At 45.2% G+C, this 57,671-nt stretch carries 48 protein-coding genes (1 of these 48 running past the window's edge); 25 read left to right on the forward strand and 23 right to left on the reverse strand.

The window, feature by feature from the left end:
- Positions 1-54: 54 nt before the first annotated feature.
- Both AC5WJX_RS16935 and AC5WJX_RS16940 read right to left on the reverse strand, forming a co-directional pair.
- Positions 55-1,119 (reverse strand): IS110 family RNA-guided transposase, encoded by a 1,065-nt coding sequence (locus AC5WJX_RS16935; protein WP_494483982.1) that lies wholly within the window; start codon positions 1,117-1,119, stop codon positions 55-57.
- A 285-nt stretch (positions 1,120-1,404) separates the two neighbouring features.
- Positions 1,405-1,608 (reverse strand): YtxH domain-containing protein, encoded by a 204-nt coding sequence (locus AC5WJX_RS16940; RefSeq protein WP_494485474.1) that lies wholly within the window; start codon positions 1,606-1,608, stop codon positions 1,405-1,407.
- A 127-nt stretch (positions 1,609-1,735) separates the two neighbouring features.
- Here AC5WJX_RS16940 and AC5WJX_RS16945 point away from each other — a divergent pair, with 127 nt between their 5' ends.
- Positions 1,736-2,233 carry a cupin domain-containing protein gene (locus AC5WJX_RS16945; protein ID WP_440431230.1) on the forward strand — a complete coding sequence of 166 codons (498 nt, stop codon included), beginning with the start codon at positions 1,736-1,738 and terminating at the stop codon, positions 2,231-2,233.
- 95 nt (positions 2,234-2,328) lie between these two features.
- A complete protein-coding gene (locus AC5WJX_RS16950) occupies positions 2,329-3,057 on the forward strand; it encodes an acyl-CoA desaturase (RefSeq protein ID WP_440431228.1) in 729 nt (242 codons plus the stop codon).
- A 106-nt stretch (positions 3,058-3,163) separates the two neighbouring features.
- Here the strand turns inward: AC5WJX_RS16950 and AC5WJX_RS16955 are convergent, their stop codons facing one another.
- On the reverse strand, positions 3,164-4,468 hold the full coding sequence (locus tag AC5WJX_RS16955) for a DEAD/DEAH box helicase (protein WP_494485475.1): 1,305 nt from the start codon (positions 4,466-4,468) through the stop codon (positions 3,164-3,166).
- 191 nt (positions 4,469-4,659) lie between these two features.
- Here AC5WJX_RS16955 and AC5WJX_RS16960 point away from each other — a divergent pair, with 191 nt between their 5' ends.
- A complete protein-coding gene (locus AC5WJX_RS16960; RefSeq protein WP_494485476.1) occupies positions 4,660-6,567 on the forward strand; it encodes a DNA topoisomerase IV subunit B in 1,908 nt (635 codons plus the stop codon).
- Between the two features lie 63 nt (positions 6,568-6,630).
- Here the strand turns inward: AC5WJX_RS16960 and AC5WJX_RS16965 are convergent, their stop codons facing one another.
- Genes AC5WJX_RS16965 through AC5WJX_RS16975 form a run of 3 tightly spaced genes read right to left on the reverse strand, consistent with a single transcriptional unit; the run spans position 6,631 to position 15,059 of the window.
- Positions 6,631-7,623, reverse strand: a complete 993-nt coding sequence (locus AC5WJX_RS16965) for a YihY/virulence factor BrkB family protein (protein WP_494485477.1) — start codon at positions 7,621-7,623, stop codon at positions 6,631-6,633.
- Between the two features lie 7 nt (positions 7,624-7,630).
- Positions 7,631-9,955, reverse strand: a complete 2,325-nt coding sequence (gene tamL, locus AC5WJX_RS16970; RefSeq protein ID WP_440431220.1) for a translocation and assembly module lipoprotein TamL — start codon at positions 9,953-9,955, stop codon at positions 7,631-7,633.
- Positions 9,939-15,059: a translocation/assembly module TamB domain-containing protein gene (locus AC5WJX_RS16975; RefSeq protein ID WP_494485478.1), complete on the reverse strand. Its 5,121-nt coding sequence runs from the start codon at positions 15,057-15,059 to the stop codon at positions 9,939-9,941. Before AC5WJX_RS16975 ends, tamL begins: the two co-directional genes overlap by 17 nt.
- Positions 15,060-15,226: 167 nt before the next feature.
- Here AC5WJX_RS16975 and AC5WJX_RS16980 point away from each other — a divergent pair, with 167 nt between their 5' ends.
- Positions 15,227-15,721, forward strand: coding sequence for a cytidine deaminase (locus AC5WJX_RS16980; RefSeq protein ID WP_440431216.1), 495 nt, complete (start codon positions 15,227-15,229; stop codon positions 15,719-15,721).
- 67 nt (positions 15,722-15,788) lie between these two features.
- The gene (locus AC5WJX_RS16985) at positions 15,789-18,740 is read left to right on the forward strand and encodes a DNA gyrase/topoisomerase IV subunit A (RefSeq protein ID WP_494485479.1); all 2,952 of its coding nucleotides are present in this window, start codon (positions 15,789-15,791) and stop codon (positions 18,738-18,740) included.
- Here the strand turns inward: AC5WJX_RS16985 and AC5WJX_RS16990 are convergent.
- The 5 genes from AC5WJX_RS16990 to AC5WJX_RS17010 all read right to left on the reverse strand — a co-directional run bounded on the left by AC5WJX_RS16990 (position 18,737) and on the right by AC5WJX_RS17010 (position 23,148).
- Positions 18,737-19,321, reverse strand: coding sequence for a HupE/UreJ family protein (locus AC5WJX_RS16990; RefSeq protein ID WP_494485480.1), 585 nt, complete (start codon positions 19,319-19,321; stop codon positions 18,737-18,739). The two genes, AC5WJX_RS16985 and AC5WJX_RS16990, sit on opposite strands and share 4 nt — an antisense overlap.
- 299 nt (positions 19,322-19,620) lie before the next feature.
- On the reverse strand, positions 19,621-20,673 hold the full coding sequence (locus AC5WJX_RS16995) for a hypothetical protein (RefSeq protein ID WP_494485481.1): 1,053 nt from the start codon (positions 20,671-20,673) through the stop codon (positions 19,621-19,623).
- A gap of 83 nt (positions 20,674-20,756) precedes the next feature.
- Entirely contained in the window at positions 20,757-21,644 is an 888-nt protein-coding gene (locus AC5WJX_RS17000) for a class I SAM-dependent methyltransferase (protein ID WP_440431209.1), read from the reverse strand.
- A 20-nt stretch (positions 21,645-21,664) separates the two neighbouring features.
- Positions 21,665-22,417 (reverse strand): ABC transporter ATP-binding protein, encoded by a 753-nt coding sequence (locus tag AC5WJX_RS17005; RefSeq protein ID WP_440431208.1) that lies wholly within the window; start codon positions 22,415-22,417, stop codon positions 21,665-21,667.
- Complete coding sequence (locus tag AC5WJX_RS17010) at positions 22,414-23,148, reverse strand: MlaE family ABC transporter permease (RefSeq protein ID WP_440431206.1); 735 nt, start codon at positions 23,146-23,148, stop codon at positions 22,414-22,416. The genes AC5WJX_RS17005 and AC5WJX_RS17010 overlap by 4 nt, the downstream gene beginning before the upstream one ends.
- 124 nt (positions 23,149-23,272) lie before the next feature.
- Between AC5WJX_RS17010 and AC5WJX_RS17015 the strand changes: the two genes are divergently transcribed.
- From AC5WJX_RS17015 to AC5WJX_RS17105, 19 genes are all read left to right on the forward strand, one after another.
- Positions 23,273-23,557 (forward strand): hypothetical protein, encoded by a 285-nt coding sequence (locus AC5WJX_RS17015; protein WP_494485482.1) that lies wholly within the window; start codon positions 23,273-23,275, stop codon positions 23,555-23,557.
- 32 nt (positions 23,558-23,589) lie between these two features.
- Positions 23,590-24,279 (forward strand): SDR family oxidoreductase, encoded by a 690-nt coding sequence (locus AC5WJX_RS17020; RefSeq protein ID WP_494485483.1) that lies wholly within the window; start codon positions 23,590-23,592, stop codon positions 24,277-24,279.
- A gap of 18 nt (positions 24,280-24,297) precedes the next feature.
- The gene (locus AC5WJX_RS17025; RefSeq protein ID WP_440431200.1) at positions 24,298-24,933 is read left to right on the forward strand and encodes a PspC domain-containing protein; all 636 of its coding nucleotides are present in this window, start codon (positions 24,298-24,300) and stop codon (positions 24,931-24,933) included.
- Between the two features lie 2 nt (positions 24,934-24,935).
- Positions 24,936-25,892, forward strand: coding sequence for a toast rack family protein (locus tag AC5WJX_RS17030; protein WP_494485484.1), 957 nt, complete (start codon positions 24,936-24,938; stop codon positions 25,890-25,892).
- A gap of 16 nt (positions 25,893-25,908) precedes the next feature.
- Positions 25,909-26,529, forward strand: coding sequence for an RDD family protein (locus tag AC5WJX_RS17035; RefSeq protein ID WP_494485485.1), 621 nt, complete (start codon positions 25,909-25,911; stop codon positions 26,527-26,529).
- 18 nt (positions 26,530-26,547) lie between these two features.
- Positions 26,548-28,509, forward strand: coding sequence for a (E)-4-hydroxy-3-methylbut-2-enyl-diphosphate synthase (ispG, locus tag AC5WJX_RS17040; RefSeq protein ID WP_494485486.1), 1,962 nt, complete (start codon positions 26,548-26,550; stop codon positions 28,507-28,509).
- A 100-nt stretch (positions 28,510-28,609) separates the two neighbouring features.
- Entirely contained in the window at positions 28,610-29,842 is a 1,233-nt protein-coding gene (hemA, locus tag AC5WJX_RS17045) for a glutamyl-tRNA reductase (protein WP_440431193.1), read from the forward strand.
- A gap of 145 nt (positions 29,843-29,987) precedes the next feature.
- A complete protein-coding gene (hemC, locus tag AC5WJX_RS17050; RefSeq protein WP_494485487.1) occupies positions 29,988-31,565 on the forward strand; it encodes a hydroxymethylbilane synthase in 1,578 nt (525 codons plus the stop codon).
- Between the two features lie 16 nt (positions 31,566-31,581).
- Positions 31,582-32,550 (forward strand): porphobilinogen synthase, encoded by a 969-nt coding sequence (gene hemB, locus AC5WJX_RS17055; RefSeq protein WP_494485488.1) that lies wholly within the window; start codon positions 31,582-31,584, stop codon positions 32,548-32,550.
- Positions 32,550-33,923 (forward strand): glutamate-1-semialdehyde 2,1-aminomutase, encoded by a 1,374-nt coding sequence (hemL, locus tag AC5WJX_RS17060; protein WP_494485489.1) that lies wholly within the window; start codon positions 32,550-32,552, stop codon positions 33,921-33,923. Before hemB ends, hemL begins: the two co-directional genes overlap by 1 nt.
- A gap of 39 nt (positions 33,924-33,962) precedes the next feature.
- Positions 33,963-34,829 (forward strand): sensor histidine kinase, encoded by an 867-nt coding sequence (locus AC5WJX_RS17065; RefSeq protein WP_440431186.1) that lies wholly within the window; start codon positions 33,963-33,965, stop codon positions 34,827-34,829.
- Between the two features lie 5 nt (positions 34,830-34,834).
- Positions 34,835-35,542 carry a response regulator transcription factor gene (locus AC5WJX_RS17070; protein WP_440431184.1) on the forward strand — a complete coding sequence of 236 codons (708 nt, stop codon included), beginning with the start codon at positions 34,835-34,837 and terminating at the stop codon, positions 35,540-35,542.
- Positions 35,542-36,057 (forward strand): hypothetical protein, encoded by a 516-nt coding sequence (locus AC5WJX_RS17075; protein ID WP_494485490.1) that lies wholly within the window; start codon positions 35,542-35,544, stop codon positions 36,055-36,057. The genes AC5WJX_RS17070 and AC5WJX_RS17075 overlap by 1 nt, the downstream gene beginning before the upstream one ends.
- Positions 36,058-36,071: 14 nt before the next feature.
- Positions 36,072-37,094 carry a uroporphyrinogen decarboxylase gene (gene hemE, locus AC5WJX_RS17080; RefSeq protein ID WP_494485491.1) on the forward strand — a complete coding sequence of 341 codons (1,023 nt, stop codon included), beginning with the start codon at positions 36,072-36,074 and terminating at the stop codon, positions 37,092-37,094.
- On the forward strand, positions 37,094-37,639 hold the full coding sequence (locus AC5WJX_RS17085) for a CopD family protein (RefSeq protein ID WP_494485492.1): 546 nt from the start codon (positions 37,094-37,096) through the stop codon (positions 37,637-37,639). Before hemE ends, AC5WJX_RS17085 begins: the two co-directional genes overlap by 1 nt.
- Positions 37,640-37,695: 56 nt before the next feature.
- The gene (locus AC5WJX_RS17090; RefSeq protein WP_494485493.1) at positions 37,696-38,265 is read left to right on the forward strand and encodes an RNA polymerase sigma factor; all 570 of its coding nucleotides are present in this window, start codon (positions 37,696-37,698) and stop codon (positions 38,263-38,265) included.
- On the forward strand, positions 38,246-39,022 hold the full coding sequence (locus AC5WJX_RS17095; RefSeq protein ID WP_494485494.1) for a hypothetical protein: 777 nt from the start codon (positions 38,246-38,248) through the stop codon (positions 39,020-39,022). Before AC5WJX_RS17090 ends, AC5WJX_RS17095 begins: the two co-directional genes overlap by 20 nt.
- Positions 39,023-39,049: 27 nt before the next feature.
- Positions 39,050-39,883 carry an outer membrane beta-barrel protein gene (locus tag AC5WJX_RS17100; protein ID WP_494485495.1) on the forward strand — a complete coding sequence of 278 codons (834 nt, stop codon included), beginning with the start codon at positions 39,050-39,052 and terminating at the stop codon, positions 39,881-39,883.
- A gap of 86 nt (positions 39,884-39,969) precedes the next feature.
- Positions 39,970-40,962 carry an ABC transporter ATP-binding protein gene (locus AC5WJX_RS17105; protein ID WP_494485496.1) on the forward strand — a complete coding sequence of 331 codons (993 nt, stop codon included), beginning with the start codon at positions 39,970-39,972 and terminating at the stop codon, positions 40,960-40,962.
- Positions 40,963-40,967: 5 nt separating this feature from the next.
- Here AC5WJX_RS17105 and AC5WJX_RS17110 read toward each other — a convergent pair whose 3' ends face one another.
- Together AC5WJX_RS17110 and AC5WJX_RS17115 are read right to left on the reverse strand one after the other, a co-directional pair.
- Positions 40,968-41,384, reverse strand: a complete 417-nt coding sequence (locus AC5WJX_RS17110) for a hypothetical protein (RefSeq protein WP_440431169.1) — start codon at positions 41,382-41,384, stop codon at positions 40,968-40,970.
- 48 nt (positions 41,385-41,432) lie between these two features.
- Positions 41,433-42,221 (reverse strand): 3-keto-disaccharide hydrolase, encoded by a 789-nt coding sequence (locus tag AC5WJX_RS17115; protein WP_494485497.1) that lies wholly within the window; start codon positions 42,219-42,221, stop codon positions 41,433-41,435.
- 226 nt (positions 42,222-42,447) lie between these two features.
- Between AC5WJX_RS17115 and AC5WJX_RS17120 the strand changes: the two genes are divergently transcribed.
- The gene (locus AC5WJX_RS17120) at positions 42,448-45,096 is read left to right on the forward strand and encodes a PAS domain S-box protein (RefSeq protein WP_494485498.1); all 2,649 of its coding nucleotides are present in this window, start codon (positions 42,448-42,450) and stop codon (positions 45,094-45,096) included.
- Positions 45,097-45,127: 31 nt separating this feature from the next.
- Here AC5WJX_RS17120 and AC5WJX_RS17125 read toward each other — a convergent pair whose 3' ends face one another.
- The 10 genes from AC5WJX_RS17125 to ilvB form a co-directional block, all read right to left on the reverse strand.
- Positions 45,128-47,227, reverse strand: a complete 2,100-nt coding sequence (locus AC5WJX_RS17125; RefSeq protein ID WP_494485499.1) for a glycoside hydrolase family 97 protein — start codon at positions 47,225-47,227, stop codon at positions 45,128-45,130.
- 101 nt (positions 47,228-47,328) lie between these two features.
- Positions 47,329-48,579 (reverse strand): threonine ammonia-lyase IlvA, encoded by a 1,251-nt coding sequence (gene ilvA, locus AC5WJX_RS17130; protein WP_494485500.1) that lies wholly within the window; start codon positions 48,577-48,579, stop codon positions 47,329-47,331.
- Positions 48,580-48,581: 2 nt separating this feature from the next.
- Positions 48,582-50,090, reverse strand: coding sequence for a 2-isopropylmalate synthase (locus AC5WJX_RS17135; RefSeq protein ID WP_494485501.1), 1,509 nt, complete (start codon positions 50,088-50,090; stop codon positions 48,582-48,584).
- Between the two features lie 12 nt (positions 50,091-50,102).
- Positions 50,103-51,191, reverse strand: coding sequence for a 3-isopropylmalate dehydrogenase (leuB, locus tag AC5WJX_RS17140; RefSeq protein WP_494485502.1), 1,089 nt, complete (start codon positions 51,189-51,191; stop codon positions 50,103-50,105).
- Positions 51,188-52,651: an ATP-binding cassette domain-containing protein gene (locus AC5WJX_RS17145; RefSeq protein WP_494485503.1), complete on the reverse strand. Its 1,464-nt coding sequence runs from the start codon at positions 52,649-52,651 to the stop codon at positions 51,188-51,190. The genes leuB and AC5WJX_RS17145 overlap by 4 nt, the downstream gene beginning before the upstream one ends.
- The gene (gene leuD, locus AC5WJX_RS17150) at positions 52,651-53,244 is read right to left on the reverse strand and encodes a 3-isopropylmalate dehydratase small subunit (protein WP_494485504.1); all 594 of its coding nucleotides are present in this window, start codon (positions 53,242-53,244) and stop codon (positions 52,651-52,653) included. Before leuD ends, AC5WJX_RS17145 begins: the two co-directional genes overlap by 1 nt.
- A 1-nt stretch (position 53,245) precedes the next feature.
- Positions 53,246-54,661 (reverse strand): 3-isopropylmalate dehydratase large subunit, encoded by a 1,416-nt coding sequence (gene leuC / locus AC5WJX_RS17155; protein WP_440431152.1) that lies wholly within the window; start codon positions 54,659-54,661, stop codon positions 53,246-53,248.
- Between the two features lie 12 nt (positions 54,662-54,673).
- Complete coding sequence (gene ilvC / locus AC5WJX_RS17160) at positions 54,674-55,744, reverse strand: ketol-acid reductoisomerase (RefSeq protein WP_440431151.1); 1,071 nt, start codon at positions 55,742-55,744, stop codon at positions 54,674-54,676.
- Positions 55,745-55,809: 65 nt separating this feature from the next.
- Positions 55,810-56,421 carry an acetolactate synthase small subunit gene (ilvN, locus tag AC5WJX_RS17165; protein WP_440431149.1) on the reverse strand — a complete coding sequence of 204 codons (612 nt, stop codon included), beginning with the start codon at positions 56,419-56,421 and terminating at the stop codon, positions 55,810-55,812.
- 6 nt (positions 56,422-56,427) lie between these two features.
- Positions 56,428-57,671: the 3' portion of a biosynthetic-type acetolactate synthase large subunit gene (gene ilvB / locus AC5WJX_RS17170; RefSeq protein WP_494485505.1), read on the reverse strand. Its footprint extends 496 nt past the window's final position; only the last 1,244 of its 1,740 coding nucleotides appear in the window; its start codon lies off the right edge, out of view; its stop codon occupies positions 56,428-56,430.

Consider the following 57,671-nt stretch of genomic DNA (forward strand, 5'->3'; position numbering starts at 1 on the left):
AAAAGGTACTGTTATAAATTGCAAACATTTTAGACAAAAAAGTATTTTTGTATTTCAAAGAAGTTCGACTATGGAACTATCTAGCGTAGTCTCAACTTTCGGGTTGGGACTACTTAGTTTATAGCCCTCAATGAACTCCGTATCATTCTTCCATAAAGTATAGATCAATATTAATAGCTTTCTTTGAATGGCAACTTGTCCAATCATCTTTGAGGGTTTGTTTTGATTGATTCTTGTATACATTTCTTTTAGACCAGGATTGAATCTGCAAGCGACCATTGCCGGGAAGTACAATGCATTTCTGATGTACCGATTGCCTTTTTTAGAGATTCTGGTCTTGCCTTTTATGGAGGTTCCTGATTCTCTTTGCACGACATCATAGCCTGAATAACTTACCAGTTGTTTAGCATTCCTGAAATGCTCAAATCCCATAGTTTCGGCCAGGATAGTAGCTATGGTAATCAAACCTACTCCCTTTATGGTGAGCAGCTTTGTTATTCTTTCTTTCAGGTTGCTGTCTGTTTCTATAAGCCTTTTTATCTCTTTTAACGTTTTTGCAATTTCTTTGTCGATATCTTCAATCAACTTTTTATTACTCTTGAGAATGAAGCTTTGAACATCGTGCGAAGCGTCCTTACTGTGCTTGATGTTGCCAAGGCTAGTTTTTTGTTCTTGTAGCTGAACATAATATCTGGTTAGATTCCTCAGCTGTAATAAGGCGGCAGGAGGTGGAGTCCAAAGCTTATGAGTCCGCTCTACTCCAAGCTGACTTAAGATCCTTGCATCAACAGCATCTGTCTTGGTCTTGATGTTTAAGCTCGAAAAGTAGTGTTTAGAGGTGTTAGGAAGCACCACATGAACCCTTTTCTTTACTTTATGTAAATGGTGTGCCAAATTTTCGTAATAAACACCCGTGGCTTCCATTAGAAACACAAGCTCTGGTCCGATGGCGATAGCGCCCTTGGCCCAGCGAAGCATTTGGTTAAAACCTTTAGTATCATTGCCAAAGGTTACTACTTTTGAGAACGCTAATTCGCCATTCTCTGCACGCTGACACAGACATACTGTAAATGTAGCTTGTGAGATATCTATCCCAACTGATTGTTTTGTAATAGCCATAATCAAGAATTTAGATCGTATCGACTTAATTCCCCTTCGTCTATCCTTTTGTTTTATCCAGGCTCCTAGTTATGGCCTTAAGTACTGTTCAGACTCCTGAGAATAAAATCGTGTCGTTCAACCTTTTTTACGGTATAACATATAGCCTACCTAGCCCGATCTGAACTGACACGAACAGCCAACACATTTTGCATAACAACAATATATTGACCTTTTTAAAATTCTCAGTAAACATAAAAGCCCGGATCATCAGATCCGGGCTTTTATGTTAAACGGCAATTGGTTCTACATGCCATGTAAGTCTGTGGTGTTTGGCGCATAGTCCTGTTTTGCCTTGTTGGCGAACTGCATCGCTTTATCTTTCCATCCTGGGATGTTTTCCTGGATGTCGTCGAAAAATGACTTTCCATCTTCAACTCTTTTTTTCGTTGCATACTTATACCCAGCTACTACTGCCGCGCCAACAATAATCGTTTTTAATAATCCCATTTTTATAGTTCTTTAGGTTAACATTGTTTTCATACTCAATGCAATAGTTGTTCCAATTTTAGCCTGGCTCATGGTTGCAGAACCTCATGGTTTTTTTATATTTGGCTTCAAAAAGTATAACTCTATTATGTCAGAACAGAAAAAAGAAATATTTGACAGCATTGCACAGCGCTTGAATAGCGAGGGGTTCAATGTGGTTAACGTGGATGATACCCGCCCTTGGGGAGGATTTTTTGTCATTGATGAAGCCCAGGCTCAACAGTTCGCCAATGTTTACTTTGATGGCCTTAATGTCGAGGACCTTAAAATCGGTGGTAAGCTTAGCCCGAAAATCCTGGTTGTGGCGCCTAATAAGCGTTTGTCCTGGCAATATCACCACCGTCGTGCAGAAATCTGGCAGGTGGTAAGCGGTACCGTTGGTGTAATTACCAGCCCAAGCGATGAACAAGGTGATATTCAACAACTGAACACTGGAAGCAAGATCAAATTGCAACAAGGTGAAAGACACCGTCTGATCGGTCTTGATGACTGGGGTGTAATCTCTGAGATCTGGCAACATACCGATGCTGCAAACCCTTCTGATGAATCTGATATCGTGCGCGTACAGGACGATTTTGGAAGATAAAGATATCAAAATGACTTAATTTACCGGGGATGTTAGTACTTTTATAATTCGGCACCCTTTTAGATGTCCGATATTTTACAGTACTAACACCCTTTATGATTATTTTATTTTTCTTTTTAGCCCACTGGTTTCTCTCTCTATTTTCACAAACGTTCTTCTTGCACCGATACGCATCCCATAAAATGTTCAAGATGAACATCTTTTGGGAACGGTTCTTCTATACGCTAACTTTTTTGGCGCAGGGATCCTCTTTTCTTAATCCACGTGCTTACGCCATCTTGCATCGTATGCACCATGCCTATAGCGACACCGAAAAAGATCCGCATTCTCCACACTTTGTGAAGGATGTATGGGGCATGATGATCCAAACCAAAAACATCTATTTAAATTATGCCAAGTATAATATCGAACCTGAAGAACAGTTCAGGGACCGTTATCCTTCATGGCCCATTATTGATAAGATTGGTGACTCCTGGATCACGCGCATGGTATTCATAGGCTTTTACATCTGGTTTTATGCAACCTTCGCTACACAATGGTGGATGTTCCTGCTGTTGCCGATTCACTTCCTTATGGGACCCTTACACGGCGCTATTGTGAACTGGTGTGGTCATAAGTATGGCTACTCCAATCATGACAATGATGACCATAGCAAGAACTCACTTCCATTAGACTTCCTGATGCTTGGCGAGTTGTTCCAGAACAATCACCATAAAAAGCCAAACAGCCCGAATTTTGCGAGCCGATGGTTTGAATTTGATCCTACCTATCCGGTTATGAAAGTGCTGCACTGGATGCGCATTATTCGAATCCGGAAAGTTTAAAACCTATAAGCTACACCTTAGCTCATGAAAAAAGGCCGTTCATCAGATTGATGACACGGCCTTTTTTCATGAGCAGCAAATGCTGCTATGATGTTTTGTGAATTGACTAAGCTTTTCTTGCAGGTTTTGGACTTCTTTTAGCACCGCTAAGATTAGGTTCACGATCAACTTTACGTTGACCACCATTGCGGTTACCACCGTTTCTTCCGCCAGCACCACCGCGACCTTTAGATTTCGCAGGTGCAGCTGCTTTAGCCATCAGGCCTTGCCAGCTCATTGCGTAAGGGTTATCTTCAGCTACTGGAATCTTCAATGCAATTAATTTCTCGATATCCGCCAGGAACTCACGCTCCTCAGCATCACAGAAAGAATATGCGGTACCACTTAGTCCTGCGCGACCCGTGCGGCCAATACGGTGTACATACGTCTCTGGAATGTTTGGCAATTCATAGTTGATCACATGAGCAAGCTCATCCACATCAATACCTCTGGCCGCGATATCCGTTGCTACAAGTACTCTGGTTTCTTTGGATTTGAAGTTCGTTAATGCGCGCTGACGTGCATTTTGGCTCTTATTACCGTGAATAGCTTCCGCTTTGATACGCACTTTAAGTAATTCCTTAACCACCCGGTCTGCACCATGTTTAGTACGTGTAAATACCAAGGCGGTTTCAATGGACTTATCCTGTAACAGGTGGATTAAAAGATCCTTTTTATTGTTCTTTTCTACAAAATAGATTGCCTGCTGAATCTTTTCCGCTGTGGAGGATACTGGGGTAACTTCAACCTTCGTCGGGTTGGTTAAGATGGTGTTCGCCAGCTTCTGAATTTCTGCAGGCATGGTTGCCGAGAAAAACAACGTTTGTCTTTTTGCTGGAAGCTTGGCAATAACTTTCTTTACATCATGGATGAAACCCATGTCGAGCATACGGTCAGCTTCATCCAATACAAAGATTTCAATATCACGAAGGTTAACGAAGCCCTGGTTCATCAGATCCAGAAGGCGACCCGGGGTAGCGACCAGAATATCTACGCCACGGTGTAGAGCATCTGTCTGTGCTTTTTGACCCACACCACCAAAAATCACGAGGTGGCGTAAGGGCAGGTTCCTGCCGTAAGCTTTGAAGCTTTCTTCGATCTGTATCGCCAGCTCACGCGTAGGGGTAAGTACCAGTGCGCGGATGGGCGTTTTTGGCCCTTTTGCATTCGCGTGCGGATTGTGCAACAACTGCAACATCGGGATCGCAAAAGCTGCGGTTTTTCCGGTGCCAGTTTGTGCACAGCCCAACAGGTCTTTGCTTTGTAGTATGGTTGGTATAGATTGTTCTTGTATGGGGGTTGGCTGTGTGTAGCCTTCTGTTTGCAGCGCTTTTAGAATTGGCTCAATCAGATTTAATTCGTCGAATAACAATATGTAATGGTTTAAGTATGAAAATGGATAGGCGGGTGCCTGTTCCGCTGCAAATGTACGTATTAGTTTTGGCTTTCAGGTAAGGCCTTCAAAATGACCCAAGTAGCTGACCAATATGTTAATAAGTTGACAGTTTATGTTTGTTGTAGCCGGTAATTGCGCTAAATTTGCGATTATACACACAATACAATATGGCAGAACCGAATTATAATGAAGACAGTATCCGGTCCTTAGACTGGAAAGAACACATCCGACTGCGCCCGGGCATGTATATCGGGAAACTTGGGGATGGTTCGGCACAGGACGACGGTATCTATGTCTTACTGAAGGAGATCTTCGATAATTCCATTGATGAATTTGTGATGGGTTCTGGTAGAACCATCGAGATCAGCGTATCTGAACATAAAGTTAACATCCGTGATTACGGCCGTGGTATTCCATTGGGTAAAGTGATCGACTGTGTATCCAAAATCAATACCGGTGGTAAGTACGACAGCAATGCCTTCCAGAAATCCGTAGGTCTGAATGGGGTCGGTACCAAAGCAGTAAACGCTTTGTCAACCACCTTCATCGTACAATCTTACCGCGACGGTAAAACCAAAAAAGTAGAGTTTTCAAAAGGGGAGATCGTAACTGATCATCCGATTATTGATACCACACAAAGGAATGGTACGGCAATCACTTTCTATCCGGATGAAAGTATCTTCAGAAACTACCACTACATTTCGGAGTTCGTAGAAAGCATGATCTGGAACTATGTGTTCCTCAACACTGGTCTTACGGTAAATTACAACGGTCAAAAGTATTTCTCTGAACGCGGCCTTTATGATCTGTTGAACAAGGTTGCCGATGTAGAACATATACGCTACCCGATTATTCACCTTAAAGGGAACGATATTGAGATCGCCATGACTCATGGCCAGCAGTATGGTGAAGATTACCACTCTTTTGTAAACGGCCAGCATACTACACAGGGGGGTACCCATCAAGCCGCTTTCCGTGAAGCCGTTGTAAAAACAATCCGGGAGTTTTATAAAAAAGAATACGAAGCTTCAGATATCCGCGCGTCTATCATCGCCGCGATTTCCGTACGTGTACAGGAACCCGTATTTGAGTCGCAGACAAAAACAAAACTAGGCTCGCAGAACATGGGCCCCGAAGGACCAACTGTTAGAACCTTCATCAATGATTTCGTAAAGAAAGAACTTGATGATTACCTGCATAAACACCCGGACGTTGCCGAAGCACTTTTGAAGCGGATACTCCAATCGGAACGTGAGCGTAAAGATATTGCGGGAATTAAAAAACTTGCGAATGACCGTGCTAAAAAGGCCTCGCTACACAATAAAAAACTACGTGACTGCAAAGTCCACTTTAATACCACACATGAACGCCGGTATGAAACCACCTTGTTCATTACGGAGGGTGATTCGGCCTCGGGTTCCATCACCAAGTCCAGAGATGTAGAAACGCAAGCTGTATTCAGCTTAAAGGGAAAACCGTTAAACTGCTTTGAACTTACCAAAAAAGTGGTTTATGAAAATGAAGAATTTAACCTGCTGCAACATGCGCTGAACATTGAAGATGGTCTGGAAGGTTTGCATTACAATAACATTGTGATTGCTACCGATGCCGATGTCGATGGTATGCACATCCGCCTGCTGATGATGACTTTCTTCCTGCAGTTCTTCCCGGACCTGGTTCGGGCCGGGCATGTTTATATCCTGCAAACGCCACTGTTCCGGGTTCGTAATAAAAAAGAAACCATTTACTGCTACAGTGATGAGGAGCGTAAGAAAGCCATTGAAAAGCTCGGTACCCGGCCAGAAATTACCCGATTTAAAGGATTGGGCGAGATTTCTCCAGATGAGTTTGGCTTGTTCATCGGTAAAGACATCAGACTCGACCCGGTGATCCTGAAAGAGCAAACCATCAAAAACCTGTTGGAATATTACATGGGCAAAAACACGCCAGACAGGCAGAAACACATCATCAAAAATCTTAGAATAGAAAAAGATACCATTGAAGAACTGATCTCGGCCGATCTTGATGCAGCCACTGCTGCGGTAACCGAGGATATCGTCGAATTAAGCGCCTAGGTTCTTAAGAGCATCCAACAAAAAAGGCTTAGCAAATCGTTGCTAAGCCTTTTCTATGCGGGTCTATCTTGCTTCTTCTTCCTCTTCCGGACTGTCTTTGGTCTCCTCCGGGTGCTGCGCTGGAAGGACAGCTACATCCTTCTCAATCACGACTGTTTTCGTGTGCACCGCATACGGTGTCGGTTGAATACCATGATCATACTTTTCGGCATATGCCTGGGTAAATTCCGCACCGAAATAAAGGATGATCGAAGTATAGTAGATCCATACCAAAATCACGATGATGGAACCTGCTGCGCCAAAAGCAGAACCTGGATCTCCTTTTTCAATATATATTCCGATCAGGTACTTGCCGATGCTAAACAGTACCGCGGTGAACAATGCACCGACAATCGCCGTACGCCATTTTAAAATCACATCCGGCAGCACTTTAAAGATGATGGTGAAAATTCCAGTTACGACGGCAAGCGTTAAGGCATTGGTTAGCACAAGCACCAACAGCGACGATACTTCCGGAACATAATCTTCCAACCGGTTACCTAAGGCTACAACGATACTGTTGATCACCAAGGATACCAGCAGCAGAAAGCCCATAGAAGCGATCAGAGAAAAGGACAACAAACGGTTGGTAAGCATTTTAAGCCAGCCCTTTTTAGGTACGGCTTTAACTTTCCAGATGAGGTTGATGCTGTCTTGAATCTCGGTGAAGATGGCCGTAGCACCAACAACAAGCGAAATGATACCGATCGCCAGGGCAATATTACTCTTTCCAGAGAGGCTTGCATGTGCAACGAAATCCTGGATTTGCTTAGCCGCTTCCACACCAACAAACTCATTGATCTCTGCGAACAATTTGTCTTCTGTTGCATCATTCCCCCAAATGATACTGGTTAAAGAGATCAGGATAATGATCAGGGGTGTTATGGAAAATATGGTATAATAAGCCAGTGCTGCGCTTAACTTCGTTACGCGATCTTCCGCGAAACCTTTACCAGCCGCGACAAACAGCTTACCAAAGCTCTTAAAAAAACGGATAGATTTTTTTACTATACTCATGCGCGCTTTAAAAAGGATAACCTATCCCGATGTTGTAAATGATGTTTTCTTTTCTCCAGGCTTTGTTACCGAAGTTAATCTCGTCAAACACCCAGCGATCTCCAGGGGCAAGCCAAGGTTTACGTACCGGGAAGGCCACATCCAGGCGAACCACGAAGATGGAAGCATCAACACGAAGGCCCGCTCCCGCACCCACAGCAAGCTCGCTTAAAGCATTTTTAAACCGGAACCCGGAGCCTGGCCGGCCTGGTATTGCAGGCCGATCTGCTGTAGCTGGCATTCCAACATCCTCTTTACGTAACCACACGTTACCGGCATCTGCAAATAGCGCCCCATGTAAAATACTCACCAGTTTAAAGCGCAGTTCCGAGTTCAGCATGATCTTGATATCTCCTGCCTGGTCAGCAAACCTCGCTGTATCTATCCGGTAAGTTCCCGGACCTAATGATCGTGCTGGAAAAGCTCGGATGTCATTACTACCACCGGCGAAGAATTGTCTTACGAAAGGCAATGATGTGCTGTTGCCATAAGCATGACCATAGCCTACATTGAAACGGTTTGCCCAGGTTACATTTCTAGTCAGTTTATAATAATTCCGCAAATCAGCTTCAAGCCTAACAAACTGTGTTAATGGTGTTTTGAAGATGGTGCGTTCGCCAGCATCATTTTTATCCACAAACAATCCCCAGAGATTACCACCAGTTTCAACGCTACCATAAAAGAACATGTTATTCTTTCTTTCGGTTTCCATCTGGTTGGTGTAGGTGAAATTGTACCTGCTACCAATAATGAACTGCCTTTCTAAAGTGCTTCTTAATCCTGGAATGGAGTCAAACAGACGTTCACGTCTTAAGGAATCAACTGTAGGTCTTACATAGGTTATCGAAATCGGGTTGAAGTTGTGTTCCTTGTACTGATTTTCCTTCCAATTGTAACCAAATTCACCAGTAAAGGAGTTTAGACCGTATAAGGAACCTCTCTGTAAAAGCTGATACTGCAACCTCGCAATGGTTTTCGGAATGAATGCATTGGTGCTGTTAAACTTGAAAAAAGGTGTAATGAATTGTGGAAAGGTTAACTTACCTTCTGCAGTTAGGGAGTAGGAGTTAAGCCCTTTAGAAACGCCACTCACCTGCGTTTCGAAACCACCACTCACACTCACATCGAGCTGTTCCGCACCGCGGAAAACGTTCCGGGTCGTTTGCGTTAAGGTTACCTCCGAACCAACGAAGTTGTTGGATTTACTGGTACCGGTCACTGAAAAAGATAAGGAGTTTTTACGTAGTGGGGTTAGGAATATATTAAGATCCAGCTGGTTGCTTTTCATACTGTCGATGGGTACAAATTCAGCACGAACATCCTGGAAAGCACCAATATTAACCATCCGGTTTAAGGACTGGTTATGATCTCTTCTGTTATATAATTCATCCGGCTTGAAAAATACTAGCCTGTCGAATACCCTTGGTTTAAAGGTATTGCGGTCATCATAAATGTTCATGCCGTTGTATTCCAGCGGTTGCAGCCTTCTTAAGGTGCTGTCACGACGTAAACTGTAGTTTGGATAAACATTAATCTTGTTGATGGTGAAAGGTTTCAGCGCTGCATCTGGTGCCACGTCTTTAACCTTCACCCGAACATCCACCTGACTCTTACCTATGGTGCTGTCTACCTGCAATAACAAGTAATCAGGGTTGAAGTAGAAGAAGCCATTTTCCTTCAGGTCATTATCGATCCGTACCCGTTCGTTCTTGAAAGCGTCCAGATCATAATACTTGCCGGCTTCAAGTAAGGACTTGTCCTTGTTCTGATCGATGATGCTGGTTAAGAAATCTACATCCTCGGGGAACTTTACACTGGCCATTTTGTAGCGGTCGCCAGTATTGGCGGTATAAATCGCTTCCCCTTTCTTATCCTTGATCACCGTATCACCGGTGACAATCGACTGCAGGTAGCCTTGACTAATCAGGTGGCTGGTTAATACGTCACTGTTATGCTGTAGGTTTACCTGACTCAGCAGCACAGGTGGCTCGCCCACTTTATTGCGCAGCCAATTGCGAATACCCTTAGGTTTCTTTGGCTCTCCTGCTACATTATAGATCCAGAGTTTAGGTTTCAGGCCGAGAATAGATTTGTTTGGCTTCGGTCTGGTTTTAGTTTCCAGAGCAGACTTAACACCTTTTTGATCCTCTATCTTCTTCGCGGAGTCCGGGTTAACTTCTACTTCTGCGCCAGTGTATAGGATCTGTCCTGGTTTAAGGTACTTTGTATTGCTACAAGCCGACCATACCAGGCAAATCAGGATAAATAAAAAGGGTCTAATTAGTTGTTTCATTTTGTTCGCTCTGTTCTTGTATTCTTGTTCTTTTCTTTCTGCTTTGGAAAATCTGTTTGAATTTATTGTAGTCCACAACTAATGCGAATCCTAAACCAGTCTCCACGATCTGTCCTTCCACAATTGCCTCTGTCTGATTCCGGCGATAGGCCCTCAACCTGTACCTGCCATCGGCAGACAATGCATACTCCACGTTGACGTTACCGGCGATATTGCTGGAGTTGGAGCTTTGTGTTTGCGGTCCTTCCAGCCCAAAGGAGCTACCTACCGTAACCGTTAGCCTGTCATTCAGCAGTCGCTTGGATAGGCCAACTTCCAGATCGGTTTTTTGTTCCAGTGAACCGGTCGAGTAATCTTCCGAGGTATTTACGCCGAAGTTCAGTTCCACACCCTGTATCAGGTCAGAGGCAAGGTTGTTCAGCTGTTCGGTAAGCAACTTGCTCACACTCGAGCGTGCCATAGTAGATACCCCACCGCCACCTCCGGCAAGACTCTGGAATGGATTGTTGGCGATGAACCTGTTTAGTGCCAGCAACGCAAATACCTGCTTATTCAGCTCACTTTCGTCGCGATTCACCTGTTGCAGTCTGGTGTACACCGTACCATTTAAGGCACCTCTTTCATTCTCCGGAAGATCCAGACGGAAGGAAATATCCGGTTTCATCAGCTCATTATCCATCATCAGAAAAACCTGGAATGGTAATTTTGTTTTTGCCTGGAAGTTTGAAGCATCACCTAATAGATCGATTGGCGCTGCATTAACTTCATACAATGCTGTCAGATCAACATTGGCCGACATTGGGTCTCCAGTCCATACGATGGTACTTCCTTTAACAAAGGAGAATTGTTTCTGTCCAAGCGGACCAACAGTAAGGTTGTAGGAACCATCGGCTACTTCGTACTTTCCGGTTAAGCTGATCTTACCACTAGGGTCCATCGTTGCGTTTAAGTCAGCCTCACCTTTAATCATCAGGGCGTCACCATTCGATGGATCAACAATCACGTTGAACTCGGCTTCAGGGTCTACCTTTACCGCGGCGGTGAGATTGATGCCTGTCACCGGCGCTTTCTGGATGCTGTCTGTCGCTAATGCGGTCTGACCATTATACGGTGCGGCGTCGGCATCAATAAACTGCACAATACCTTCCTGATCTATAATGGATGGATCTGCTGTAGGCAAGGCAAAAAAGAAGCGGGTGTCCTTTAATATACTAACATCCATGTTAACATCCGGCTGATTCAGGTCACCTCTAACCTTGATGTTGCTGGTCAGGAACATGGTACCGTACATCATCTCGTTATCCAGTGCCGTTGAATTCATCACGCGGAAGTTGTCCGTGCGGATGTCCATATTGAATCTGAAATTGCTGTAATCCGTAGTCAAAACGCCGCCACTTATGGTCGCTTTCCGGTTTAGCGAATCGATGATGGTGAAGTTGTTGAAGTCTACACCACGCTCGGTAAAGCTGATGCGCTCATTAGGCATCCTGAAATAGGAATTCACATAGGTTGCATTGAAGGCAACCTGGTTAAAATTGATGTCACCAAGTACCCTTGGTGCAGCCGGCGTTCCTTTGATACTCAATGCACCGGTAACGGTTCCGGAGCCTCGTCTGATCTGACCCATGGATAGGCTTTCCAGCGCGGCAAGGTCAATTTTGTCGATGTTCAATGTCAGGTCCATGGCGCTGGTCGGGCCAGTATAGTAGAACCCATTGACACGAAACTCATGAACGCCTGCTAAGGCCACGTTTACATCAAAGGCATTCTCTGTATTGTTGTTTACGGCAACCCTTAAGGTGCCCAGATTATCTTTTTGGTAACGTAATTCACTGATCGTTAGATTCGCCTCAAACTTTGCTGTAGAAGCCAGGTCCTTCACATCTACCGTTCCATTGATGGAACCTCCTGCAAGTGAACTGTCCTGTTCGGCGAATTTAGTCAATGTCTCAATTCTGAAATCTTTGAACTGCACCTGTAAAGGTGAATTTGGTGTGCTGCTCGTGCTGTTGATGCCAAGCAACTGCGTGCCCTGACTCAAGTTGAAGTTATTAGCCAGAATTCCTGAACTGCCGAACTGGATATAGTTGTCCTGTGCTACCGTCCATTTATCATAGTTCAGCAAAAGTTTAGCGGGATCCATGCTAAAACGGAAGTCCTTGTTAATGGACTGGAAGGTTCCTCCCAAAACATACTTGTCGCGGAGTTTACTATCCCGCAGATAGATGTTCAGCCCAAGCAGGTTGTTTGCTGCATCGCCTTTAATCTCGGTATTAAACAGAGAAATAGAAGGGCTTTGAATAGCTTTTACATAAAGGCCATAGTTCAGCTTCGCCTCATTATTATCAACGTTGATCCTGGTGCTGTCTACTTTAAAGTCGCCATATACCACCTGCGGTGCAGCAACGGTCATTACCAAACTATCTTTCTGCGTGTCTAATAAGCCATACATTCTTGCACCCGAGAAGGTCGTGAGTGTTGGTACGAACTGCTGTAGTAGTTTAGAGTTATAAATGTTCATGGCAAAGCGGAAACGCTGATCCGGGATCTTCGTTACTTCACCAAACTGATAATACTTGTTGATCTGGTTGATCATGGCAGGAGCGATGTTGGTAAGTTGATACTTGCCGTCTACTCTGGCACTTAAAACCTCAGAGCGTAAGGTTAAGAGATTCCGTTCTTCGGTAGCTTCAGCATGTACAATGATGCTGTCTACGTTGATCAATGTGCCTTGCTGTGCCAGTTGGAGGCCGGTGACAGCGATGTCCCCATTCAGGTAATCCGGGTCTGCGGTAGGCACATCGGCTTTGATCAGCCCCGCAACGCTAAACGCCGTAGGGCTGAAGTTCAGACGTTGCAGGTCAAGTTTCTTCAGGTTCAGATCCGCTTTAATCGAAGGATATTTTCCGGCAATATTTACCAGCGCCGCCAGATCAAAGTTGGCGTTGCTATCCGGCATGTTGCCCTTAATATCAAGTGACTGATTCGCAAATTCACCGTTTACGTTAAGGTTCCGGTAAGTATATTTATTGTAGGTCGCGCTTAGTAGCTTAGCATTAAACCTCGCTTTTGCAGTTTTTGGCTCCAGGCCGGTACCAGCAACATCGGCACGTACCGAGATCTTCCCGATTTGATCCTGTTGTTTCAGCAAGCGGCCCACATTGAAGTTGATCAGTTCCACGTGACCGGTATAACTTTCCCTGCCTTTTGCACCTTTCATGCCGGCGAGTAACTTCGCAGAGCCCATGTCGGTATTCACGTTGAAGTTGGTGTTGAAGTTGGTCATGGAGCCTTTGAACTTACCCGTTGCCTGTATGCGGTTTGGCAGTTCTATACTGGCGGGCAAAGCTGATTTTGGAATCACTGCAAGCAGGTCTCCCTTGCCCAGCGAGAATTGTTTGATGTTCAGATCGATCACCGCCTTTTCTGCATCCGGCAAGCCCTTCACATTACCATTGATGTCGATGCGGGTACTTTTCAACCCGGTGATCTGAAAACGTGGGATATTCAGGTTGCTCATGTAACCATTTACATTTGCATTTACGGTAAACTTCTCGTTCCGGTAAGCGGCAGGTATGGCAGGACTGAAATAGCTTCCATCTCTTAAGCCGATCGTCGTGTTCTTGATGACCATATTCATCTTCACACGCTCCGGATGTTTGGTCAGATCCTCCAAGGAGGTATAGGTAAGCAGCGTATTGTTTTCAATAGAGGTATTCGGAGTCTTAATAACCAGGTTATTTACCTTGATAGCCTTATCAGAGTAGGCGACATCACCTTTTAGGGTGTTCAAGGTAAAGCCACTCTTTTCCCGCATGTTTCCGCTTTGTACTTTAACCTTGATGCCCGCATCGCTATAGGCCAGGGAGTCGGCAACCAGCCCAAGGTTGGAAATTTTCAGGTGATTGAAGTCCATGCCCGCTACCGGTTTCGCCGCAAGATTGTCAAATTGTATGTTGTTCTCCGCAAGCGAAAGATTATTCACCAGAAATGCCATTGCCGCAGCCGCCGTTGTATCTGCAGTTTTAGTATCCTCTTTTGCAGGCGCTGCCGCAGGTTTAAAGGCAAAGCGAATGTCCGATTTATTCAACGCCGCTTTATCCACCTGATACTTGCCTTTGTTCAGGTCCGCAAGCAACTTGGTAATCGAAAACTCATTGATGTTTACATTTGCCCTGGTACTTGTGGCGACCTGATTGAAGTTGATTCTGGTATTATTGATCTTTGCTTCCTCCGCTTTGTAATTTCCATTGGTAAGGTCCACAAACAGGTCCTCAATATTCAGGTTGTTGAGGTTTACCAAGGCATCCATGCCGGATACTTTATCATTAAAATCAATCTTGATGTTGTTAAAGTTGAAGTCCTGGATTTCCACCAGCGGAAGTTTGCCGGATTCCGTCTTCGTGCTGTCCACCGAAGCTTCAATATGATTGGCCAGCTGTGTTAAAGGCTTCTGCTGAAGGTACTTTAATGAAGTGTTCTTCATGCTAAGCTCCTTGATCACATAATGCTGATTCGCCAGATCAAAATCTTTGATCCTTGATTTAAATTCACCCAGGTAGAACACCACATCATTCCCTGCAACATCATCACGATATTTGATGCCAATATCCTCCAGGCTAATCTTATCCATCGAGAACTTGAGGGTAGAGGTGGTATCTTTCTCCACTTCTTCGTCCGGTTTCGCCTGTTCAGACATGAATGCGTCCATCAAAAAGGAAAAGTTAAAGGTCGTATCCGGATCAATCCGGTGTACATTGGCCCGGATGTTCTCCAATTCAATGTTGTTGATCTCCACTTTATTGTTGATGAGCTTAAGCAAACTGATGTCTACCGCAAGTCGTTGTGCATACAGCAGGGTGTCTTTGTTCAGATCCTCCATGTAAAACTTGTTCAACACCACATCTTTTGGAAAAGCGATCTTTATACTCTCCAATCGCACTTCCGTGTGCGTCTTATTCTTTAAGAAGGTGATCGCCTTATCTTTTACAAAATTCTGAACAGCGGGAATGTTCAAAGACAAGGCTACCAGTACAACAAGCATGATTATGCTCGCGATGACCCAAAGAATAACTTTTAAACTCTTGCGTATATATGTATTCAATTGCTTGGTTTGTTTGGTGGATAATGCTGTAAATAAACCAATATCATGCCACTAGCGATGGCACAAGGCTTTGTACACCTTATTACATAAAATATTGCAAATTGTTTAGTGCAATCTGTTAAATTTTACCGTTCTTGCGAGCCCTTTATTTTTTTAGATAACAATTTATGGTAGAATTAAACTTCAACATCAAATATACCCGTTACGAAAACCTTGATGAGTTGAATGCGCAGGATCGACAGCTTTGTGAGCAGTCCGTAAAAGCGCTGGAGACTTCCTACTCACCGTATTCCAAGTTTAAAGTCGGTACTGCCGTGTTGCTGGACAACGATGAAGTTGTGCTGGGCAGCAATCAGGAGAACGTGGCGTATCCGTCCGGACTATGTGCAGAACGCGTGGCTTTATTCTCTATTGGTGTTTCCCGTCCGACGGCTAAAATCAAAAGTATGGCCATCACGGCGAAAACAGACCTTTTCGAAATAACCAAGCCGGTCACCTCTTGTGGAGGCTGTTTGCAGGTGATGGCGGAGGTAGAACAGAAGCAAGGTACGGAGATCGCTGTGCTGTTCTACTGCCTTGGTGGCGAAATCCTTAAGGTTGAAGGCATTCAAAGCCTGCTGCCATTCGTTTTCGTGGAAGACAGACTACTTGGAGCATCGTAAGAACTACATTAAAACGATCGAAATATTTTTTTAAAACCTTATCTTTACGGGATTTAAACCCCTTTTGATGAGTGAAGAAACTGAAGCACAATTAAACGAAGAAAATAAGCATACCGTAATTCCTATTACTGGCCTTTACGAAAACTGGTTCCTCGATTATGCTTCTTATGTGATCCTGGACCGTGCGGTGCCCCATATTAATGATGGGCTTAAACCTGTTCAGCGTAGAATACTGCATTCGCTGAAAGAAATGGACGACGGCCGCTTTAACAAGGCTGCAAATGTTATTGGTAATACCATGAAGTATCACCCGCACGGGGATGCTTCCATCGGTGATGCCATGGTACAGATCGGCCAGAAAGATCTCCTGATCGACTGTCAGGGAAACTGGGGAGATCCAATTACCGGCGACAGCGCTGCTGCGGCCCGGTATATTGAGGCGCGCCTGTCTAAATTCGCAAACGATGTGGTTTTCAATCCTGATACCACAACCTGGCAATTGAGCTACGATGGCCGGAATAATGAACCTTTAACCTTACCCGTAAAATTTCCTTTATTGCTGGCGCAAGGTGCCGAAGGTATTGCTGTAGGTCTTGCTACCAAGGTAATGCCGCACAACTTTGTGGAGTTGCTTGATGCTTCCATCGAAGCACTAAAAGGTGTCCGGCCGAACATCCTGCCCGATTTCTTTACCGGTGGTATGGCCGACTTCTCTGCCTACAATGAAGGTATGCGTGGCGGTAAGATCCGCGTGCGCGCTAAGATCACCGAGAAGGATAAAAAGACTTTGGTTATTACGGAAATCCCTTACGGTACCACTACGGGATCTGTGATCGACAGCATCTTATCTGCAAATGAGAAGGGGAAAATCAAAATCAAGAAAATCGAAGACAATACCGCCCAGAACGTGGAGATTGTCATTCAACTTGCACCCGGTATCTCTCCGGATGTCACCATAGATGCGCTGTATGCTTTCACCTCCTGCGAGGTGTCCATATCGCCAAACACCTGTATCATTAAAGATGATAAGCCGCAGTTTCTAAGTGTTAACGATATCCTTATTGAGAATACCAATAACACGAAAGCCTTGCTTAAGCAAGAGCTGGAAATTCGCTTGCATGACTTACAGGAAAAGATCTTCTTCAGTTCGCTGTTAAAGATCTTCATTCAGGAAGGTATGTATAAACATCCTGAATATGAGAACTCGAGTAACTTCGATATGGTTGTACAGGTACTCCATGGATTATTCGATCCTTTTAAACCGCAACTCTACCGGGAGATCCTGCCGGAAGATTTTAAAAAGCTGATCGATAAACCGATGAGCAGTATCACCCGCTTTGATGTGAAGAAAGCGGATGAACAGATGAAGTCGCTTGCGGAAGAGATCAAGGTCGTGAAGAACCACCTGCGTCACCTTACCGATTATGCGATCGCCTGGTTCCAGAAATTAAAGGACAAATATGGCAAAGGCCGCGAACGTAAAACGGAAATCCGTTTGTTCGATAGGGTGGAGGCTTCTAAAGTGGCACTTGCCAACGTGAAGCTTTACATGAACCGTATCGACGGCTTTATCGGCACCGGGTTGAAAAAAGATGAATACATCACCGACTGCTCCGACCTGGACGAGATCATTGTCTTTCGTGAGGATGGCAAGTGTATCATCACCAAAGTTGCTGACAAGACCTTTGTCGGCAAAGGCATCATCCATGCTGCCGTATTCAAGAAAAACGATGAGCGTACCATTTATAACATGATCTATAAAGATGGTGCAAGCGGTATCGCTTACATCAAACGTTTTGCGGTGATGGGGGTTACCCGCGACAAGGAATATGACCTGACTAAAGGTACCAAGGGCTCTAAGATGCTCTACTTTACTGCCAATCCAAATGGAGAGGCAGAGATCATCAGTGTACAGCTGAAGCCCCATTCTAAGCTAAAGAAGGTAAACTTCGACGTTGACTTCGCAGAAACCAGTATTAAGGGTAGAGGCTCACAAGGTAATATCTTATCGAAATACCCAGTTAAAAAAATCGTGCTGAAGAGCAAGGGTGTTTCCACACTGTCAGGTTTAAAAATCTGGTATGACGATCTACTCAGACGATTGAACGTAGATGGCAGGGGAAAATACCTCGGTGAATTTGACGGGGACGATAAGATCCTGCAGGTACACCGGGAGGGCTGGTATGAACTCAGCACTTTTGAGCTCAGCAATCACTTCGATGCTGACCTGATCATCATTCAAAAATATGATCCTGAAAAGCCTTTCGCTGTCGTGCATTACGATGGTAAAGCAAAGAACCAGTTTATCAAACGTTTCGTGTTTGAGCACATTGCGGTAGGTAAAAAGCAGTCGTTGATTAGCGAGGAGCCTGGATCGAAACTGATCTGTATCACCAGCAATCCGGATGCGAAGCTGGTTGTAGATGTGCTGAAGGGCAAAACGCAGATCCCGGAAACACTGGAAATTGTACTCGCTGAATTTATTGATCTAAAAGGCATCAAAGCGCTTGGCAATCGTATGACACCGCATGAGGTGCAAAACATAGAGATTATGAATGCAGAAGAAATTGAGCCTGTGATTGAAGAGGCCGCGGAAACAACCGAACCTGTGGAAGAGGAGTTGCTCGCTGGCGTATTGCCCCTCGTGATCCCGCTAAAAGAAGTTTCAAAGACGGAAGAAGCACCAGCTCCGGAAGTACAAGAAACCGAAGCGCCGGAACTGGATGAAATGCCTGTTGATGCTGCGCCTGAGCCTGCGGAAGAAGAACCAGAAGAACATCAGACGGAACCGGAAGCCCCGGAGCTTGCGTCAGCAGCGCCTGTTGATGTAACGCCGGAAGTTAGCCCTGATGCTCCTGCGGAAACTCTTGCTGCGCCCGAAGGCTCCAGCAATATAGCGGAAGAAGCGCCAAAAAAGCCTAAGGTCAAAAAGCCTTGGGGTAAAAAGAAGATAGATCTGGAAATCACCAATCCGGAGGATATTGATATTGACGACACCGGACAACTGGGCTTGTTTTAGAACAAGCCTGGAATCCTTTCTGCGGCCATCATGAACGAAATACCAAAGATTGCTGCAGAAAGGAAAAACGTCCAATCCCACTTCTTGACCTTCACAATGTTGATTAGAATAAATGCCAGGAGTAACGTGGCAATTACAATGATCAGCTGACCAAACTCAAGTCCTACATTAAAAGCAAAGAGCTCAGCGACAATGCTGCTGCTCTTACCCAACAGGCTTTTCAGGTAATTCGAGAAGCCCATTCCATGTACTAAACCAAAGAATAAAGCGAGCCAGTACTTAAATTGTACACCTTTGGGCTTGCTTTTTTTACTGAATAGGTTTGCTATTGCGGTGATCAATATGGTTACTGGAATTAAAAATTCGATCAGCGCGCTGTTGATCTTCAGAATATCGAGTACACTCAACGCGAGTGTAATACTATGTCCGATCGTAAAAGCGGTAACTAAAATGAGCACTTTTTTCCATTCGGAAATGGTGTAAGTGCCACAAAGAACCATCACAAACAGGATATGATCATATCCTTGAAAATCTAAAATGTGTTGCCAGCCTAGCTGGAAATAAAGTGGGAAATCTTGCATTTCGGCTCAAAATCGTAATTAAACTTAGAAAATCAAAATGCCCCTTGGTAAGCCCTGAGGTTCAGGCCTGCATTGGAGTTGCAAGGTACTTGTGACGTAGTTGCCAGGTGCTTGCTCCGTACTTCGTACGTATGGAGACGTAGCAAACCCCTATCAACTCCGTCTCCACTATGATGCAATACTCGAGTAAATCCTAGGCTAATCTGGAACTTTATGTGTTGGGTAGACTCGTGGAGCGCCCGATGTACAGGCAAAAAAAAGCAGCCACTTTGGGCTGCTTAGGATCGGATGGTGAATTCTTATTGATATTGAATATAGATTGGTGCCGGTTTAAGTTTGAGCAGCTCTTCCGGCGTCATCAAGCGGTTTGGCGCTTGTTTAAGATCATTCTTGTAGAACAGTTTAAATCCGGTGAATTGTACAGGTTCACTTTCGATAAAGTGTCTGTAAGTGCCTTTCTTAAGCTCTGGGCCACCCCAGCCGTCCATATGCATCACGAGTTGCACTTCTGGTCTGAGTTTAATGTTTTTATAGTTGGTTACCATTTTTCTGGTAAACCGGTGTATGGTAAATACTTTTGGCGGCAAGTCATGTTTTTTCACCAGGTCTGCCAGGTAAGCCGAACAGTAGTTGATGTCGGCAGCGTCATAAGTGCCGATTCTGCTTCCAGGTCTTGAGCCATCTTTCATGCTAAACTCGGGATCAATACCCAGGTGAACATTTGGCAAGGCCAGGTATTTTTCAATTCGAGGCAGTTCGTCTTTGATGTTACTCAGGGCAACCTGGAGATCAAGAAATACGATGGCATCGTGCATTTTAGCGATTTTCATCACCGAATCGATTTGGTTGTTTCCCATGCGGTTGATGTATTTGCCGTCTTTACCAGGAGTACCGCTGGCTACGGCAGCAATATAATGCACGCCTGGCTGTACTGGTGTTGCGGGGTCTGCTTTCTCCCAACGTTTAACTTCCGCATTCAGGCGGCTCCACATCTCTTTAGGCGGATATTCGCCCAGGGCGCCCATTCTCTTAGAATGCAGATTACCATAATAAACAACAATGCGTTTGAAAGGCAGGATTGCACCTGCCAGTGGATAGGGCTGGTTCTTTACCGGCCACTTTCCGGTCGTATCACCGTTGGCAAGTTTTGTAATCAGCTCATCGTATTTTGCAGTATCCACCGGCGTTCTTTCCACTTCCGGTTCGGCTTCGGTTATTGCCGCAGCATTTGTGACCTTTGCATTTGTGTTGCCATTTGCAGTTGCTTTCTGCTCCGCCGAGCCGCAGGAAGACATTAGCCCAAGGGCCGTCAAACCGAGAAAGAATGACCCGGTCAGGTGAGATTTAATCATATGGGATACATTAGGTGTTAAACTAAACTTACACATCGGTTGCTTTTTAAACGCAGCCGATGTGTTACAAGTATAAGCTTTAATTAGGATTGAAACTTGTTGAATTTACCGAACACGCCAAGTGGCAGCTTAATACCAGAGGTTGCCTGGAGAAACAGTTCGCCAGTTTCCAGGTTTTGAACCTGTGGGAAAGATGTTTTAACGAGGTTTTCTACGATAACGGAAGAAAAACCAAGAGAGTAGGTATTCAGGATCAGGAAGTGTTCTTTTTCATCCAGCAGTTGCACAACTTCCTGCATCATTTCCTGGATATGGTCTTCGAGTTTCCACTTTTCGCCATTTGGACCGTGGCCAAACGCCGGTGGATCTAAGATGATACCGTTATATTTTTTACCGCGTTTAAGTTCACGTTTAACAAATTTAAGTGCATCTTCGACTACCCAGCGTACATCTTTTAAGTTGGAAAGTTCCTGGTTTTCATTTGCCCAGTTTACCACTTGTTTGATGGAATCTACGTGCGTCGTATCTGCACCCGCAGCTTTAGCGATCAATGAAGCGGCGCCGGTATAAGCAAACAGGTTTAATACTTTCGGATTCGGCGTTTTAAACTTCTTCACGCTGGAAGAAATATAGTCCCAGTTCACAGCTTGCTCGGGAAACACCCCTACATGTTTAAATGACGTTAAGCCAAGTCTCAGGTTGATGGTAACTTCATCATTGGTATAGGAAATATTCCAACGATCCGGAATTTGCGAAGCAGTTTTGATCCACTCTCCGGAAGTCGCTGAACGGCCTTTGAATCGGATATGGGTTTGTTTTTTCCATTCTTGCTCAGAAAGTGTTTTCTTCCAAACAGCCTGTGGCTCTGGTCTTGACAGGATCAGGTTTCCAAAGCGTTCAAGTTTTTCAAAATCCCCGCAATCTATCAGCTCATAATCTTTCCAATGAGTGGGACTTAATAGGCTAATCATAATTATTTTATAAGTGTGTATTAAAAATTCTTCTTTGCGGCTTTCATAAAGCGGCTGGCAAAGACGAAATCGTTTAGTTCTTCGATGTCTGTATGGGCAATTTCCTTATTCGAGCCCTCCCAGAACTTTTTACCCTGGTGCAGGAATAAGATGTAGTCGCCGATACCCATTACAGAGTTCATATCGTGCGTCACCACAATGGTTGTGGTATTATATTCTTCCGTAAGCTCTTTGATCAGTTCATCGATAACGATAGATGTTTTTGGATCTAATCCAGAGTTGGGCTCATCCACAAAAAGGTATTTCGGGTTCATGGCAATGGCACGTGCAATACCAACACGTTTCTTCATACCGCCGGATAGTTCCGCAGGGAAAAGTTTGTTTTTGCCTTCGAGGTTCACACGTTCAAGACAAAAGTTTACACGGTCCATCTTTTCAGATTTAGGTTGATCGGTAAACATGTTTAAGGGGAACATGATGTTTTCCTCAACGGTCATGGAATCAAAGAGGGCAGAACCCTGAAAGAGCATACCAATTTCCTTACGGATCTCGATCCGTTCTTCAAAGCTCATGTTCGTGAATTCCCTGCCGTCGTAGAGTACGCTGCCTTCTTCAGGTTTGTGCAGCCCGATCATACACTTCAGCAAGGTGGTTTTTCCCGAGCCGGACCCCCCGATGATCAGGTTGGTTACCCCTGGCTTGAATGTGCCTGAAATGCCCTGGAGCACTTTGTTTGGCCCGAAGGACTTGTGAATGTCTTTAACTTCAATCATAATAGCAATTGGGTTACAATATAATCACAGGCGAGGATTGAAATACAGCTTACCACAACAGCTCTTGTACTGGCCTGTGCAACTTCCAGAGCGCCACCCTGCACATAAAAACCTTCGTAGGCGGGCACCGAGGTGATGATAAATCCAAATACAAAGGCCTTAACTAAAGCTACCGTAATGGTATAAGGAATAAAGTCTGTGGTGATCCCCTGAATATAGTCTGCCGCCGATATCGCTCCTGATAGTGTTCCACCGAAAAAGCCGCCAATGATGCTTAACATCATGGCATAGATTACCAACAGTGGTACCATAGTAATACCCGCCAGAATCTTCGGCAGGATCAGGTATCCGGGCGAGTTTATGCCCATGATCTCCAGGGCATCGATCTGCTCGGTTACCCGCATGGTGCCGATTTCAGAGGATATTGCAGAACCTATTTTCCCGGCAAGTACAATGGCGCTGATGGTTGGACTAAGTTCCAGAATACTCGAGTCGCGGGTTACGGAACCAATAATTGTACGTGGTATAAAGTCGCTAACCAACTGAAAGGCAATCTGCAGCGTCATTACTGCACCGATGAAAGTTGAGATGATGGAGATCAGACCCAGGGAGCCGACACCGATGAAGTTCATCTGCTGAAAAATCGCTTTCATATAAATAGAGAACTTTTCAGGCCTTCTGAAAACAGCCTTTAACAGCAGAATGTATTTACCAAAGTTTGTAAAATTCATTTAATAGGTTAGCTAAGTACAATTAATATGAATACTACAAAGAAACAATAAAAATTGTTGCATGGTTGGGTAATTTATTAAAAAACAATCATGGTAGCAGTGTGTTTAATTGCAAAAGCACTTTATGGATTCCTTCAATATCACCATTACAATACAAGATCAGCCGATATCGCTAACCCTGCAGCCGGAAAGCCCGGAAGCCTACAAAGTTATTTACCATGATATGTTGGTAGGGGAAATCGTGAAGTCGAAAAATACCGGGAACTGGGAGGAGCTCCCAATAGATCAGGTGAGCCCTGGCATATATAAGATGTATGAACATCATGATAGCAACACGGCTAAAGTGCTGCTTGATGAAAAAACCATCTCCGAAATTGGGACCGAAATTGAACGCCAACAAGCCTCGTAAAAAGGTATTTTTGTTTTTTTATTATAAAAAACATGAATGCAATAATTACGGGTGCTACGAAAGGAATAGGGCGGGCCATTGCTATTAAGCTGGCTGACGAAGGTTACAATCTTGCGATTTGTGCCAGAAATGAGGCTGAACTCAGCGCCTTGGCTTCAACGTTAGCAGCTTTCGATGTCAAGGTACATTACCGCGCGACAGACTGCGCGAGCAAGTCTTCTGTTTATGAATTTTGCGATTTCTGTTCGACCGTGTTTGAGCAGGTAGACCTGCTGGTAAATAACGCTGGGGTGTTTATTCCTGGGAGTTTCCTGGATGAAGATGATGATAGTTTCGAGCAACAGCTGCAAATAAATCTCAGCAGTGCCTATTACCTCAGTAAATATATAGGTCGGCAGATGCGTACACAGACTTCCGGCCATATTATAAACATCTGTTCTACAGCGAGTAAGCAAATTAAGGAAAATGCCGGTAGTTATGCTGTAACTAAATCAGCCTTGCTCAGTCTTAATAATGTATTGAGAGATGAATTGGCAAAACACAATGTAAAGGTTACTGCAATTCTTCCCGGTTCTACGCTCACCGCTTCCTGGGACGGCACGGAGATTCCGAGAGAAAAGTTTGTTCAGCCTGAAGACATTGCCGAAAGCATCAGTCAGCTCCTCAAATTAAGCACTGGAGCGAACGTAGATGAGCTGATCATCAGACCAATAAAATTTTAGGAAAAGGAGGCCCATATTATGGAAAAGCGCTTATATCGAAACGACTTTGAGAAAGTCATCGCTGGTGTATCATCCGGCATTGCAGATTACATGGAGGTAGATGTTACCATTATCAGGCTTCTGTTTGTTTTGTCCACCGTCTTTCTGGTTGGAACCGGGGTACTGGTTTATCTGGTGATGTGGATCGTGGTACCGGTAAACCGGAACCCTGCAGCGAAGTACAACAAGTTTAATGATTTTTTCAGGCAGCAGGGACCCACTACCGGTTACACTGCACCGGAATGGCAAGCACCGGTAGAGCCCGTTGAACCTGCACAACCTGCAGATCCATTCGGTACTACAAATCCGTTTGCTTCAGGTCCAAACTGGACCAGGCCACAGGACTTTAAAAGCTTTAGCAAGCCGAATGATACCGGCCGGACCGTGGGCGGATTGTTTCTTCTGGTCATCGGCCTTTACTTTCTGATGAACGAATTCGACATTATCCCATATTGGTTTAAGCTGCATAAACTCTGGCCATTGGTGTTTGTTGCAATCGGTCTAAGCTTCATCATGAAATCAAAACGCAACGACAGCTTTCAGGACTGGAAAGATGAGACCCTGAACCAACAGGCGCAGGAGAAAAATGAAACTGATAACACCAAAACTTTGTAGCCATGAAACTAGATAGAATATTATGGGGCATTATCCTGCTATTTGTAGGTCTGGTACTCCTGCTCGAAAACTTTAATGTCATAGAATTTTACTGGAGAAATGTATGGGGCTTCTGGCCGGTGTTCCTGATCATTGCTGGTGTAAACATACTGTTTAACAAAAATAAGTCGCAGACTGGCAGCATGATCTCAATCGGTGTGCTGGTAATTACGCTAGGCTTCCTGTTTTATCGTGGACAACAGCCGCCGGAGCACCGCGGTTTGTTCGGGGGTAACTTTGACAAGGACATTAACATTGACATAGACGATGAGGTGGGTGACACTGCCCATATGGAGCGTTTGACCTTCACAGAGCCCTTTCATCCCGACAGCTCGAAGAAGGTGGTATTGAACATCTCCGGTGGTGGCACATCTTTCAAGCTGGATGGTCCAACAGACAGTCTGATCAATGCAGTTGTCGAAAAATCCAGAGGTACCTTTACCCTGCAGAAGGAGTTTGTTGACTCTGTACAAAAACTGACCTTCAGAATGCAGGAGAAAAAGGGAAAGTGGAACATGGGCGACGGCGGTAATGATGTCGACTTTAAACTGAACACCCAGCCGGAGTGGGAGGTAAATATGAACATGGGTGCGGGGGAGGTAGATTTTGACCTGTCCAGCTACAAGATCAGGACCTTCAAGTTTGAAGGTGGTGCAGCCGCACTGGACATTAAGATGGGTGATTTACTGCCTATTGCAGATGTTGTCGTAAAGACAGGTGTTGCTGATGTAAAGATCAAAGTGCCAACTGGCGCAGGCTGTCGCATCAAGAGCAGTACTGGCCTGTCTGCCAAAGATTTCACCGGATTTACCAAGCTGAACGACGGCTCGTATGAGACGCCAAATTATGCCGGTTCAACTAAAAAGATCTTTATCACACTTGATGGTGGATTAAGTAACTTTGAAGTATCCCGTTACTAAGACGAGAATTACGAAGATGGCAGATTCTGGATCGGTGCAGTACACGGTTGTGATCAACGGCAAGCCGCAGGGCCCGTATCAACTAGCCGAGTTAAAAGGCCTGAATATCAAGTCAGGCACCTTTATCCGTAAACCAGGCATGAATGATTATAAAGAAGCTCACGAGTTCCCTGAACTGCGTGAGCTTCTTGGTTTCAGATACCAGCAAACTGCGCCCCAATATTTTGCTTCCTTTGATCAGCGTTTGCTGGCATCGGTCATCGATTACTTCTTGATCCTGATGTTCTATGTGTTCGCCTTGCTGCTGAGTTTTCTGGTTATTCAGGAGAAAACCATGCGGATCTCGGTGGGCATAACGATGTTGCCAGCCATTCCGGTAATTAAGTTTATCTATGGTGTATTTGCTGAAAGTTCCAGGGCCCAGGGTACCCTGGGTAAAAAACTGCTAAATATTAAGGTTACTGATATGTGGGGCAACAGGATAGATTTGATCACGGCCTTTGGCCGTAATGCCGCGAAGATCCTTTCTGTATTGCCGTTCTTCTTTGGATACCTCTATAGTTTTCTCAATAAAAAGCAACAATGCTTTCACGACATGGCCGCAAATACGTTAGTTATTAAAGATCGATTGATATAATCTTTATCTTTGTAACGCATGGAAAACGTAACAACGCCGCAGGTACTTGGCGGCATATATTGCAACAGCTTAACTGATTATTCAAGATTTATTACCCGGGAGGTGTACATCGGTGATGTGCCTATGGGTGGAAACAACCCAATCCGGATCCAGTCGATGACAACCACTGATACCATGAATACCATGGCGACGGTGGAGCAAACCATCAGGATGGTGAATTCTGGTTGTGAATATGTACGGATTACGGCGCCCAGCATGAAAGAGGCGGAAAACCTGGCAAACATCAAAAGGGAGTTGCGAAGCCGTGGCTACAATGTTCCGCTGGTGGCGGATATTCACTTTACCCCGAATGCTGCTGAAGCGGCGGCAAGGATTGTGGAGAAGGTTCGCGTGAATCCGGGAAACTATGCGGATAAGAAACGATTTGAGAATATAGAATATACACAACTTGCCTATCAGGCGGAGCTTGAGCGCATTTACAAGAAGTTCAAGCCCCTGGTGAACATCTGCAAGGAATATGGTACCGCCATGCGTATTGGAACCAATCACGGTTCGCTATCCGACAGGATCATGAGCCACTATGGCGATACACCGAGAGGAATGGTGGAGTCTGCAATGGAGTTTATCCGCATGTGCGAAGATCTGAACTACTACAACCTGGTGATTTCTATGAAAGCCAGTAACACCCAGGTGATGGTACAAGCCTACCGTTTGCTGGTGGAGACTATGGTGAAAGAAGGGATGCACTATCCGCTGCACCTTGGAGTAACAGAAGCTGGTGATGGGGAAGACGGGCGTATTAAGTCGGCGGTAGGTATTGGAACGCTGCTGGAAGATGGCCTTGGTGACACGATCCGTGTGTCACTAACCGAGGATCCGGAATTTGAAGCGCCTGTTGCAAGAAGCCTGGCGGACCGCTATGCTAAGCGCCCAGTGGGCAAGGCTGCTGTGCAGGTTATTGATCCTGGAAATTTAACGTATAGTCCTTTCGAATATAACAGACGACAAACTTCCGTGGTGCAAAACATCGGTGGGCATCATCATCCGGTGGTGATGCTGGATGTGCGTGCGGAGAACCTGAAAGATCCTTATTTTCTAAATGCAGCAGGGTACCGTTACCAGGCAGGCTTAGATAAGTATAACCTGGCAGATCAGGCTGCCGATCTTGTCTTCCTAGGTGACGAGCTGCCATCATTTGCCTTTCCCGGAAACCTTCGTCAGGTTTATAACTATAATACCTGGTTGTCGCTTAAAGACAGGACCAACTGTTATCCATTGTTTCTGGCAACTGACTTTATCCAGGCAGAAGTAAAAGACCCATCCATAAATTTTCTGCTGATTAATGCCCTGCATTTTGATGAGGCTTTTATAAGGTCTTTAGGAGATCATGTGGTGTTGGTGTTAGAAACATCTGCAGAACATGGCATGGCTGAGCAACGCGCGTTCTTCAATAAAATGCAGCAAGCAGGTATTAGCCTGCCGGTAATTATCAGACGCAGCTATAAAGGGATCAGCAATGATGATCTGATGCTTTATGCTGCGACAGACCTTGGTGCTTTGTTAACCGATGGATTTGGTGATGGTATCTGGCTGGTCAAAGAAGAGGATCAGGATCTTGGCCTGGTAAACAGCACAAGCTTCGGGATTCTCCAGGCTACACGCACCAGGATCTCGAAAACAGAATACATTTCCTGCCCGAGTTGCGGCAGAACACTTTTCGATCTGCAGGAAACAACTCAGTTGATCCGTTCCAGGACAGATCATCTTAAAGGGATCAAAATTGGTATTATGGGCTGCATCGTTAACGGTCCGGGCGAAATGGCGGATGCCGATTATGGTTACGTGGGTACTGGTCCGGGGAAGATCACCCTTTATCGTGGCAAGCAGGTGGTGAAGAAAAACGTGAATACAGAACGTGCTTTGGATGACCTGATTGAGCTCATCAAAGAAGACGGAAACTGGGCTGAAAGTGGCCGATAAAATAGAACCTTTCTAAATTATTGTTAATTACAGCCTAATGACAGTGGTACAGCATCCGCTTGTTACTTTTGTTACCTAGAAAATAACACCAGAACCTACCTTGGAATATTTAAAGATTATTGCTTTCACTCACAAACAAATTGATCTAAAAGCTTTAGGTAAATTGGTGATTTGCGAGCAAACACTTGATGACCGACTTAAAAAAATTCAGGATGAATTGAACATAAAGGAGATCTTTTATGTCGGCACTTGTAACAGAGTTGAGTTTATTTTTACGACACCCGAGAAGGTTGACCGTGATTTTACGGTTAAGTTTCTGACAGTTTTGGATATGGGGCTTCCGGAAGAATACATGGAAGCATTTGTGGATAAAGTATCTGTTTACGAGAAGGTGGAGGCCTTCAATCATTTGTTAAGAACCTCTTGCTCTTTAGAAAGTCTGGTGGTGGGTGAGAAGGAAATTCTTGCACAGATCAGAAAAGCCTATGAGAACTGCAGGCTGGGTGGCTTTACTGGCGATGGTCTTCGTACCATTATGGATCGTGTAGTGAAAACCGCTAAAGAAGTTTATACCAATACAAATATTTCTAAAAATCCGGTATCTGTTGTTTCTCTTGCTTACCGGAAACTTCGTGATCTAAGCATGTGCGCCAATTCCAGGCTGCTGATCATTGGATCCGGAGAAACCAACAAAAACTTAGCACAGTACCTCAAAAAACATAAATACTCCAATTTTTCTATTTTCAACAGGACCGTGGAGAATGCGGCCTCTATGGCTGCTGACCTTAATGCGCAAGCTTATCCACTTACAGAACTGGAGAACTTCAAAGGTGGCTTTGATGTGATCATTACCTGTACTGGTGCTACAGAGCCAATCATCACAGAGGAGCTTTATAAAAAGCTGCTGAATGGCGAGAGCGACAAGAAGGTTATTGTTGACCTCGCTATCCCCAATGACACCGCTGTGGAGGTGATCAAAAACTATCCTGTCCACTACATCGAAGTGGAATCTCTAAAGGAAATTGCCCGCAAAAACATCCAGGAACGTTACGACGAACTGGTAAACGCGGAAACCATCATTGAGCAGAACATCAAAGAATTTGATCTGGTATTACGTCAGCGCAAAATAGAAATTGCGATGAGCAGTGTACCGAAGAAGATCAAAGAGATCAAGAATACTGCAATCAATGGCGTGTTTGCTGACGAGATCAGCACCATGGACGAAAACTCCAAGCTTATCCTGGAAAGGGTAATGAACTATATGGAGAAAAAATGCATCAGTGTTCCGATGGTTATGGCCAAAGAGATCCTGGTGAATAGTAACGAAATCTAAGCTTCGTCAAGGCAATTACATTATTTCTATAATATTTAAGACTATAACTCTTTTAGGTTAAATTTGTCCTCGATCAGCATGGCAGCGACATCATCTGGTGCGCATAGATCCATGTTGTTAATGCGTTATATCATATTAAATCTGAATGAAAAGACTTATTATCGGCACTAGAGGTAGTGACCTGGCTTTGTGGCAGGCCAATTATATCAAGGATAGACTTTCTGGTATTGGTGTCGAAGCTGAACTGAAAATAATTAAGACGCAGGGAGACAAGATCTTAAATTTAAGGTTGGATAAACTGGAAGGAAAAGGTTTCTTCACCAAGGAGCTCGAAGAAGAGTTGTTAAGTGGTAAGATTGATCTTGCGGTGCATTCGCATAAGGATCTTCCAACGGTACACCCCGCCGGCTTAGTTATCGCTGCAGTTCCAGAACGGGAAGACCCGTCAGAGCTTCTGCTGATCCTTAAAGATTGTGTCGATGTAACGCAAAAGCTGTCGCTTAAAACCGGCGCGATGGTTGGTACATCATCCAACCGCCGAAAAGCACAGATCCTGGCCGTAAGAACGGATTTAAACATCGAAGATTTACGCGGAAATGTTCCTACCCGGATCCAAAAACTCCGTGATGAAAACTACGATGCCATTCTACTGGCAAAAGCTGGTGTGAACAGGTTGAAGATTGACCTTAGCGAATTTCATGTTGAGGTGATCGAACCAACGGAGTTGATACCTGCACCGGCGCAAGGTGCCTTAGCCATTCAGATTAGAGAAAGTGATACCGCGCTTTATGAGCTTCTGCAACAGATTCACGATCCGGAAACTGCAAGTCAGATTGCGGTAGAACGGAAGGTGCTGAATATGTTCGAGGGTGGCTGCCATATGCCTTTAGGTTGCTACTGTAAAAAAGAAAACGGTAAGTATGAGATCTGGACCTCGAAAGCAGACGATAGTGATGCTTTCCCGGATCGCGTTTTCTTTAGAACGGAAAGCCTCGAAGGTATGGCTGAGAAGATTGTAAGTAAATACAACCCTAGCCGTAAAAAGCCGGGGAAGGTGTTTATTTCAAGGGAAATCGGCCCACATAGTTATTTCAGACGTGCTTTAGATAAGCACAACATTCAAATAGAGGACCGCTCATTGATCCGGACATTTCCGATCGTGAACATTCTTGATCCTTTTTACCTGAAAAACATCGATTGGATATTCTTCAGCAGCCGTAATGGTGTCGAATTCTTTTTTAAGCTGAAGCCTGCATTATCTAAGAAAGTCAAGTTTGGGGTTGTGGGCCGCGGTTCCGAAGATGCCCTGCGCCGTCATGGCCACCTTGCTGATTATGTTGGGGAAAGTGGCGATGTGCAGGATGTAGCTGTGGAATTTGCCGCATTGGTTAAAGGTGAAACGGTGTTGTTCCCAAGGGCGCAGGACTCGTTGCTCACCATTCCGAAAGCTTTATCTGCCGACACGAAGGTTGTAGATCTGCCGATCTATGAAACGGTGATCGCTGATGAGACGGACAAGACCTTTGCTGATGTGCTCATATTTACTAGCCCTTCGAATGTGGAGGCATATTTTAAGAATAATTTACTGGATCCGGGACAGAAAGTAATTGCTATCGGCAGTTCAACAGGGAAGAAGCTTGATGAGATGGGTGTTTCCTACATCCTTCCGTTCTCACCTGATGAATTGGGACTTGCCGAAGCTGTGTTTGGATTAGAAATTTAAAAAAGAGAGGTCACAAATGTTAAGCCGTCCTAGAAGATTAAGAAAAAACCCTATTGTCAGAGAAATGGTTGCCGAAACCAGGCTGTCGAAAGATATGTTCATCTATCCTTACTTTATTGTACCGGGAACAGGTGTGAAACATGCGATTGATGCTATGCCTGGTGTTTACCATTTTTCTATCGACACCCTGATCAAGGATGTTGAAAATGGGTTGAAATACGGTATCAACAAGATAATGCTGTTTGGTGTAGGCGATGAGAAAAGTGAAGACGCACGTTCTGCTTATCACGACCATTCGCTGGTACCTACAGCGGTAAGAGCATTGAAAAAACAGTTTGGTGACGATTTGTATGTCGTAACCGACGTATGTGTTTGTTCTTATACAACACACGGGCACTGTGGTATTATGCATGACGATTACGTTCAGAATGATGCAACGGTAGCGTTGATTGCAAAAATGTCGCTTACCCATGCACAAGCTGGTGCAGATTTGCTTGCGCCATCGGATATGATGGACGGGCGCATTTTAGCTATTCGTAATTTATTGGACAGCAATGGCTATGTAAATACCGGTATTATGTCTCACGCTACGAAGTTCGCTTCGGCGTACTATGGTCCGTTTCGCGAAGCCGCAGATTGTGCACCAAGCAAAGGTGACCGTAAAGCTTACCAGATGGACTTCCGGAATGGAAAAGAAGCGGTCAGAGAAGCGTTAATTGATGAAAGTGAAGGTGCTGATATCTTGATGGTAAAGCCAGCATTGGCTTATCTGGATGTTATTGCAGACTTAAAGCAGCAATGTGATGTTCCAATTGCGTGTTATAATGTTTCAGGTGAATTCGCGATGATTAAAGCTGCCGCTGAGAAAGGCTGGATCGATGAGCAGAAGGTCGTAATGGAGACCATGTATGCTTTTGCCAGAGCAGGCGCAAGTGTGATCACCACCTACCACATTAAAGATATTGTTGAAAATAACTGGTTATAATGTTAGAATCCTTTAAGAAAATGTTTTCCGGGAATGAAGGTGATCTGCCTGTAAATACTGGAACAAAGCCAGATATTTCAAGAGAGAAATCGGCTGAGCTGTATGAAAAAGCAAAAACCTACTTCCCTGGTGGGGTAAACTCACCGGTACGTGCATTCAAATCGGTATATGGCACACCATTATTCATTCAAAAGGGTGATGGTTGTTACGTATGGGATGCTGACGGCAACCAGTTTATCGACTTTTGTGCAAGCTGGGGTCCTTTGATCCTGGGGCACAACAATCCGAAAGTTCGTGAGAAGGTGATGGAGGTGATGCAGCATGGCATGAGCTTCGGCGCACCTACGGCCCTGGAGAATGAACTTGCCGAGCTGATCATCAAGAACAACCGTTTTGTAGAGAAGATCCGTTTTACGAGCTCGGGTACCGAAGCGGTAATGTCGGCAATCCGACTTGCAAGGGGGTATACCGGCAGAGATAAGATCCTGAAGTTTGAAGGTTGCTACCATGGGCACAGTGACTCACTGCTGGTAAAAGCCGGCTCTGGTCTGGTAACCTTCGGAGAAACATCTTCCAAAGGGGTACCACATTCATTCGCCCTGGAAACGATCGTTATTCCATTGAATGATGAGCATGCCGTTACGGAGGCTTTCGAACAATTTAAGGACCAGATTGCTGCAGTGATCATTGAAGGTATCCCTGCAAATAATGGTTTGTTAATGCAAGAGAAATCCTTTGTGCAGTTTCTGGAGAAAACCTGCCATGAGCACAAAGCCTTGTTGATTTTTGATGAGGTGATCACCGGATTCAGGATTGGATTTGAAGGTGCTGCAGCATACTATGACGTTAAGCCGGATATCGTGACCTATGGAAAGATCATCGGTGGTGGTTTACCAGTAGGGATGTACGGTGCTTCAGCGGAGATTATGGGGCACATTTCACCAGATGGTGGTGTGTACCAGGCAGGAACACTGTCCGGGAATCCAGTTGCCATGGCTGCAGGTATCGCGCAGCTAACAGAGCTGCTTCGTTCCGGTTTTTACAAGGAGTTGAATGCGAAGACAGCAGAGTTTGCAGAGAGCATACAACGGTTTGCATCTGCAAGGAGCTATAAACTGAAAGTTTTCCATGTAGGTTCCATTTTCTGGTTTGCCTTCACAGATAAAGATAAAATTCAGACTGCCGAGGATATTGATGTGGCCAGCATGGACAAGTTCAAGCAGTTCCACCGCGAGTTGCTGAATCGTGGTATCTACATCGGACCATCAGGTTATGAGGTTGGATTTGTTTCGGCAGCACATACCAAGATCGAGCTTGAAAAGGCCAAAAGAGCTATTCTGGACGCCCTGGATATAGTTTTTAGAAATAAGTAAATTAAGTGGTACATTCGTCAGGAAAATAGGTCATCCGTATTGAAAAAGTCGATCATCATATTTTATTTCATGCTGCTGTATGCCTTAGTACAGCTGATCTCCTGGGGTGCCCTGGTTATTAAACTACAGCCTTCCAGAATGGCCATGGTAGTGGGTGAGGGGGCCGTATTCGTGTTCCTGCTTGGCATTGGTGCTTATTTCCTGCACCGTTCCATCCGTAAGGAAGAAAACCTGCATGAACAACAGACGAACTTCCTGCTTTCGGTAACGCATGAGCTCAAATCGCCTTTGGCGGCGATAAAGCTTTCCCTGCAGACCATTGTTAAACGTGACCTGGATAAAGCGAGACAAACCATTCTGCTCAGCAATTCTTTAAAGGATATTGAGCGTCTGGATGATCTGGTGGAAAACATGCTGCTGGCAACCAAGATTGAGAATAGATCTTATTCTTTTCCAAAGGAGCAATTTAGCCTTTCGGATCTTGTTGTAAAGATCACTGATCGTTTACAGATACATTCCTGCGGTTCTGCGCAGATGATCAAAACAAACATTCAACCAGATGTTAAGGTAGTTGGGGACCCATTTGCTTTGTCATCTGTAGTGACCAACCTGATTGAAAATGCAATTAAGTATTCTGGTCCTTGTGCCGAGGTTTCGGTAAATCTCGGGGTCGAGAATGGTAGTCCTTTCTTAAGGGTTGCCGACAAAGGGCCAGGTATTCCCGATAATGAGAAGATGTTGATCTTCGATAAATTTTACCGTGTGGGTGATGAAAGTGTGCGCAAAACCAAGGGTACCGGGCTTGGTTTATTTATAGTTAAAGAAGTTTTGCAAAACCATGACGCTGACATTAGCGTTAAAGATAACGTACCGCAGGGTGCCATTTTTGAAGTAACATTTAGTTAAAGCATATGCCACAGAAATTAAGAATATTATTGGTTGAAGATGAAGACCATTTATTAGATGCAATAAAATTGAACCTTGAACTGGAAGGCTATAAGGTTCATGCAGTAAAAGATGGCAAGACTGCACTAAAGGTTTTCAAAGAGGAGCGTTTTAATCTGATCATTCTGGATGTAATGCTTCCGGAAATGGATGGCTTCCAGGTATGTGAGACCATCAGACTGGAGAATTCAGAAGTTCCAATATTATTCCTGACAGCGAAAAACACCAGTGAAGATCGTGTGATGGGTTTGAAAAAAGGTGCTGACGATTACTTGGTGAAGCCCTTTAATCTGGAAGAGCTTATCTTAAGGGTTGGTATTCTTGTTAAACGCAGCATGAAGTCTGATGATCTAAAAGAACTGAACTCTTACAAGATCGGTGACAAAACCATTTATTTCAACTCTTTTGAATTAAAGCAGGACGATGGGCATATTGTTCCTTTAACCAAGAAGGAGACGATGTTGTTGAAGCTACTTATTGAGCGTAAGAACGAGGCAGTTTCCAGGGAGCAGATCCTGGAGACAGTTTGGAACTACGATGTATATCCAAGTACCCGCACCATTGACAACTTCATTTTAACTTTCCGTAAGTACTTTGAGCCTGATCAAAAAAATCCGGTTTACTTTCACTCGATCCGCGGGGTTGGCTATAAATTCACAGACAATCAGAATTAATGTATAACGCAAAAGGCAGGTATATCCTGATGGCAGTGTTTTTAATTGCCTCAGCGATATGCCTGGTGTATAAACAAGAAGAACTTGCCGCTGTTGGAGCAATGTTCTTTGGCTTTGTATTGTGGAGCCATTTCAAACAGAGTTCCATCTTGCTTGCTGCGAAGTATTATCATAAGGGAGATTATGATCATGCCGAACGTGTGCTGGCCGAAGTGCCAAATCCGGATAGGCTAGCCAGAAAGCGCAGAGGGTATTACGAGTTTATGATGGGGAATATTGTTCTTAAAAAAGGCATGTTCGACGATGCCGAGCGACATTTCCAGATCGCGAGCCGGTTTCCACTTGGCGGGAAGAACGACAAAGCTTTTGTAATGATCCACCTGGCAAATCTTGCACTCCGGAAAAAAGATAAAGAACGTATGATCGCTTATATTGAGCACGCGAAAACACTCGCCGTTACGCCAAAAGCGCAAGAGATCATTCATAAATTAGACATAGAAGCAAACAAATTATAAAAACACACAGATTGATGAACACGTTATTTTTAGATGCCGCATTTTCAAAACCTACCGAGCGTCCGCCAGTATGGATGATGCGCCAGGCAGGGAGGTTTATGCCTGAATATTGGGAGATTAAGAACAAATATTCCTTCCTTGAAATGTGCAAAACTCCGGAGCTTGCTGCCGATGTAACGATGTTACCTGTAGATCTGTTGGACATTGACGCCGCCATCTTGTTTTCAGACATCCTGGTTACCGGCGAAGCAATGGGTGGTGACTTGAGTTTTACGCAAGGCGTAGGACCGAAGTTTGCAAACCCTGTCCGTACCGCTCAGGATATTGATAACCTAAATGTAGATTGTTTAGACAACCTGCAATATGTTGCTGATGCAATCAAGGTTATTCAGCAGCGCCTGAATGGTCGTATTCCATTGATTGGTTTTGCGGGCGCACCGTTCACCGTAATGAGCTATCTCGTGGAAGGCGGTTCTTCAAAAGATTTTAAGTTAACTAAACTTCTGATCCATAACCATCCTGAGCTTGCACACCGCTTGTTGGCGAAGATTGCGAAGGTTACTGCGGACTACCTAAACCTGCAAATTGCAGCGGGTGTAAATGCACTTCAGATCTTTGATAGCTGGGCGCTTGCTTTATCCTGGAACGATTATCAGGAATTCTCTCACCGGTACATTCAGGAGATTATTGCCAATCTGAACAGAAATGATATTCCTGTGATTTCTTTCTGCAAGGGCAGTTCTGTATTCGCGCCGATCATGGCGGAAGCAAAACCTGATGTGGTATCCATTGACTGGAATGCAGATTTGTTGAATATCAAAAAGGCACTACCTGCAGGGATTGCTGTTCAGGGAAATCTTGATCCACATATTTTATATGCCGATAAGCCGGTGATCAAGAAACACATCCTGGCATTGTTTGAGCGTATGCGTGGCGAGGATGGATTTATCTTCAATCTTGGTCACGGTATTATGCCCGACATTCCTTTTGACAACGTTAAGTTTGCGATAGAAACAGTTAAAGCCTTCAAATACTAATGTCAGCATACCTGTCTGTTCAATCTGTTCACATCATATTTGTGGTTAGCTGGATGGCAGGCCTGTTTTACAGTGTCCGCTTGTTTATTTATCATACGGAAGCGAATGAGAAGCCAGCGCTGGAGCGCGACATTCTGCAGCGGGAGTATGAGAAAATTGAGCGTAGACTCTGGAATATTATTACAACACCGGCAATGGTACTCACTGTACTTGCCGGTGTTACCATGCTTATTATGAGGCCAGCTTTGCTTCAGGCACCATGGATGCATGTTAAACTGGCCTTCGTAGCTGGTTTAATTGCTTATCACTTCATTTGCCAGCGTATTATGAATCAGCTTAAAGCTGGTATCTTCAAGCTGAGCTCCTTTAAACTTCGTCTCTGGAATGAAGTTGCGACCATTTTCCTGGTGGCCATTGTGTTTACAGTAGTACTGAAAAGTGCCGTAAACTGGATCTATGGCCTTGCGGGATTAATCATTTTTGCAGTCCTGATCATGACGGCTGTGAAATGGTACAAGCGCTATCGCGCAAAATATCAAAAATAATTTCAGTTGCGTGCAACCATCTGCCGGCTTTCATCATCTTTGTGTTATAAGAGATCATGAAGTTGACGCGAACCTATACCATAACCGAATTAATGGAAGGCTGTAAAGCCGGTAATCGTAAGATGCAGGAACTGCTTTATAAGCAGACTGCCTCGAAGATGCTGGCCGTCTGCATGCGCTATGCCAAAGATCGGATGGAAGCTGAGGACTCCCTGCAGCTGGGTTATATTAAGATCTTTCAAAAGGTTACTGAATACCGGGCTGATGGATCATTTGAAGGTTGGATGCGTCGCATTATGGTAAATACAGCAATTGAAAGTTATCGCCGAAACATCAAGTCGATGAATGTTGTACCTATCGACGATGCGTATGAACAACCAGCTACGGGTTTCGACTTTCATAGGCTGGGCATGCAGGATCTGATGAAGCTGATACAGAACCTGGCTGATGGCTACAGACTCGTGTTCAACATGTATGCGATCGAAGGTTATTCGCACAAAGAAATCAGCGAAATGCTTGGAATTTCGGAGGGTGCAAGTAAGTCGCAACTATCAAGAGCCAGAGCAATTTTGAAACAAGAGATTATTAAAATGGAGGGCATAAATTATGCAACATATACCGGATAATGAATTTGATCGCTTATTCAAGGATCGTTTAATGGATGCGGAAGTGCAACCTGGCAATGATCTATGGGAGCGTATCGCACCAGAGCTAAAAACAAAGAAAAAGCGTAACCCCTCTGTATACTGGGCTGCGGCGGCCACGGTGGTGGTAGCACTTTCTGCTGGTTTGCTGTTCAAGCCACAGGAAAAAATTGCCTTACATGCGCCTCAGGTATCAGTGCCGGTTGAAGCACCAGCGACAGCTGCTAGTCCGGTTGTGTCCGCAGATCAACACGCGAATGCTGAAACCCAAATCGCTGCGCCTGAGGATCAGTCCGGTTCTACTGAGGAGATCAATAATGCTTTCCTTGGTGAAAAGGTTGATGATGCGTCCAATGATTTAATCGCGGAAGAAAAAAGTTTAGTTGCCATGCAACCAGTTCAGGAAGATCTTCATCATACTATTAGAGCGGCTGAGGAACCTGCTGCTGCGATCACAACGGAAGTGGAAACAGCAATCACGGAAACTGCCCTGGCTAATAACAGTAAGCCGGTGGATTCGGAACCTGTAATAAGCTCGGCGATTAACGAAACCGCGGAAGTGGAGCAACAGACAAAGCCAAGGATCAGAAATGCAGGGGATCTGGTAAACTTTGTCGTTGATAAACTTGACAAACGTGAACAGAAGTTTGTGGAGTTTAGAACAGACGATGATGAAGGGACCTCGCTTGTAGCGATCAACATTGGACCGCTAAAGATCAACCAAAGAAGAAGTAGATAAAGAAATACACAAATAGACCAACACAAAATGAAACGACTTATTTTAACTGCATTGATGGTAAGCGGACTTGCCGGTGCAATTGCCCAGAATGTTCAGGCACAGCAGGATTCTACAGAAAAGAAGCAACAGGACACCACAGGAAAGAAACGATACAAATTTAGCGTGCAGTTTGGTGATGATGAAAGGCCCGGCCGTCGGAGCAACAGAGATACCATCAGGCACCAGGATGAAACAAAAGGGCGCTTTATGGGCGGTATCACTTTGACCAGGATTGACCTGGGCTTTTCTAAGCTGATCGATGATGGTAGTTTTAGCTTATCGCCGACGAATGATTTTCTGGATTATAAACCAGGTAAGACCAGTACCGTTTCCTTTGATGTACTGCAGTTCGGATACCGTTTCAACCAAAACTTTAAGGTATATCTAGCAGGTGGTTTCGACTGGACACTGATCCGTTTGAAAAAGGATATTACACTACAGAATGAACCACAAAACCTTACCTATATCAACGAGGATATCCACTTTGACAAAAACCGTTTTTCTAGCAGCTACGTACATATTCCTTTGAACTTTGAATTACGTACCAAAGAGAACGATAATGGCAAGCGCTTCTACTTTGTTTTTGGCCCGGAGATCGGCTTTTTGTTAAATGGAAAGATCAAGCAGATCAGCGATGAGCGCGGTAAGCAGAAGGTAAAGGATGATTATCACTTGCAGCCGTTCCGTTACGGTGGTACGGTACGCTTAGGTTATGGCAGTCTGGGTGTTTTTGCAAAATACTACATGAATGATATGTTCGACAGTCCTGCACAGAAAAACCTTCGCAACATGTCGTTCGGCGTAACCCTTGGCTTAAATTAAGAAACAATAGAACACACAAATACCCTGTAACTCCCGCTGCCTAACCTACAGCGGGATTTTTTATGCTAAAAGCTTATCTTTGTGTAGTGAATACAAGCATTCTTAGCGTAAGAAACATCTCCAAACAATATCAAACCGAACAGCTTTCAGGTATCAGCGATATCAGTTTCGACATTGATGAAGGGGAGATCGTCGCCATTATTGGCGAGAGTGGCAGTGGTAAATCCACCTTGCTGAAGTCGATATATGGATTACTATCCCTGGATCAGGGGGAAGTCCTTTTTAATGGTAGGCGGGTGCTTGGCCCTGATGAACAACTCATTCCGGGCCACAAGGGCATGAAGATGGTTACCCAGGATTTTTCATTGAACATCTATGCCAAGGTGTATGATAACATCGCCTCCATGCTGTCTAATACCGACGTGAGATCAAAGCATGACAAGACCGTAGAGATGATGAAGCACCTTCACATTGAACATCTCCGGGACAAGCGGATCACCGAGCTTAGCGGCGGTGAACAACAGCGGGTGGCCATTGCAAAAGCGTTGGTAAGTGATACCAGAATGCTGCTACTGGATGAGCCATTTAGCCAGGTCGACGCATTGTTGAAAAACCAGCTGCGTGCGGATTTAAAACGTATTGCCACGGAGACGGGAGTTACGGTTATATTGGTCTCCCATGATCCTGCAGACGGACTTTTCCTTGCCGACAAGCTCTTGTTGGTTAAAGACGGTCAGCTGTTACAACAGGGAAAACCCCATGAATTGTACAATACGCCTGAACATATTTATACAGCAAAGTTGTTGGGCAATGCCAATGTGCTCAGTGCAGCTGAGGCGTTAAAGTTGAATATTGATACTGGAGGTAAGCATCTGGTGTTTTACCCGGAATGGGTTGAGCTTGGTGCAGGTTCGTTAACATTTGAAGTTAAAGACGTTTATTACAAAGGGTTCTATGAAGAACTTCAGCTCGAAGCCATGGGCATTAAGCTGCGGAGCATTCAGCTGGCTACAGATCTTGGGCACAAAAAAAACGACCAGGTTCTGTTGAACGTTGGCCGTTTTCTTAGTATCGATTAATGTTATTACGTGATGTCAACTGATGGAATAAGTACCACCTTAACCCGGATTGGAACGGTAGGCCGTCCCGGGTTCTGCGTAGAAAATTCTGAACGCTGAATATCGATCGCTATCCCACCATTAAAGTGTTCAAAGGAATAGCTGTTACCGCTGTAAGTGTAAGGCAAGGCGATGTAGCCATTTTCATTTACCGGATGATCCAGATATACCAGAATACCTTCTACATCAACATTAAACTGATCAATCTCGGGAATCTCAAGATCCGTCGTAATGGTCCTTCCTTCATTAGCGATTACCCACTGGTTCGGCTGAATAGTTAGAATAATAGTCCTGTTTGGGGTGTCCTGGATGTAGGTGTCCTTTTTGCAAGATGCCAAGCCAAGCGAAGCAATACATAGCAAGAGTAAAAGTTTGATTTTCATTGGTGTTGGATTTATAAAGGCCTAGCAATTCTTCAGCCATAAACAATTTTATAGTTCCCGGATCCAGATATTTCTGAAACTGATCGGCTCACTTTTGTCTCCATGTGATTGTAATTTGATTGGAGATGGTCCATGTGCTTTACGGTATGCCGCTTTTCCGATGTACTGCGTAGGACCTTGAAGTTCAAAGTTGTTTTGTACAAGTACGCCGTTAAAAAATACCGTAACTCTAGCTGGTGTTTTCACTGTGCTATCAGCATTGAAAGTCGGCGCGGTCCAGATTACATCATAGGTTTGCCATTCACCTGGCTTTTTACCTGGGTTAACCAAAGGAGTAGTCTGTTTGTAAATACTTCCTGCCTGTCCGTTGGTGTAAGTCTTGTTGTTGTGTGGATCCAGGATCTGTAGTTCGTAGCCGTCATCACCTTTTCCGATGGAAGCCAGAAACAGTCCGCTATTTCCACGCGCTTGTCCTTCACCTGTGATATTTGCAGGAATTTGCCATTCCAGGTGAAGTTGGTAGTTGCCGAATGACTTCTTTGTTTCAATGTTGCCCTCACTTTTCACAACGGTAAAGCTGCCATTTGATACCTTCCATTTAGCAGGTTTACTACGGTCGTTCGTAGATACCCATTGAGAGAGGTCCTTACCGTCAAACAGAATGGTTGCGTCTGAAGGGGCATCTGTATTGGTTTTACCAGGCGTAACAGTTGCTGGTACAGGGGTATAGAATTCAGTGTCCTGAGGTTTCGCTTTTTCCTGTGCAAAGGTAGTACCCAGGGCAGCAATCATTAACGAAGTGGTGATAAAAGCGGTTTTGATGTTGAATTGGTTCATAGTTAAATCTTCAATTTGGTTAACGGTCTAAGTTATGATATTTTTTAATTGTGCATTGTAACAATGTTTACTGTACGACTGTGCAAAAGGCAAAAGGTTTATTGCGCTACACGACTGCGTTTTTGAGCACAAGGGCAACAATTAGCCGTTTCTTAAAATGTTTTTAATAATTTAGCAAGACGGGTTTGCTTAAGCGATGTTCGTGTTTATTGCCCGGGAATTTTTCATGAGAGATCAATTATCAGAGCAGGTTTATAAAAATTTATTCTACTCCAGTACATCGGCGCAGCTTATGGTGGGTGTTGACGCACCTATATTCACTATTCTGGACGTCAACAATGCTTACCTGAATACGACAAATACAAAGCGTGAGTTAATTATCGGCAGGCCAGTCTTTGAGGCTTTTCCGGACAATCCGGACGACGCTGCTTCGGCAAATGTCGAACGCTCAGCGTATTCGTTTTCACAAGCCATTAAGAACAAGCTGCCACATACCATCAGCAATTATCGGTATGACCTTCCTATTCCGGGAACCGACCGCTTTGAGGAACGCTATTGGACCACCACAAACACGCCGATTTTAGATGATGCCGGAGAGGTAATCCTGATTCTTCATACGCCGGTGGATGTTACCGAAATGGTGAAACTTGTAGGGCGTGATAAAGCCAATCTTCGGGCGCTGAAAGAACAGCGCAAGCAGCTTTACTCTATTTTTATGCAGGCGCCGGTAGGCATAGGTATCTTCAAAGGCAGCGACAATATTGTAGAGATGATCAATCCACAACTGGCGGAAATCTATGGCATGCCTCAGGAGCTTTTAATCGGGCGCCCGGTATTTAGTGTGCTCACCCATGCAAAGGGTCACGGCTTCGAGGAGAAGATGGACCAAGTAAGGCGGACCGGGCAGGCGTTTAAAGGCCATGAAGTTGCGGTACCACTTGTTCGCAATGGCCTGCAGGAGGATGTATATATTGATTTGGTGTATGAGCCTTTCCGCGAAGAAGATGGATCAATATCCGGAGTGATTGCAATTGCACGGGAAATAACGGAGCAGGTGCAGTCCAAACGCAAGTTAGAGGAAGCCGAAGAACGGGCGCGCCTAGCGGTAGATTCTGTGGGCATGGGTACTTTCGATCTGAACCTGATTTCCGGTGAAATGGTCACATCAGATACCTTCGCAAGAATTCATGGTTTTGAAGGTCCGGTAAGCCGAGAGGATTATGTGGCCCTGTTCCATAAGAATGACCTCGAAGGCAGGGCAAAGGCCATCGAGGAGTCATTGAAGACCGGGATCTTGTATTATGAAGCCCGTGTCAATCGTAAAGATGGCTCCTTACGTTGGGTGCGTGTGGAAGGTAAAGTATATTTTGAATCCGGCCTCGCCGTAAGGATATTGGGTATTACCCTTGATATTACCGAACAAAAGCAGTCAAGAGGGGAACAGAAAAAGCTCCTTTCACTGGTTGCCAACAGTGTGGACATGATGTCGATCCTTAACCTGAATGGACGGCATTCCTACATCAATGATGCGGGACGCACCTTATTAGGCTTCACTAACGATGAACAGGTGCGGAATACCCATGTGAAAGCACTATACACCCCGGAAGATTACAAGATGATGAAGCGCGAGGTGATGCCGGCGGTGATTCGTGACGGCCGATGGTCGGGGAAGATGTCGATCCGGAACGTGATCACCGGTGAATCCTTTGAAGTGTTCAACAACAGCATACGGATTGATGATCCTGAATCGGGAAGTCCTATTGCAATTGGTGCGGTGGTCAGGGACCTGCGCCCGGAGCATGCATCCAAGCAGGCACTTGAAAAAAGTGAAGCACTATTAAGAAGTATCACCACTGCTGCGCCAACAGGTCTCTGGCAGTCGGATGCAGAAGGCAATATCATCTATGTCAATCAGACCTGGATAGACTGGACCGGTATCCCTTTCGAAGCACAGTTGGGCCAGGGTTGGTTGAAGGCCGTGGTTGAAGAAGACCTGTTACGCTTGGAAAAACACTTTCAGGCGATATTTCAGACCCATGATTCTTTTGAAATCGAATATCGCATTCACCACACCGACGGCACCATACATTGGTGCGTAGCCACCGGCCGTCCGCAATATAATGGAGAGGGTATTTTCGAGGGCTATATTGGTGCTGGCATGGACATCACCGAACAGAAGTTCCTGCAGCAGCAAAAAGATAACTTCATCGGTATTGCAAGCCATGAGCTTAAGACACCTGTAACGAGTATAAAGGCATACACACAGGTGTTGGAGCGTATGCTCCGGAAGAACGGCTCCATGAAAGAAGCGCAGATGATCTCGAAAATGGACGGACAGCTAAACCGATTAACGAGTCTTATTGGCGATTTGCTCGATGTGACTAAGATCAATTCCGGCCGCCTGCAGTTCAATGACCGAACCTTCGAATTCAACACGCTCGTAGCCGAACTGGTGGAAGACCTTCAACGGACCACTCAAAACCACCTGCTAGCGGCCACATACTCGGATCCAGTTGAAGTCTTCGGGGATGAAGAGCGCATTGGTCAGGTGATTACCAACCTGATTACGAATGCAATTAAATATTCGCCCGGCACAGGCAAGATAGACATCTCCACGACGCGTGTAGCGGATGGCGTTCAGTTCTGTGTGAAGGACTACGGCATCGGCATTGCAAAAGAAAACCTGGACAAGGTGTTTGAGCAGTTCTACCGGGTAACCGGCGATATGCAACATACCTTCCCGGGCTTGGGTCTGGGACTGTACATCTCCGCGGAGATCATCAAAAGAGCGGGCGGGGAAATATGGGTTGACAGCATCGAAGGGCAGGGGGCTACCTTCTGCTTTAAATTGCCGCTCCGGAAAGCTACCCAATAAAAAAAGGGCCTTGCTGGCCCTTTCTGATAACTTATTTTACGCTGATCGCAAATCCACCTCCAGGTGCCATTTGCTGTTTTATCACCGTCTTAGCATTAACTTTGATTTTTTTGATGGTATAGCTTTGCGGATTTTTGTCATAGTTCGCATCCTTGCCATCGGCGTAGATGGTCGCTGTAAAGCTCTTTCCTTTTGGCAGGTACTTAAAGGTTATTGTTGAAGTACGAGCGTTCTCATCGGTGATACCACCGATATACCATTCATCTTTTCCTTTTGCTTTACGTGCAATCGTGATGTAATCGCCAGGTTCCGCTTCCAGAACGTAAGACTCATCCCAATCTACCGCAACATCTTTTATAAACTGGAAGGCATCCATAAACTTGTTGTAGGTTTCTGGGAAATCTGCCGCCATTTGCAAAGGACTGTACATGGTAACATATAAAGCCAATTGTTTAGTCAAGGTAGTATGTACATAGGAGTTGTTGTCCGGGTTATAAGCACTGATTTTGGTCTGGAAAATTCCAGGTGTGTAGTCCATCGGTCCACCAACCAAACGGGTGAAAGGAAGGATCGTGGTATGATCCGGGTTGTTTCCACCGAAAGATTCGTATTCGGTTCCTCTGGCAGATTCGTTACCGATCAGGTTTGGATAGGTACGGTTTAAACCCGTTGGCCTAACAGCTTCATGCGCGTTAACCATAATCTTGTAATCCGCAGCTTTCTTGATGGCATACAGATAATGGTTGTTTAGCCACTGTCCGTAATGATACTCGCCACGGGGAATCATGTTACCTACATAGCCACTTTTCACGGAGTTATAGCCATGCTCAACCATGAACTTGTATGCCGTATCCAGATGACGTTCATAGTTACGAACCGAACCGGAGGTTTCATGGTGCATCATCATTTTTACACCTTTCTCAGCAGCATAACGCTGAAGTTCTTTCACATCGAAATCCGGATAAGGCGTTACAAAATCAAAAACATAGTCCTTGGTTTTTCCAAACCAGTCTTCCCAGCCTTCATTCCAGCCCTCAACGAGTACTGCATCAAATCCATGCTTCGAAGCGAAGTCGATATATTCTTTTACATGAGCGGTGTTTGCGCCATGTTTACCATTGGGTTTGGTTTTTTTGTAATCAGTCACGCCAAATTGGATCTTCTCATCTGTATAAGCCCAGCTGCTTTTTCCGGTAATCATTTCCCACCATACACCAACGTATTTTACCGGTTTAATCCAGGAAACATCTTTGTATTTGGTTGGTTCGTTTAAGTTAAGCACCAGCTTGGATGACAGGATGTCTCCTGCTTTATCACTCACAATAACTGTTCTCCATGGTGTTTGTGCAGGTGCCTGAAGGTAACCCTTGTCGCCGATTGCATCAGGAGTAAGGTGCGATTCAAAGACCATGGTTTTATCATTCAGCTCCAAGGACATGGTTGAGTAATCAACCAATGCTGCCTCGTGAAGGTTGATGTATAAGCCATCGTTACTTTTCAGCATCAATGGTGTTTGAACACCAGTGTCGGAAAATGGAGTTTGGGAAGAGTTTGGTGTAACCGCTGATTTCATCAGTCCTCTGATCTCAGACAATTTGGAAGTTACCGTGCTGTATTCCTGCGTGTCGTAATCTCCCGGAAGCCAAAAAGCTTTGTGATCTCCAGCCATGGCGAACTCGGTTCTTTCTTCCTTGATGATGAAGTAATTCAAATTATCCTGTTCCGGGAATTCATATCTGAATCCAAGGCCATCATCAAAAAGGCGGAAACGCAACCTGATAAAACGGTCCTTTTCAGCCTTTTGGCTCAAGGTAACCAAAAGCTCATTGTAGTGATTACGGATGGTTTTCTGCTCACCCCAAACTGGGTTCCAGGATTCGTCAGCAGTTGCCTGCTCCGTTTTTACAACCGTAAAGCCGGTTAAAAACGAGGGTACATCCTTGGTTTCGATACCAAGCTTGCTCGTTTTTATAACATCTTTCTTTTTGTATTTAAGCTGATAAGTAGGAGTGCCCGAAGCATTTAGTTCAAATTTTAAACTTAGATTTTTGTCGGGCGAACTGATTTCCTGTGCCTGGACCATCCATCCGGAGCCTAGCGCTAAAAGGAAAAGTAGTAATGTTTTACGCATGTTTTATTTCATTTATGTGCTCCAAAGCTAAGCTAAGTGCCTGGCAAAGCGAAATAAAACCCCAAACAGGTACTATTAATTACATTTTTGTGCAATTCTGGTTATACCAGATATTCGAACAAGGTTTGATCTTTATTCAACTCGATGGTCTCGAACTTAAACTCGGCCATGCGTTGCAAGAGCAAGGGATAGTCACCGCTTTCTTTGAGCTCAATACCCACCAATGCAGGTCCACTTTCTTTGTTTGTCTTTTTGATAAACTCAAACCTGGTAATGTCATCGTGTGGGCCCAGCACATTATTTACAAACAACTTCAGTGCACCCGGGCGTTGTGGAAAGCGCACAATGAAGTAGTGTTTTAAGCCTTCGTAAAGCAAGGACTTTTCTTTAATCTCCTGCATGCGCTCGATGTCGTTGTTCCCACCGCTGATGATACAAACGACCTTTTTCCCTTTAATCTCCGCAGCGACCTGATCCAATGCAGCTACCGACAATGCTCCGGCTGGTTCTACTACAATCGCATCTTCGTTATAAAGTTTTAAAATGGTGGTACAGATCTTCCCTTCGGGCACAAGCAGCATGTCGTTTAAGAGTTCACTGCAATACTGATAGTTTAGTGTTCCGACACGTTTTACGGAGGCGCCGTCTACAAAGCGGTCTACCTGCTCCAGGGTTACCGGCCCGCCATGCTGTAGTGCATGTTTCATCGATGGCGCACCTTCTGGCTCCACGCCAATCAGCTGAACAGCCGGTGCAATGTTCCTGAGGTAGCTGCTTACACCAGAAGCGAGTCCGCCGCCACCAATCGGCATAACCACGTAGTCCACGTCCGGTAGTTCTTCAAACAATTCTACACCAACGGTGCCCTGGCCTTCAATGATCTTCGGATTATCAAAAGGAGGGATGAAGGTCATGCCATGACTTTGGGTATAAACCAAAGCTTCGCGCATACAATCATCGAAGGTATCACCAACGAGTACGATCTCGATGTGGTCACCGCCGAACATCTCCGTTTGTTTTACCTTTTGCTTAGGGGTAATCTCTGGCATAAAGATCACCCCTTTGATGTTCAGCTTCTTACAGGAATAGGCAACGCCCTGGGCGTGGTTGCCGGCGCTGGCGCAAACAACCCCCCTTGAACGTTGATCATCCGCAAGTGTTGATATCATGTTAAATGCGCCCCGCAACTTGTAGGAGCGCACAATTTGTAAATCTTCTCTCTTCAGGTAGACCTCAGCCTGATATTTAAGCGATAGTCCGGCATTATATTCCAATGGTGTACGGCGTACGGTGCCATGTATCCTGGCTGCGGCAGCCTGGAAATCCAGTGCTATGTTTTTGGTCTTGTTCATAATTATAGGAATTTATTTACGGCATCCAGGTAAGCATTTGCCGATGCCTGCACGATATCGGTGTTGAAACCGTAGCCCAGGTAAGACTTGCCGTTGTATGAAATACGCATGTTTACTTTACTCACGTCGTCACTGCCGCCGTGCATCGCCTGTATATTAAACTCTTTCAACTCTACAGCTTTGCCGATGATGCTTTCTATAGCTTTGATGGTGGCATTCACCGGGCCATTGCCACGGGCAAGTGCTTCATGTTCCTGACCTTCGTATTCTAACTTCACCGTCGCAGTTGGACTTAAAGGGTCTCCACACAGCACCTGTAGCAATTTCAACTTGTAACCATTTTTAAACGGGTCTTCTTTCCCATCACTCATCAAGAGCAGTAAGTCATCATCGCTGATATGCTTTTTCTCATCGGCCATCGTAAGGAAAGTCTCATAAACCTGATCCAGATTGATGCGTTCGATTTCATAACCCAAACGCTCCAGGTGGTGCTTCAAGGCATGGCGACCGCTTCTTGCCGTTAGGATGATATCGGATTTATCGATGCCTACATCCTCAGGGTTAATGATCTCATAGTTCTCCCGGTGTTTCAAAAATCCGTCCTGGTGAATACCCGAGCTGTGTGCAAAAGCATTCTGGCCGATAATCGCTTTATTAGGTTGTACCGGCATGCGCATCATGCGGCTCACCATATTGCTGATCTCCGAAAAATGTTTGCTGTTGATGTTCGTATGGAGGTTAAGCGCATGGTGTGTTTTCAGGATCATGGTCACCTCCTCCAGAGCGGTATTTCCTGCACGTTCGCCGATACCATTGATCGTACATTCTACCTGCCTTGCACCGTTCACGATACCTGCAAGGGTATTTGCAGTCGCAAGTCCAAGGTCATTGTGGCAATGCACGGAAATGATCGCCTGATCAATATTAGACACATGTTCTTTCAGATACTTGATCTTCGCGCCATACTGATCCGGAAGGCAGTAGCCATTCGTATCCGGAATATTCACCACGGTTGCACCTGCAGCAATGACGGCTTCAACCATTCGGGCCAGGTACTCATTATCTGCACGGCCGGCATCTTCTGCATAGAACTCAATATCTTCCACAAAACCTTTCGCGTATTTAACTGCTTCCACGGCACGCTCCAGGATCTCCTCACGGGTGCTGTTGAATTTATACTTGATGTGCATGTCGGAAGAGCCGATGCCGGTATGGATCCTTGGCCGTTTAGCATATTGAAGCGAAGCAACTGCCGCGTCGATATCCTTCTTATTTGCGCGGGTGAGTGCACAGATGATGGGCTCGGATACGGCCTTTGATAGTTCAACAACACTCTGGAAGTCGCCCGGACTGGAGATCGGGAATCCCGCCTCAATCACATCAACGCCCAGCGCTTCCAGTGCTTTCGCAATTTCTACCTTTTCTGCGGTCGCAAGCTGACAGCCTGGAACCTGTTCTCCATCTCTAAGGGTGGTGTCAAAAACGTATACTCTGTTCGGATCGTGTAACATAAAATGATGTGATTAAGAAAGTGAGTGTTGATCGATGAATTTTAAAATTAGTTTGCCCATATCCTTTGTACCGAGCACCTTATAAGGGTTGGTGCTGCCATCGGCGATGTCATTGGTTCTGAAACCATCGGCAAGCACCTGCTTTACCACATCTATGATGAGCTTGGATTCGGATTTAAGTCCGAAGGAGATGTCGAGCATCAATGCCACCGAAAGGATGGAGGCCAGTGGATTCGCCAGATCCTTACCTGCAATGTCATGTGCAGAACCGTGGATCGGCTCGAAAAATCCGGTACCATCGCCAACGGAAGCCGAAGCCAGCATACCCATCGAGCCTGCGATCTGCGAAGCTTCATCGGTAAGGATGTCGCCAAAAAGATTGGCGGTAAGCACAACATCAAAACGCTTTGGATCTTTAATCAGCTGCATGGCCGCATTGTCGATAAACATGTGTTCGGTTTCTACCTCAGGATACGCTTTGCTTACCTGCTGTACCGTTTCCCGCCACAGTCTGGAGCTCTCAAGTACATTGGCCTTATCCACAGAACACAATCGCTTGCTGCGGGTCATTGCAGCTTCAAACGCTTTGTGGGCAATACGTTCAATTTCATAGCGCTGATATACCATCAGGTCAGATGCGGTATGGCCATCTTCAGAACGCTTTTTCTCTCCGAAGTAAACGTCGCCGGTGAGTTCCCTGAAGAACAGGATATCTGTGCCTTTTAAGATGCTTGGCTTGATGCTCGAAGCATCCAGTAGTTCGTCAAAAAGTAAGATTGGCCTCAGGTTGGCATAGAGCCCCAGTTCTTTTCTAATCTTCAGCAGGCCTTGCTCCGGGCGAACTTTCGCCGAAGGATCGTTGTCATATTTCGCATGCCCAACAGCGCCAAATAAAATGGCGTCGCTCTGTTGTGCTTTTTGTAGTGTCTCGTCAGGAAGTGGATTGCCAGTCGCTTCAATGGCAACATGGCCCATCAAAGCTTCCTGGAAACTGAATTCATGGCCATACACTTCAGCGATCTTTTCTAAAACTGCTTTGCCCCAAGTGGTAACCTCAGGACCAATCCCATCTCCAGGTATGACCAATATATTTTTTTTCATGTGTATTCTTTTTCTAAAATGGGTTTATTACGAATTGCAATACCTTGTTCAAGCATCAGCTCATGACTAAGAAAATCAGGCAAGGCATGCTCAAAATGATTCACATAGATCAGGCTGCGATTCGTGTTACATAATAATTCCACAAGCTGATTGAACATACTTGTTTGGGCTTCATCCAAGCCCTGACAAGGCTCGTCCAATATGAGCAATGGTGGGTTTTTAATGATCGCACGGGCTAAAAGTGCCAGGCGCTGCTTGCCTAGCGGAAGCTGTGTTAGTAGATCATTTGCTTCGGTGTGCAAACCAAATAGCTTCAGTAGTTCATTCGTTTTTTCTTCTTGCTGCAGACTCAGTTTCCTGAACAATCCGCTGGTGTCGAACAATCCGGAAGCAACCGCCTGAAAAACGGTAGAACCTGGTTCAAAATACCATTGCAGTTCAGGCGAGATAAAACCAATTTGCCTTTTGATGTCCCAGATGCTTTCACCAGTACCGCGCTTTCGGCCGAACAGCTGTATTTCCTGTCCGTAAGCCTGAGGGTTATCTCCGGTTAGCAGGCTGATCAGGGTCGACTTGCCCGAGCCATTATGGCCCTTCAAAAGCCACTTTTCACCTGCCTTGACACGCCAGTTCAAATCTTTCAGAATCTGTTTTTCGCCATAGCGGATGTTCACGTTTCTCATAGAAACGAGTTCCTCTACCGCTAAAACTGGAGCTTGCTGCAGGAAGTGAGGAAGCTGATAGTCAAGGTTCGTCTGCTGCTTTACCGCTATGGGTTCGTTACTGGTCACCAGTTTACCATCCAGGAGCGAAGCAAAGCGGTTGATGCATCCAGGTTTGGCTGCATCATTACTTACAATTAACAACTGCATACCTCCAGCACAGGCAAGTTCTAGCTGTTTGTTCAGGCAGGTTCTGGTCTGCACATCCAATCCGGTATATGGATTGTCCAATATCATGAATTGTGGGCGGTAGAGTAATGCTTTGATCAGCTGCAATTTTTTGTGTTCACCGCTGGAAAGTTGAATGATCGGTGCATCTTTTCTGCTCCAAAGGCCAAAGGTCTCTAAAAGCAGCTGTGCTTTCGCCTCAGAACGATGTATCCTTGTTGCATATTCAAGCAGGCTCTCCCAAACGGTAACGGTATTTTCCGCATCAGCACTATTGAAGCGCTGTTGAAAGTAAAAACTGGAACTGCCTTGTTTATCCTTGAACTGGAACCATTGTGGAACGTACAATGTGGAGGCGGGCAGGGTAGAGCCGGCGTCATAATGAACCTTAATTTGTCCGCTCATTCGTCCAAGACCAGCGATGGCTTTTGCCAGCATGGTTTTGCCACTTCCACTTGCGCCATTTAAGAGCCATTGCTCTCCTTTAGCAATTTGCCAGGACAGATCAGCCAGGATAACCCGGTTTCTGATCTTTAAGTTTACATGCTCAATCCCGACAAATACTTCCATTAGACGACGGCTTTCTGGTGTTCAAAATGTTCTATTGCCTGACGCTGATTTAAAATGAAATCAATGTCATCATAGCCATTAATCAGGCAAGACTTTTTATAGGGGTTTATTTCGAAATCCTCGTACTCCTTGGTGGTTTCAATGGTCACAGTTTGGGCTTCCAAGTCTACCGTAACTTTAGCTTGAGGGTCGGTTTCCACAGCAAGAAAGATGCGCTGTACAAAGCCATCTGAAAGTTGTATTGGCAACAAGCCATTATTCAAGGCATTGCCTTTAAAGATATCCGCAAAGAAACTGCTGATCACCACATCAAATCCATAGTCCTGCAGCGCCCAGGCGGCATGCTCCCTGCTGCTTCCACAGCCGAAGTTTTTGCCTGCTACCAGCACCTTACCGCTATAGGCTGGATTGTTCAGTACGAATTCCGGGCGCGGATTTCTGGAAGCATCGTAACGCCAGTCGCAGAACAGGTTCTCACCAAAACCCTCACGGGTCGTGGCTTTCAAAAATCTCGCTGGTATGATCTGGTCGGTATCCACGTTCTCCATTGGAAGTGGCACCACCGAGGAAGTTAAAGTTGTAAATTTCTTCATCTTAGGCGTAAATATTTTCGGTAAGCATGGAACGTACATCGGTAATGCGACCGGTGATTGCAGCTGCTGCGGCAGTCAGCGGGCTTGCCAGGAAGGTTCTGGAATTCGGGCCCTGACGGCCTTCGAAGTTCCGGTTCGATGTAGACACGCAGTATTTTCCTGCAGGGATCTTATCTTCATTCATACCCAGGCATGCACTGCATCCCGGTTCACGCAGTTGGAAACCAGCGGCTTCAAACACTTTGTCTAGCCCTTCCGCAATCGCTTGTTGCTCAATTTGCTTAGAGCCTGGTACAATCCACACGGTAACATTGGGTGCTTTCTGCCGGCCTTTAACAAATTCCGCTACAGCGCGCAAGTCCTCCATTCTGGAGTTGGTGCAGCTTCCAATAAAAACGTAGTCAATCTCTTTCCCGAGCAGCGAAGCATCATCGCCAATGCCCATGTAGTTCAATGCTTTCTCATACGAGGGACGCTCAGACAACTCCTGGCTGGCTGTTGTAGGTATCTGCTGACTGATGCCTACACCCATTCCCGGGTTAGTACCATAGGTGATCATTGGTTCAATATCAGCCGCATCAAAGTGCAGTTCGGCATCAAAAGCAGCATCAGCATCGCTGTAAAGTGTTTTCCAATAGGCCAGCGCTTTGTCCCATGCAGCACCTTTAGGCGCAAACTCACGACCATTAACATAGTCGAAGGTAATGTCGTCAGGTGCGATCAGTCCGCCTCTGGCACCCATTTCAATGCTCATGTTGCAGATGGTCATCCTGGCTTCCATGCTCAAGCTACGGATCGTGGAACCGGCATATTCGATAAAATAGCCTGTTCCTCCAGCCGCTGAGATCTTCGCGATGATGTACAAGATAATGTCCTTTGCACTAACGCCCGTGCCGAGCTCACCATCTACGGTAATGCGCATGGTTTTCGGAGGTTGTTGTAATAAACATTGTGTTGCCAATACCTGCTCCACCTGAGAAGTACCAATACCAAATGCAATGGCACCGAAGGCTCCGTGCGTGGAAGTATGACTATCGCCACAAACAATGGTAGAACCTGGTAGGGTAATACCCAGCTCTGGCCCGATTACATGCACTATACCCTGGTAAGGGTGTCCTAAGCCGTAAAGTTCTACGCCAAATTCCGCGCAGTTCTTGGTCAGCATATCTACCTGATAACGTGACAGGGTCTCCTGAATCGGCAGATGCTGGTTCAATGTGGGCACATTATGATCTGCCGTTGCAATGGTTTGTGCAGGGCGAAATACAGGCAAGCCTCTTTTACGAAGCCCGTCAAATGCCTGAGGACTGGTTACCTCATGTATAAAATGCGTATCGATATACAAAATATCAGGAAAGCCCGCGTCGCGTTTAACGACGTGAGCATCCCAGATTTTTTCTACTAAAGTCTTTCCCATGTGGGTTTATTTTTATGCTTCTAATTCTTTCTCTGCTGGTTGATTTTCAGGACGTAAACTGCGCACAGTTTTACCTGCCTGCCATAATTCACTGTCCCTTAATTCTGCCAGTTCAGCGTTTAACTTTTCACGGTAGTCCGGCTGACTGTTACTGTCAATAGATCTTTGTGATTCCTGACCGGAAGCAACGCTTGCATATAGCTCTTCAAATACGGGTTTTGTTGCATCGCGGAACTTCTTCCACCAGTCCAAGGCACCACGTTGTGCGGTAGTGGAACAGTTTGCATACATCCAGTCCATGCCATTTTCTGCTACCAACGGCATTAAGCTTTGGGTAAGCTCCTCAACGGTCTCGTTGAAAGCTTCAGAAGGAGAGTGGCCGTTGGCACGTAATACATCATATTGTGCTGCGAAGATGCCCTGGATACAACCCATCAAGGTTCCGCGTTCACCAGTTAAATCGCTATATACCTCTTTCTTGAAATCCGTTTCAAACAGGTAACCGCTACCTACAGCGATACCTAAGGCAACCACTCTTTCATAAGCTTTGCCCGTTGCATCCTGGAAAATGGCATAACTTGAGTTCAGTCCACGACCCTGTAAGAACATTCGGCGTAGGGAAGTACCAGAGCCTTTTGGTGCTACAAGGAACACATCAACGTCTGCAGGTGGTACAATGCCCGTTTGCTCATTGAAGGTAATTCCAAAGCCGTGCGAGAAGTACAATGCTTTACCTGGTGTAAGGTGTTTTTTAACCGTAGGCCATAGTTCAATTTGAGCGGCGTCACTCAACAGGTAGCAAATGATGGTTCCACGCTCCAGCGCTTCTTCAATTTCAAACAGGGTTTCTCCGGGAACAAATCCGTCGGCAATGGCCTTATCCCAGGTTTTTGATTCTTTACGTTGGCCAACAATAACATTGATGCCATTGTCTTTTTGATTAAGCGCCTGTCCTGGACCTTGTACGCCATAACCGATAATCGCTACGGTTTCATTTTTCAGGACCTCCTGTGCTCTTTCCAATGGAAATTCATCACGTGTTACTACATTTTCGTCTTTACCGCCGAAATTTAATACTGCCATAATTTTGGTTTTATAAGTTTTGGTTAATCTATGTTTTAGTCTGTTTAGTTATTTAAAGATTAGCACTACATGGTGAACACATCTTTCTTGGTGTCGGAGTGTTCGAGTTCCACAACATCCTGCCCAGGCTCCTCACGTTCAAACTCCCGGAGTTTCTTGTTGAAGCCCTGGCTGTTTTTGATGATCGCTACTCTGGCACTTCGAACAAATTCAATCAGGCCATAAGGTTGAAGTACTTCAATGAGTTTGTCGGTTTCTTCACGATGGCCGGTAGTTTCGAACACCGTGTAGTCTTTCCGGATCACGACCGCTCTTGCCCCATTTTCGCGGAGCAAGCGTTCTACGTACACTTTCTCGGCAATCACATCCGTCGGTACTTTATACAGGGCCATTTCCTGCCAGATGATGTCGTCGTTGGTATTGAAATATACCTTCAATACCTCAACCTGCTTTTCAATCTGTCTGGCAACTTTGCGAACCGTATCCGGTGTTTCGTTAACAACAATGTTAAAGCGGTGAATATGCTGGATCTCCGAAGGCGATACATTCAAACTTTCGATGTTGATCTTTCTTCTGGAGAAGATTATCGCAATGCGGTTTAACAAACCCACCTGGTTCTCTGTATAAACCGAGATGGTGTATTCCTGCTTTTTATCTATGAATTCTGCGTCTTTCATGTCCATTTATTTAAGTCTGATTTCACTTACGCTGCAACCTTGCGGTACCATCGGAAATACATTAAGTTCTTTTTCAACCATCACTTCCAGCACGAAGGATCCTTGATGCTCAAGCATCTGTGTTAGTGCCGGGATCAACTCCTCGCGTGCAGTAACTTTCTTCCCAGGGATATAATAGGATTCTGCAAGCTTGATAAAGTCAGGACTGGTGATGTCTACAAAAGAGTATCGCTTTTCGTTGAACAGTTGCTGCCATTGGCGCACCATGCCCAGGAACTGATTGTTTAAAATCATAATCTTGACGTCCACACCGCTTTGCATGATGGTTCCAAGCTCCTGCAGGGTCATCTGGAAACCGCCGTCGCCAATTACAGCGACTACCGTGCGATCTGGTCTGCCGAATTTAGCACCAATCGCTGCTGGAAGACCAAAGCCCATGGTACCCAATCCACCACTGGTAACGTTGCTGCGGGTATGGTTCAGTTTAGCATAACGGCAGGCAACCATCTGGTGCTGACCTACATCACTTACAATGATGGCTTCACCTTTGGTAAGCTGATTTAACTGATGGATCACTTCGCCCATGGTCAATTCGCCGCTTTCTGGCTCAAGCTCTTTTTGGATCAGCTCTTCCCGTTCAATCTTGTCAAAAACTTTAAACTCAGCAAGCCAATCCGTGTGTGTACGTTCTTCGATAAGCGCTGTCAACAGTGGAAGCGTGTCTTTACAATCACCCCAAACCGGAACATCTGCTTTCACGTTCTTATCGATCTCTGCCGGATCAATGTCCAGGTGAACTACCTTAGCTTGGGTAGCGTATTTATCTAACCTGCCAGTTACGCGGTCATCAAAGCGCATTCCTATAGCAATGAGCAGGTCGCAGGAGTTGGTCTGTACGTTAGGACCATAATTTCCGTGCATACCAAGCATACCAACATTTTGCGGGTGATCTGAAGGGATAGCGCCGGCACCTAAAATGGTCCATGCTGCAGGAATACCACTTTTCTCTACAAAGGCCTGGAATTCTTTTTCTGCGCTACCGAGTAGCACACCTTGCCCGAAAAGGATAAAAGGTTTCTTCGCTGCATTGATCATCGCTGCCGCCTGCTCAATATATTCCACACGGATATTCGGCTTTGGACGATAGCTGCGGATGTGATTACAAGGCGTATAACCTTCGTAAGCGATCTTTTGGATCTGCGCATCCTTGGTGATGTCAATCAGTACCGGACCTGGGCGACCGCTTTTAG

The organism is Pedobacter sp. NEAU-ZC8 (assembly GCF_059278965.1).

Bases quoted from the DNA above. Each gene is read 5' to 3' on its own strand.
- AC5WJX_RS16935 (WP_494483982.1), bottom strand. From the start codon at position 1,119: ATGGCTATTACAAAACAATCAGTTGGGATAGATATCTCACAAGCTACA.
- AC5WJX_RS16940 (WP_494485474.1), bottom strand. From the start codon at position 1,608: ATGGGATTATTAAAAACGATTATTGTTGGCGCGGCAGTAGTAGCTGGG.
- AC5WJX_RS16945 (WP_440431230.1), top strand. From the start codon at position 1,736: ATGTCAGAACAGAAAAAAGAAATATTTGACAGCATTGCACAGCGCTTG.
- AC5WJX_RS16950 (WP_440431228.1), top strand. From the start codon at position 2,329: ATGATTATTTTATTTTTCTTTTTAGCCCACTGGTTTCTCTCTCTATTT.
- AC5WJX_RS16960 (WP_494485476.1), top strand. From the start codon at position 4,660: ATGGCAGAACCGAATTATAATGAAGACAGTATCCGGTCCTTAGACTGG.
- AC5WJX_RS16965 (WP_494485477.1), bottom strand. From the start codon at position 7,623: ATGAGTATAGTAAAAAAATCTATCCGTTTTTTTAAGAGCTTTGGTAAG.
- tamL (WP_440431220.1), bottom strand. From the start codon at position 9,955: ATGAAACAACTAATTAGACCCTTTTTATTTATCCTGATTTGCCTGGTA.
- AC5WJX_RS16980 (WP_440431216.1), top strand. From the start codon at position 15,227: ATGGTAGAATTAAACTTCAACATCAAATATACCCGTTACGAAAACCTT.
- AC5WJX_RS16985 (WP_494485479.1), top strand. From the start codon at position 15,789: ATGAGTGAAGAAACTGAAGCACAATTAAACGAAGAAAATAAGCATACC.
- AC5WJX_RS16990 (WP_494485480.1), bottom strand. From the start codon at position 19,321: ATGCAAGATTTCCCACTTTATTTCCAGCTAGGCTGGCAACACATTTTA.
- AC5WJX_RS16995 (WP_494485481.1), bottom strand. From the start codon at position 20,673: ATGATTAAATCTCACCTGACCGGGTCATTCTTTCTCGGTTTGACGGCC.
- AC5WJX_RS17000 (WP_440431209.1), bottom strand. From the start codon at position 21,644: ATGATTAGCCTATTAAGTCCCACTCATTGGAAAGATTATGAGCTGATA.
- AC5WJX_RS17005 (WP_440431208.1), bottom strand. From the start codon at position 22,417: ATGATTGAAGTTAAAGACATTCACAAGTCCTTCGGGCCAAACAAAGTG.
- AC5WJX_RS17010 (WP_440431206.1), bottom strand. From the start codon at position 23,148: ATGAATTTTACAAACTTTGGTAAATACATTCTGCTGTTAAAGGCTGTT.
- AC5WJX_RS17015 (WP_494485482.1), top strand. From the start codon at position 23,273: ATGGATTCCTTCAATATCACCATTACAATACAAGATCAGCCGATATCG.
- AC5WJX_RS17020 (WP_494485483.1), top strand. From the start codon at position 23,590: ATGAATGCAATAATTACGGGTGCTACGAAAGGAATAGGGCGGGCCATT.
- AC5WJX_RS17025 (WP_440431200.1), top strand. From the start codon at position 24,298: ATGGAAAAGCGCTTATATCGAAACGACTTTGAGAAAGTCATCGCTGGT.
- AC5WJX_RS17030 (WP_494485484.1), top strand. From the start codon at position 24,936: ATGAAACTAGATAGAATATTATGGGGCATTATCCTGCTATTTGTAGGT.
- AC5WJX_RS17035 (WP_494485485.1), top strand. From the start codon at position 25,909: ATGGCAGATTCTGGATCGGTGCAGTACACGGTTGTGATCAACGGCAAG.
- ispG (WP_494485486.1), top strand. From the start codon at position 26,548: ATGGAAAACGTAACAACGCCGCAGGTACTTGGCGGCATATATTGCAAC.
- hemC (WP_494485487.1), top strand. From the start codon at position 29,988: ATGAAAAGACTTATTATCGGCACTAGAGGTAGTGACCTGGCTTTGTGG.
- hemB (WP_494485488.1), top strand. From the start codon at position 31,582: ATGTTAAGCCGTCCTAGAAGATTAAGAAAAAACCCTATTGTCAGAGAA.
- hemL (WP_494485489.1), top strand. From the start codon at position 32,550: ATGTTAGAATCCTTTAAGAAAATGTTTTCCGGGAATGAAGGTGATCTG.
- AC5WJX_RS17070 (WP_440431184.1), top strand. From the start codon at position 34,835: ATGCCACAGAAATTAAGAATATTATTGGTTGAAGATGAAGACCATTTA.
- AC5WJX_RS17075 (WP_494485490.1), top strand. From the start codon at position 35,542: ATGTATAACGCAAAAGGCAGGTATATCCTGATGGCAGTGTTTTTAATT.
- hemE (WP_494485491.1), top strand. From the start codon at position 36,072: ATGAACACGTTATTTTTAGATGCCGCATTTTCAAAACCTACCGAGCGT.
- AC5WJX_RS17085 (WP_494485492.1), top strand. From the start codon at position 37,094: ATGTCAGCATACCTGTCTGTTCAATCTGTTCACATCATATTTGTGGTT.
- AC5WJX_RS17090 (WP_494485493.1), top strand. From the start codon at position 37,696: ATGAAGTTGACGCGAACCTATACCATAACCGAATTAATGGAAGGCTGT.
- AC5WJX_RS17095 (WP_494485494.1), top strand. From the start codon at position 38,246: ATGCAACATATACCGGATAATGAATTTGATCGCTTATTCAAGGATCGT.
- AC5WJX_RS17100 (WP_494485495.1), top strand. From the start codon at position 39,050: ATGAAACGACTTATTTTAACTGCATTGATGGTAAGCGGACTTGCCGGT.
- AC5WJX_RS17110 (WP_440431169.1), bottom strand. From the start codon at position 41,384: ATGAAAATCAAACTTTTACTCTTGCTATGTATTGCTTCGCTTGGCTTG.
- AC5WJX_RS17115 (WP_494485497.1), bottom strand. From the start codon at position 42,221: ATGAACCAATTCAACATCAAAACCGCTTTTATCACCACTTCGTTAATG.
- AC5WJX_RS17120 (WP_494485498.1), top strand. From the start codon at position 42,448: ATGAGAGATCAATTATCAGAGCAGGTTTATAAAAATTTATTCTACTCC.
- AC5WJX_RS17125 (WP_494485499.1), bottom strand. From the start codon at position 47,227: ATGCGTAAAACATTACTACTTTTCCTTTTAGCGCTAGGCTCCGGATGG.
- ilvA (WP_494485500.1), bottom strand. From the start codon at position 48,579: ATGAACAAGACCAAAAACATAGCACTGGATTTCCAGGCTGCCGCAGCC.
- AC5WJX_RS17135 (WP_494485501.1), bottom strand. From the start codon at position 50,090: ATGTTACACGATCCGAACAGAGTATACGTTTTTGACACCACCCTTAGA.
- leuB (WP_494485502.1), bottom strand. From the start codon at position 51,191: ATGAAAAAAAATATATTGGTCATACCTGGAGATGGGATTGGTCCTGAG.
- AC5WJX_RS17145 (WP_494485503.1), bottom strand. From the start codon at position 52,651: ATGGAAGTATTTGTCGGGATTGAGCATGTAAACTTAAAGATCAGAAAC.
- leuD (WP_494485504.1), bottom strand. From the start codon at position 53,244: ATGAAGAAATTTACAACTTTAACTTCCTCGGTGGTGCCACTTCCAATG.
- leuC (WP_440431152.1), bottom strand. From the start codon at position 54,661: ATGGGAAAGACTTTAGTAGAAAAAATCTGGGATGCTCACGTCGTTAAA.
- ilvC (WP_440431151.1), bottom strand. From the start codon at position 55,744: ATGGCAGTATTAAATTTCGGCGGTAAAGACGAAAATGTAGTAACACGT.
- ilvN (WP_440431149.1), bottom strand. From the start codon at position 56,421: ATGAAAGACGCAGAATTCATAGATAAAAAGCAGGAATACACCATCTCG.